The organism is Pseudoalteromonas sp. BSi20480, assembly GCF_000241365.1.
GTDB lineage: Bacteria > Pseudomonadota > Gammaproteobacteria > Enterobacterales > Alteromonadaceae > Pseudoalteromonas > Pseudoalteromonas marina.
Window position 1 is genome coordinate 1 of sequence record NZ_BADX01000036.1, and the last position, 54,660, is coordinate 54,660.

The 54,660-nt window shown below is 39.5% G+C and carries 44 protein-coding genes and 4 pseudogenes; 25 read left to right on the forward strand and 23 right to left on the reverse strand.

Annotated features, from left to right (window positions below; all coding sequences use genetic code 11):
• Window positions 1–335 precede the first annotated feature (335 nt).
• The 5 genes from P20480_RS14160 (at window position 336) to yegD (ending at window position 6,056) form a co-directional block, all read left to right on the forward strand.
• Window positions 336–2,618 carry a TonB-dependent receptor gene (locus tag P20480_RS14160; protein WP_008127530.1) on the forward strand — a complete coding sequence of 761 codons (2,283 nt, stop codon included), beginning with the start codon at window positions 336–338 and terminating at the stop codon, window positions 2,616–2,618.
• A 114-nt stretch (window positions 2,619–2,732) separates the two neighbouring features.
• On the forward strand, window positions 2,733–3,032 hold the full coding sequence (locus P20480_RS14155; RefSeq protein ID WP_006791428.1) for a hypothetical protein: 300 nt from the start codon (window positions 2,733–2,735) through the stop codon (window positions 3,030–3,032).
• 63 nt (window positions 3,033–3,095) lie between these two features.
• Window positions 3,096–3,752, forward strand: a complete 657-nt coding sequence (locus P20480_RS14150) for an HAD family hydrolase (protein ID WP_008127532.1) — start codon at window positions 3,096–3,098, stop codon at window positions 3,750–3,752.
• Between the two features lie 33 nt (window positions 3,753–3,785).
• Entirely contained in the window at window positions 3,786–4,628 is an 843-nt protein-coding gene (locus P20480_RS14145; protein ID WP_008127534.1) for a DNA ligase, read from the forward strand.
• 63 nt (window positions 4,629–4,691) lie between these two features.
• Window positions 4,692–6,056, forward strand: coding sequence for a molecular chaperone (gene yegD, locus P20480_RS14140; protein WP_008127536.1), 1,365 nt, complete (start codon window positions 4,692–4,694; stop codon window positions 6,054–6,056).
• A gap of 9 nt (window positions 6,057–6,065) precedes the next feature.
• Here the strand turns inward: yegD and P20480_RS14135 are convergent, their stop codons facing one another.
• The 3 genes and pseudogenes from P20480_RS14135 to P20480_RS17705 all read right to left on the reverse strand — a co-directional run bounded on the left by P20480_RS14135 (window position 6,066) and on the right by P20480_RS17705 (window position 8,628).
• Window positions 6,066–6,530: a methylglyoxal synthase gene (locus P20480_RS14135; RefSeq protein ID WP_006791424.1), complete on the reverse strand. Its 465-nt coding sequence runs from the start codon at window positions 6,528–6,530 to the stop codon at window positions 6,066–6,068.
• Between the two features lie 66 nt (window positions 6,531–6,596).
• Window positions 6,597–7,240, reverse strand: a pseudogene (locus P20480_RS17700) (LysE family translocator).
• Between the two features lie 211 nt (window positions 7,241–7,451).
• Window positions 7,452–8,628 (reverse strand): annotated as a pseudogene (locus tag P20480_RS17705) (multidrug effflux MFS transporter).
• Window positions 8,629–8,810: 182 nt separating this feature from the next.
• Here P20480_RS17705 and P20480_RS14130 point away from each other — a divergent pair.
• Window positions 8,811–9,284 (forward strand): hotdog fold domain-containing protein, encoded by a 474-nt coding sequence (locus P20480_RS14130; RefSeq protein WP_008127543.1) that lies wholly within the window; start codon window positions 8,811–8,813, stop codon window positions 9,282–9,284.
• A gap of 1 nt (window position 9,285) precedes the next feature.
• Here P20480_RS14130 and P20480_RS14125 read toward each other — a convergent pair whose 3' ends face one another.
• The 12 genes and pseudogenes from P20480_RS14125 to bcsR all read right to left on the reverse strand — a co-directional run bounded on the left by P20480_RS14125 (window position 9,286) and on the right by bcsR (window position 29,299).
• Window positions 9,286–9,762, reverse strand: a complete 477-nt coding sequence (locus P20480_RS14125; protein WP_008127546.1) for a bactofilin family protein — start codon at window positions 9,760–9,762, stop codon at window positions 9,286–9,288.
• Window positions 9,752–10,912, reverse strand: a complete 1,161-nt coding sequence (locus tag P20480_RS14120; RefSeq protein ID WP_008127549.1) for a M23 family metallopeptidase — start codon at window positions 10,910–10,912, stop codon at window positions 9,752–9,754. Before P20480_RS14120 ends, P20480_RS14125 begins: the two co-directional genes overlap by 11 nt.
• Before the next feature lie 142 nt (window positions 10,913–11,054).
• Window positions 11,055–12,368: a fumarylacetoacetase gene (fahA, locus tag P20480_RS14115; RefSeq protein ID WP_008127551.1), complete on the reverse strand. Its 1,314-nt coding sequence runs from the start codon at window positions 12,366–12,368 to the stop codon at window positions 11,055–11,057.
• Between the two features lie 122 nt (window positions 12,369–12,490).
• Complete coding sequence (gene hppD, locus P20480_RS14110) at window positions 12,491–13,549, reverse strand: 4-hydroxyphenylpyruvate dioxygenase (protein ID WP_008127553.1); 1,059 nt, start codon at window positions 13,547–13,549, stop codon at window positions 12,491–12,493.
• Window positions 13,550–13,853: 304 nt separating this feature from the next.
• Complete coding sequence (locus tag P20480_RS14105) at window positions 13,854–16,607, reverse strand: metallophosphoesterase (protein WP_008127555.1); 2,754 nt, start codon at window positions 16,605–16,607, stop codon at window positions 13,854–13,856.
• A gap of 178 nt (window positions 16,608–16,785) precedes the next feature.
• Window positions 16,786–18,270: a peptide MFS transporter gene (locus P20480_RS14100; protein WP_008127557.1), complete on the reverse strand. Its 1,485-nt coding sequence runs from the start codon at window positions 18,268–18,270 to the stop codon at window positions 16,786–16,788.
• 248 nt (window positions 18,271–18,518) lie between these two features.
• Window positions 18,519–22,337 (reverse strand): cellulose synthase subunit BcsC-related outer membrane protein, encoded by a 3,819-nt coding sequence (locus P20480_RS14095; RefSeq protein WP_008127558.1) that lies wholly within the window; start codon window positions 22,335–22,337, stop codon window positions 18,519–18,521.
• Window positions 22,328–23,458 (reverse strand): cellulose synthase complex periplasmic endoglucanase BcsZ, encoded by a 1,131-nt coding sequence (gene bcsZ, locus P20480_RS14090; protein WP_008127560.1) that lies wholly within the window; start codon window positions 23,456–23,458, stop codon window positions 22,328–22,330. Before bcsZ ends, P20480_RS14095 begins: the two co-directional genes overlap by 10 nt.
• Window positions 23,458–25,704 carry a cellulose biosynthesis cyclic di-GMP-binding regulatory protein BcsB gene (gene bcsB, locus P20480_RS14085; protein WP_008127562.1) on the reverse strand — a complete coding sequence of 749 codons (2,247 nt, stop codon included), beginning with the start codon at window positions 25,702–25,704 and terminating at the stop codon, window positions 23,458–23,460. Before bcsB ends, bcsZ begins: the two co-directional genes overlap by 1 nt.
• On the reverse strand, window positions 25,697–28,015 hold the full coding sequence (bcsA, locus tag P20480_RS14080) for a UDP-forming cellulose synthase catalytic subunit (RefSeq protein ID WP_238530282.1): 2,319 nt from the start codon (window positions 28,013–28,015) through the stop codon (window positions 25,697–25,699). The genes bcsB and bcsA overlap by 8 nt, the downstream gene beginning before the upstream one ends.
• A 359-nt stretch (window positions 28,016–28,374) precedes the next feature.
• Window positions 28,375–29,088, reverse strand: a complete 714-nt coding sequence (gene bcsQ / locus P20480_RS14075; protein ID WP_008127570.1) for a cellulose biosynthesis protein BcsQ — start codon at window positions 29,086–29,088, stop codon at window positions 28,375–28,377.
• A gap of 15 nt (window positions 29,089–29,103) precedes the next feature.
• A pseudogene (gene bcsR, locus P20480_RS17710) lies at window positions 29,104–29,299 on the reverse strand (BcsR/BcsP family cellulose biosynthesis protein).
• A 114-nt stretch (window positions 29,300–29,413) separates the two neighbouring features.
• On the opposite strand from bcsR, the gene bcsE reads away from it, so the two are divergent.
• The 3 genes from bcsE to tyrR all read left to right on the forward strand — a co-directional run bounded on the left by bcsE (window position 29,414) and on the right by tyrR (window position 34,514).
• Entirely contained in the window at window positions 29,414–31,030 is a 1,617-nt protein-coding gene (gene bcsE, locus P20480_RS14070; RefSeq protein ID WP_008127576.1) for a cellulose biosynthesis protein BcsE, read from the forward strand.
• Between the two features lie 175 nt (window positions 31,031–31,205).
• Window positions 31,206–32,786, forward strand: a complete 1,581-nt coding sequence (gene bcsG, locus P20480_RS14065) for a cellulose biosynthesis protein BcsG (RefSeq protein WP_008127578.1) — start codon at window positions 31,206–31,208, stop codon at window positions 32,784–32,786.
• Window positions 32,787–32,957: 171 nt separating this feature from the next.
• The gene (tyrR, locus tag P20480_RS14060; RefSeq protein ID WP_008127579.1) at window positions 32,958–34,514 is read left to right on the forward strand and encodes a transcriptional regulator TyrR; all 1,557 of its coding nucleotides are present in this window, start codon (window positions 32,958–32,960) and stop codon (window positions 34,512–34,514) included.
• 25 nt (window positions 34,515–34,539) lie between these two features.
• On the opposite strand, the gene P20480_RS14055 is transcribed toward tyrR, so the two are convergent.
• Window positions 34,540–35,034, reverse strand: coding sequence for a hypothetical protein (locus P20480_RS14055; protein WP_008127581.1), 495 nt, complete (start codon window positions 35,032–35,034; stop codon window positions 34,540–34,542).
• Between the two features lie 107 nt (window positions 35,035–35,141).
• Between P20480_RS14055 and P20480_RS14050 the strand changes: the two genes are divergently transcribed.
• Window positions 35,142–35,678, forward strand: a complete 537-nt coding sequence (locus P20480_RS14050) for a thioesterase family protein (RefSeq protein WP_006791400.1) — start codon at window positions 35,142–35,144, stop codon at window positions 35,676–35,678.
• A gap of 31 nt (window positions 35,679–35,709) precedes the next feature.
• On the opposite strand, the gene P20480_RS14045 is transcribed toward P20480_RS14050, so the two are convergent.
• The gene (locus tag P20480_RS14045; protein ID WP_008127583.1) at window positions 35,710–36,018 is read right to left on the reverse strand and encodes an EscU/YscU/HrcU family type III secretion system export apparatus switch protein; all 309 of its coding nucleotides are present in this window, start codon (window positions 36,016–36,018) and stop codon (window positions 35,710–35,712) included.
• Window positions 36,019–36,020: 2 nt separating this feature from the next.
• On the reverse strand, window positions 36,021–38,648 hold the full coding sequence (gene fliK / locus P20480_RS14040) for a flagellar hook-length control protein FliK (RefSeq protein WP_008127585.1): 2,628 nt from the start codon (window positions 38,646–38,648) through the stop codon (window positions 36,021–36,023).
• Between the two features lie 113 nt (window positions 38,649–38,761).
• Between fliK and ccmA the strand changes: the two genes are divergently transcribed.
• From ccmA to P20480_RS13990, 10 genes and pseudogenes are all read left to right on the forward strand, one after another.
• The gene (ccmA, locus tag P20480_RS14035; RefSeq protein WP_086007393.1) at window positions 38,762–39,382 is read left to right on the forward strand and encodes a cytochrome c biogenesis heme-transporting ATPase CcmA; all 621 of its coding nucleotides are present in this window, start codon (window positions 38,762–38,764) and stop codon (window positions 39,380–39,382) included.
• Window positions 39,382–40,067: pseudogene (gene ccmB / locus P20480_RS14030) on the forward strand (heme exporter protein CcmB). The gene ccmA and the pseudogene ccmB overlap by 1 nt, the downstream one beginning before the upstream one ends.
• A complete protein-coding gene (locus P20480_RS14025) occupies window positions 40,067–40,804 on the forward strand; it encodes a heme ABC transporter permease (protein WP_008127600.1) in 738 nt (245 codons plus the stop codon). The pseudogene ccmB and the gene P20480_RS14025 overlap by 1 nt, the downstream one beginning before the upstream one ends.
• Window positions 40,805–40,806: 2 nt before the next feature.
• A complete protein-coding gene (gene ccmD, locus P20480_RS14020) occupies window positions 40,807–41,010 on the forward strand; it encodes a heme exporter protein CcmD (RefSeq protein WP_008127602.1) in 204 nt (67 codons plus the stop codon).
• Window positions 41,007–41,486: a cytochrome c maturation protein CcmE gene (gene ccmE / locus P20480_RS14015; RefSeq protein ID WP_006791393.1), complete on the forward strand. Its 480-nt coding sequence runs from the start codon at window positions 41,007–41,009 to the stop codon at window positions 41,484–41,486. The genes ccmD and ccmE overlap by 4 nt, the downstream gene beginning before the upstream one ends.
• Window positions 41,487–41,488: 2 nt before the next feature.
• Complete coding sequence (locus P20480_RS14010) at window positions 41,489–43,459, forward strand: heme lyase CcmF/NrfE family subunit (RefSeq protein WP_008127604.1); 1,971 nt, start codon at window positions 41,489–41,491, stop codon at window positions 43,457–43,459.
• Window positions 43,456–44,025: a DsbE family thiol:disulfide interchange protein gene (locus tag P20480_RS14005; RefSeq protein WP_006791390.1), complete on the forward strand. Its 570-nt coding sequence runs from the start codon at window positions 43,456–43,458 to the stop codon at window positions 44,023–44,025. The genes P20480_RS14010 and P20480_RS14005 overlap by 4 nt, the downstream gene beginning before the upstream one ends.
• A complete protein-coding gene (locus P20480_RS14000; protein ID WP_008127607.1) occupies window positions 44,025–44,486 on the forward strand; it encodes a cytochrome c-type biogenesis protein in 462 nt (153 codons plus the stop codon). Before P20480_RS14005 ends, P20480_RS14000 begins: the two co-directional genes overlap by 1 nt.
• Window positions 44,487–45,737: a c-type cytochrome biogenesis protein CcmI gene (ccmI, locus tag P20480_RS13995; RefSeq protein WP_008127609.1), complete on the forward strand. Its 1,251-nt coding sequence runs from the start codon at window positions 44,487–44,489 to the stop codon at window positions 45,735–45,737.
• 9 nt (window positions 45,738–45,746) lie between these two features.
• Window positions 45,747–46,478, forward strand: coding sequence for an MlaA family lipoprotein (locus P20480_RS13990; RefSeq protein ID WP_008127611.1), 732 nt, complete (start codon window positions 45,747–45,749; stop codon window positions 46,476–46,478).
• Between the two features lie 64 nt (window positions 46,479–46,542).
• Here the strand turns inward: P20480_RS13990 and P20480_RS13985 are convergent, their stop codons facing one another.
• The gene (locus P20480_RS13985; protein WP_008127613.1) at window positions 46,543–47,766 is read right to left on the reverse strand and encodes an EAL and HDOD domain-containing protein; all 1,224 of its coding nucleotides are present in this window, start codon (window positions 47,764–47,766) and stop codon (window positions 46,543–46,545) included.
• A 332-nt stretch (window positions 47,767–48,098) separates the two neighbouring features.
• On the opposite strand from P20480_RS13985, the gene putP reads away from it, so the two are divergent.
• Entirely contained in the window at window positions 48,099–49,577 is a 1,479-nt protein-coding gene (putP, locus tag P20480_RS13980) for a sodium/proline symporter PutP (RefSeq protein WP_008127617.1), read from the forward strand.
• 71 nt (window positions 49,578–49,648) lie between these two features.
• Here putP and P20480_RS13975 read toward each other — a convergent pair whose 3' ends face one another.
• The gene (locus P20480_RS13975) at window positions 49,649–49,963 is read right to left on the reverse strand and encodes a YebG family protein (RefSeq protein ID WP_008127619.1); all 315 of its coding nucleotides are present in this window, start codon (window positions 49,961–49,963) and stop codon (window positions 49,649–49,651) included.
• A 317-nt stretch (window positions 49,964–50,280) separates the two neighbouring features.
• Between P20480_RS13975 and P20480_RS13970 the strand changes: the two genes are divergently transcribed.
• The gene (locus P20480_RS13970; protein WP_008127623.1) at window positions 50,281–50,577 is read left to right on the forward strand and encodes a ComEA family DNA-binding protein; all 297 of its coding nucleotides are present in this window, start codon (window positions 50,281–50,283) and stop codon (window positions 50,575–50,577) included.
• 10 nt (window positions 50,578–50,587) lie between these two features.
• Here the strand turns inward: P20480_RS13970 and P20480_RS17715 are convergent, their stop codons facing one another.
• The 3 genes from P20480_RS17715 to P20480_RS13960 all read right to left on the reverse strand — a co-directional run bounded on the left by P20480_RS17715 (window position 50,588) and on the right by P20480_RS13960 (window position 52,624).
• Window positions 50,588–50,890 carry a DUF6170 family protein gene (locus P20480_RS17715; protein ID WP_010557081.1) on the reverse strand — a complete coding sequence of 101 codons (303 nt, stop codon included), beginning with the start codon at window positions 50,888–50,890 and terminating at the stop codon, window positions 50,588–50,590.
• 5 nt (window positions 50,891–50,895) lie between these two features.
• Window positions 50,896–51,414 carry a disulfide bond formation protein DsbB gene (dsbB, locus tag P20480_RS13965; protein WP_008127627.1) on the reverse strand — a complete coding sequence of 173 codons (519 nt, stop codon included), beginning with the start codon at window positions 51,412–51,414 and terminating at the stop codon, window positions 50,896–50,898.
• 238 nt (window positions 51,415–51,652) lie between these two features.
• Window positions 51,653–52,624: an integron integrase gene (locus tag P20480_RS13960; protein ID WP_008127629.1), complete on the reverse strand. Its 972-nt coding sequence runs from the start codon at window positions 52,622–52,624 to the stop codon at window positions 51,653–51,655.
• A gap of 748 nt (window positions 52,625–53,372) precedes the next feature.
• On the opposite strand from P20480_RS13960, the gene P20480_RS19490 reads away from it, so the two are divergent.
• The 3 genes from P20480_RS19490 to P20480_RS13955 all read left to right on the forward strand — a co-directional run bounded on the left by P20480_RS19490 (window position 53,373) and on the right by P20480_RS13955 (window position 54,645).
• A complete protein-coding gene (locus P20480_RS19490) occupies window positions 53,373–53,549 on the forward strand; it encodes a hypothetical protein (RefSeq protein WP_158308103.1) in 177 nt (58 codons plus the stop codon).
• A gap of 137 nt (window positions 53,550–53,686) precedes the next feature.
• On the forward strand, window positions 53,687–54,040 hold the full coding sequence (locus P20480_RS17730) for a hypothetical protein (RefSeq protein WP_033025066.1): 354 nt from the start codon (window positions 53,687–53,689) through the stop codon (window positions 54,038–54,040).
• Between the two features lie 116 nt (window positions 54,041–54,156).
• Window positions 54,157–54,645, forward strand: coding sequence for a hypothetical protein (locus P20480_RS13955; protein WP_008127633.1), 489 nt, complete (start codon window positions 54,157–54,159; stop codon window positions 54,643–54,645).
• Window positions 54,646–54,660 lie beyond the last annotated feature (15 nt).

Below are 54,660 nucleotides of genomic sequence, written 5' to 3' on the forward strand. Positions count from 1 at the left end.
CGTTAAAACTGCTACTTTATTTGTAGTTTTATTGATAAGGACATATGTCCTTATATTTGGGTTTTACATACTAAAAGTAATAAAAAGTCGCTATCTTGTGGTTAAATGTTGACAAAAAAGTTTCAGAAATTGAAAAGTTTTATGCAGTAAATTTATTACACAGTGGTATAATCTCTTACGTTCGTTCAGCCTTATTATTTCGTTTTTGTACTCTCGATAATGAGGTCCGCGCGCATATAGCCAAGTCGCGAAAAATTGTACGAGCCCGCAATGAATACATTGCGCAACACAAAAAACCGTTGAACAAGAGTGCATACAAAAGGTTAAAACCCGACATGAAAGCAATTAAAAAATCTGCAATAGCGACAATCATTAATGCCGCACTATTATCTGCTGCTGGCACTTCTGTTTCTTCATTTGCTGCTGAAGAAGAAACGGCTAAAAAAAATAACCAATTAGAAGTTATTCAAGTTACTGCGCGTAAACGTGTAGAAAATGCTCAAGAGGTTCCTGTAGCTGTATCTGCACTGCAAGGTGATAACCTTGATGCATACAGCTCGGCAGGCATGGATATTCGTTTTATGAACGCAAAAATTCCAAGCTTGTCTATCGAATCTTCATTTGGCCGTTCTTTCCCACGTTTTTACGTACGTGGTTTAGGTAACACAGATTTCGATTTAAATGCGTCTCAACCTGTATCGTTAGTAGTTGATGAAGTTGTTCAAGAAAATGCGATTTTAAAAGGCTTTCCTGTATTTGATGTTGAACGCGTAGAAGTATTACGTGGTCCGCAAGGTACTTTATTTGGCCGTAATACGCCTGCAGGCCTTGTTAAGTTTGATTCAGTTAAACCTAGCCAAGAGTTTGACGGTTACGGTGCGGTTTCATACGGTAGCCGTGGCGCTGTAGATACTGAAGGTGCTGTAGGTGGTGCGCTAACAGATCGTTTATCTGCTCGCGTTTCATTATTATGGCAAGATAAAGATGATTACATTGATAACCAAGCACCTAATTTTGAAGCTAAAGATCAGCAGGGCGGTTATACTGAAAAAGCTGCACGTATTCAGTTTTTATATGAAGGCGATGATTTTTCTGCTTTATTAAACTATCACACACGTGATTTAGATGGTTCACCTATCGCGTTCCGTGCAAATGTTATTGAGTCTGGTTCTAACGAATTAGTCGATAACTATGAGCACGATGTTGTATACCAAGATGCCGGTGCTCGTTCTACTCAACAAGTAGAGTCTGAAGGTATGAGCCTAAGACTTGAATGGGATCTTGAAAACCACACTGTAACGTCTATCTCTGCATGGGAAAGCGCTGAAATATACTCTCGTGGTGATATTGACGGTGGTTACGGTGCTGTATTCCTTCCTGATTACATGGGGCCTGGTTTTATTCCTTTCCCTTCAGAAAGTGCTGATGGTATTCCTGAGCAAGATCAAATTACTCAAGAGCTTCGTTTATCAAGTAACTTTGATGGCGACTTAAACTATCAAGTAGGTGTTTTTTACTTTGACGAAGAGCTAACAATTGAAAACTTTAGCTATGACACGTTTTCATCACCGGCCGGCGCTTTAAATGGGTATGTTAAACAGCAACAAGATACAACTGCTTGGGCAGTATTTGGTTCTGTTGATTATGTTGTATCTGATGATTTAAAAATAACAGCGGGCCTTCGTTACTCTGATGATGAAAAAGACTTCTCTGCAGATCGTACACTAAGCCCTATTGGCGGTGGTGCTTTATTTATCGAGCAAGATGTTAGCGATAGCCACGTGAGCTGGGATTTATCTGCTAACTACAAAGTAAACGAAGACGTAAACTGGTACAGCCGTGTAGCTAACACATTCCGTGCACCAAGCTTGCAAGGTCGTATTTTGTTTGGTGATGAAGTAACAACCGCTGATTCTGAAACAGTGACTTCATTCGAAACAGGTATTAAATCAGACGTGCTAGACGGACAAGGTCGTGTAAATGCAACTGTGTTCTACTACACAATGAGCGATCAGCAATTGACCGCTGTAGGTGGTGGTGCAAACTTTAACCGCTTAATTAATGCAGACAAAACGACAGGCTACGGTTTTGAGTTAGACACTGAGTGGGTATTAAGCGACGAGCTTAATGCAACATTTAACTTAAGCTATAACAAAACTGAGCTTAAAGATAATGACTTAGCGGTAGCTGTGTGTGGCCAATGTACAGTGACAGATCCAACTTTCCAAGTTGCAGGTGCCTTTGGGCCTGAAGATCGTGCAATTTTAGACGGTAACAGCTTACCGCATGCACCAGAGTGGATCTCTAACTTTACGCTTCGTTACACTAAAGAGCTTGAAGATGGTGATTTCTTTGCAAACGGTGATATTTCTTACCGCAGCAAAATTAACATGTTCTTATATGAATCTGTAGAGTTTGAAGGCAAGCCTTTAACTGAAGTTGGTCTTCGTGCAGGTTACAGGTGGGCAGAAGGTGACTACGAATATGAAGTTGCTGGTTTTGTTCGTAACTTATTTGATGAGCAACAAGCAATAGGCGCTATCGACTTTAACAATAACACGGGTATTGTTAATGAAGAGCGTTATGTTGGTGCTGAATTTAAAGTTAAATTTTTCTAATTAATAGATTAGAAATTTACATTTAAAAGCCTGCCTTGTGCAGGCTTTTTATTTTGTGATCCCTTTTAGAGCTGTTAAAGTAGCGCATAATTGGTTTATTGATAGAGAAATATAATGGCTGGATTTTGGAATTACCGTGTGATTTTTTGTGAAGCAACAAAAGATGAAGCGGCGCAATATCAAATACACGAAGTAGAATATAACCTAAATGGTAAAGTAACTAACTGGTCAGAAACAGGCGCAGCACCGTTTGGTACAACGCTTGATGAATTAAAAGATGACTCGGAGCGCTTAAAAACTGCTTTTGAAAAACCTGTACTTAAGGTGGTTCGTAAAGCCCGTGGCTATGAGTTAGTTGATATTGAAACCGGTGAAGAAGCTTTTGGTGAGCCGCCGGCGGGTTTAACGCAGTAATAATGAAAAAACAAAAAAGGTGCTCTAGCACCTTTTTTTAGCACTTTAATTTAAGGAGAGATCATGAGCTTACAGGCCGTTTTATTTGATATGGATGGCACGCTAGTCGATTCAGAAGCGATGCATTTTGTATGTTGGAGCACATTGTTAGCGCCATTTGAGGTAAGTTATTTAGAAGATGAATTTTGTCAGCGGTTTTCAGGGCGTCCTACACTAGAAGCGGCAATTGAAATTAAAAGTGTGAATAATTTATCAGTCAGTGCTGAGTTTTTAGCTGCTGAAAAATATCGATTATTTGGTGAATACGTCAAAACGAACTTACCACCGCTTATGCCATATGTAGAACAAACTCTAAAAGCGGTTAAAAATAGTGGCTTAAAAATGGCGCTTGTCACCGGAAGTGCAACAAGCGAAGCTATGCCAATTCTAAAAGGGTTAGGGTTTTATGAGCTGTTTGATACTCTTGTTACTAAAGACGATGTAATTAACCCTAAGCCTGCAGGCGACCCGTATTTACTCGCTTTAAAGCAAATAAACGTAAAATCAGAAAATGCGATAGCCGTAGAAGATACATTTACAGGCGTAAGCGCCGCAAATAATGCAAATTTAAGGGTGGTTGCTATTGCTAACAGCCATACCAAAGATCATGACTTTAGCAAAGCGACCTATTGCATGGGTGACCTTGATGAGTTTTGGCAATGGGTGCAATCTCAACTATAGTGTAAGTCACTATTACCTAGCTTGGATGCGCTAATGATTGCTATAAAATGGATGTTATTAATTACGGTTATTTTGTTTAGCTGCTCGGCTTATACTTCTCAGCCTTCTGTATTATTAGCCAAAGTGTATGATGAAGAAAAGCACAATGATATTAGTGCCTATTTAGTCAGCGAAAAATTTGATGGTGTAAGAGCTATATGGACGGGCACACAGTTTGTTACTCGCAAAGGGAATATAATTAATGCACCACATTGGTTTACTGCATCCCTGCCCAATACGTGGTTAGACGGTGAGCTTTGGAGCAAACGAGAACACTTTGCTGCATTAAGCGGTATAGTAAGAACTAAAATCCCAAATAACAAAGACTGGCAAGCCGTCACTTACAAAATATTTGATATGCCAGATAAAGCCTTAGCTTTTAGCGAGCGTTATAAAAATTATTCCCAACTTGTTACACATATTAATCAGCCCCATATCCAAGCTGTTAAACAGCGTCGATTTAAAAATAACAAACAGCTTTCTGACTATTTTAATAACATAACTGCGCAGGGTGCAGAAGGCGTTATGTTGCACTTAGCTGATGCAAAACACAAAAGTGGACGAAGTGGTGCTTTGTTAAAGTTAAAGCCTTACCTTGATGCTGAGGCGGTTGTCATTGCTCATTTGCCGGGTAAAGGGAAATACACGGGGATGCTTGGTGCGCTGCGCGTTAAGTCAGCCTCTGGGCAGCTATTTTCAATTGGTACAGGATTTAGCGATGCACAACGTCAAAACCCACCGGCCATTGGTAGCACCGTTACCTATCGTTTTCATGGGTTGACTAAAAATGGCCTTCCTCGCTTTGCTAGCTTTTTAAGAGTGCGAGAAAGCATATAGCAATTTAAAAGTGATCTTAAATATGCTAAATTGCGCGGCCTTTTTGGTAATGTGTGGTGGTATATGTTTGTAGGTTTTGATTACGGTAGTTCAAATTGTGCTATGGGTGTAATGAACAATAATAATGTTCAGTTAGTGCCTTTAGAGCAAGGCAAGCATTACTTACCTTCTACACTTTATACGCATCACAGTGCTTTGGTGGTTGATTTTGTTGCTAAGCATTTAAAAGGGACCGCGCATGAACAAGATTTTAAATCTCAGCGCCAAGCCCTTTTAAACTCACTGCCTCGAATTAAATCAGACCTTGATTTACAACCTTCAGATGAGACCTTATTTATTGGTCGTGAAGCAATTAGTGAATACGTTCAATTTCCTGAAGAAGGATACTTTGTTAAGTCACCCAAATCGTTTTTTGGTGCAACCGGTTTAAAGCAAGGCCAAATTAACTTTTTTGAAGACATTGCAACGGCAATGATCTTAAAAATAAAACAACGCGCAGAGCAGTCTTTAGAAAAAGTACTTACTCAAACTGTTATTGGCCGCCCTGTAAACTTTCAGGCGGTAGGCGGTGAACAGTCGAACCAGCAAGCTGTGGGTATTTTAGAGCGAGCTGCAAAACGTGCTGGCTTTAAAGACGTTAATTTTTTATACGAACCGCTAGCAGCAGGTATCGATTACGAAAGTGATTTAACACACGATCAGAAAGTGTTGGTTATAGATATTGGTGGGGGGACCAGTGATTGTTCGTTTGTGCAAATGGGTCCAAGTTTTAGAGGAAATAGTCAGCGCGATAACGACTTTTTAGCTCACAGCGGTAAACGCGTTGGCGGAAACGATTTAGATATTGCATTGAGCTTTCATGGTTTAATGCCTTTATTGGGGCTTGGCAGTACATTTAAATCGGGATTACCTTTGCCAAATCAGCCGTTTTGGCAGGCATGTAAAATTAACGATGTTAATTTGCAAAGCCAATTTTACAGTGAAAGTCAGGCGCGTGAACTTAATGCACAGTTGCGAGATGTAAGTGCACCAGATCTTTATAAGCGCTTAATTCACTTACAACAAAATAAGCAAGGGCATCAACTTGTTCAACAAGGTGAAGCCGCAAAAATAGCCCTTTCCTCAACACCTGACTTTAACTGTGACTTGCGCTTTTTAGATACCGAACTTAGTAAAAACTTATCTGTTCATGATTTATCGTTAGCTGTAGAAAGTAGTATTAGCCAAATAGTCACTTTGGCAAAACAAGCAATAAACGATGCACAAACAACACCAGACGTTATTTATTTAACGGGCGGCAGTGCGCAGTCTCCACTAATTAAAGCAGCACTTAGCGAGCACTTAGGTAATATTAATATGGTTAATGGTGACCATTTTGGTAGTGTAACTGCTGGCCTGACGAAATGGGCCAGCATGCTTTATAAGTAGCTTAAAGGCTTAAAGACTTATTTGTCGGGTTGCGAGGTATTTTTCGTAATCTGGCAAGGTACGCTCAAGCTCGTTTTCCATTAAAGGAGAGCTTAACAGCATATCAGCACTTACCTCGTTACACGCTACAGGAATATTCCACACTGCCGCTAAGCGCAGTAATGCTTTTACATCAGGGTCATGAGGCTGAGAAGCTAAAGGGTCCCAAAAAAATATTAAAACATGAATTTCATGTTCTGCTATTTTTGCGCCCAATTGTTGGTCGCCACCCATTGGGCCACTTAAAAGCTGAACAACATCAAGCCCTGTACTTTTTTGAATTAAATGCCCCGTTGTACCTGTGCCGTATAAGGTGTGCTTGCTAAGTGTATTTTTATGTTTGTCGCACCACAGCTTTAGCGCGGCTTTTTTGCCATCGTGAGCAACAAGGGCAATATTTTTCTTTGCAGGGAGAGATTGCGTTTTTTGTTCCATATTAATTCTTTTTATTTGTGCCTAAATGCTCATAGTTACATCAACTGTTAGCAAAATTTAGGAAAGTTATAATAGTAGATTAATAGCGAGGGCAATAAATATCATTCCCGTTACTCTATCAATCCAAAGTTGACTGTTTGGATGCTGCCTAAAAAACTGTGCGATTTTGTCGCCAAAATAAATATACGTGCAGTCTATTGGAAAAGCAAAAATAGGGTATAGCAGGCCAAAAAATGCGAGCTGAAAAGTGGCTGATGATAAGCTCGGGTCTACAAACTGTGGAATAAAAGCAATAAAAATAAAGCGACCTTAGGGTTAAGTACCTCGGTCATCATGGCTTGAAACATCACATTAGATTTTTTAGCGGTGCTTACGTGTGGCTTATCTTCACTTTGAGTTTGAGTGGCAGTAGTCGTGTTTTTTAGCGTGCTCTTTATCATCATAAAGCCCAAATAACACAAATAAGCTGCACCTGTATATTGAACAGCACTATAGGCAGCGGCTGATGCTTTTAAAATAGCACTTAAGCCTATTACGGCAAAAAAGGTATGCACAACACCACCTAATGCAAAACCAAACGCACTTTGCATACCCGCAGTACGGCCATTTGCAAATGTTTGTGCCATTAAAAACGCATTCGATGGGCCTGGGGCAACCGCCATTAAAAAACTAGCAATTAAAAAAGAGAAGAGAAAATCAGGGTTGATCATCATATACATGAATTAATTAAAGATAGTTGATGATACCAATCGTAATGATAAATAAAAAGCAGTCTATGGCTTACTGTATCACCGATATAGAGCTTGATTGACCTCTCACTACACAAGTTTCACTTGCTGCTTTTTAAGCGTCGTTTTTAAAGGGAGCGTGGGGAAAATAAGCCGTATTTTCCCATTAATAGTTTGTGTTTAATAAGGTGAATTATGAAAACTGCGCTTTGCGAAACAATAAATAGCTAAATGGGACCAATAATAAAAAGTGGACGCCAATTAATATAGGGGTCTGCAACTGTAAAAATTGAGTAATAAATACCAGCAAACTTGCCCCACTCATTTGCATTGCACCAAGCAACGCTGAAGCTGTGCCCGCTTGTTTAGGAAACAAGCTTAATGCTCGACCTGCTGCAGAGCCAAGAGTGAGCGCAAAACCAAATGCAGCCACAAACATGGGGATCATTAACGCCAAAGCCGATTTATATTGGCTAAACAGGAGCATAAGTAATCCCGAGCCAACCAATAGCAGTAACCCTATTTTTAAAGCGCGTTTGGGGTGGCGTTTAATGTACAGTGGCATAATAAAACTGGCAATAATGCTTAAAACGGCATTTAGTGAAAACCAAAATGTAAAATTAGCTACGCTTCCGCCAAGCTCAGTAATTATCCAGCCAGGTGCTAGGGTGACAAACACTAAAATAACCGACATAGTAACCATGCAAAGCAAGCTATTAAATAAAAATAGTGGCGTTGAAATAATAGGTATAAAGCGTCTTAAATCGAGAATATGCCCCTGATAAACGCTATCGGCTGGTCGTGTTTCTCTAAAAAAAGAACAACGTAACAATAAAGCCTAACAATGCAAACCCAGTTAAAAATAAGAAGTTCATTTCCCAGCCAAACTTAACAGTTAACCAAGCACCTAAAATGGGCGCTAACGCAGGAATAAAGCACACAATGCCATTTAAGTAAGTAATAATTTGGCCGCTACGTTCGCTACCAAATTTGTCTCTTACAATAGCGAAAGCGACAACAAATGTGGCGCATGCACCTAACCCTTGTAATGCTCGAGCAGAAAGTAATACTTCAAACGAAGGGGCACAGTAAGCAAGTAATGCAGAGCCTGCATATAAGCTAATACCCACTAATGCGACAGGCTTTCGGCCAAATCTATCTGCTAATGGCCCTGCAATTAACTGACCTAGTCCAACGGTTAACATAAAAATGGCAACAGTTTGCTGCACTTGTTGCTCAGTCACTAAAAATTGCTCTGCTATGGTAGGAAAAGCGGGCAGATAAATATCAATAGCCATAGGGCAAAAAATAACGAGCAACGCTAAGATAAGTAATAAAGTTAGATTAGGTTTTGCGGGCTGTGTATGCATTGAGTCTCCTTTTTCGCGTATTTTAGGGGGGCACTCGTAAAAAAGAAAGGGCTTTTGGCCTATGCATACGTCGTCATTCGTATTTTTTGTTAAACACATAATAAAAGCAGTAATTAAAACGGCTTTTTTAAACTGGTCTGATGTGTTAGCGTTAATAAAGTAACTGTAACTGGATAATAAAAATGGCAAATCAATCACCACTAGTTAAAACGTGGCATAAATTTAAAAACTTACCCTTTGGCAATTGGCTTTTTACTAAAGCTGTTTGTTTTAAAGCACCTTACTTTGGCTCAATGAAGCCCTACGTATTAGACCTGCGAGAAGGGCACTGTAGTGCTATTGTTAAAAATCGTCGTAGTGTTCATAACCACATTGGAACCATTCATGCAATTGCGCAGTGTAATTTGGCTGAGTTATGTGCAGGGGTGATGGTTGACGCGACTGTACCGGTAAAAACCCATCGTTGGATACCAAAGGGAATGACCGTACAATATTTGGCAAAGGTTGATACAGACGTTACGGCTATTGCTGAAATTGATTTACCACGCCAGTGGATTGATAAAGAAGATTTAGTAGTACCAGTAAAGCTTTATAATACCCGCAACGAGCTCGTGTTCACTGCAGATATTACAATGTATATTACTGAGAAAAAATAGCCTACCGCTCGCTTTTATCCGTGGCTTGTTTATTTACAAACGACAAGCCGCTGTCATCTTCTTCAATCAGTGTTTTAACTTCTTTTTCAATTGGTTCAGCAGTTAACTCTACCGTCTCTTTTTCAGTGCGTTGCTTTAAGTTGCCTTCAATTATAGCGCCAGCATCTATACTCAATGAATCATGAAATACGTCGCCATGGACGTGAGCACCACTTTGTATTTTTACTTCACTTGCATTGATAGAACCAATAACAGTGCCTTTAACAACAATGCCTACTGCTTCAACAATTCCCTCAACTACACCGGAGGAGCCTATAACTAATTGCTCGGCTTTTATGTCGCCATCTATGCGACCATCAAGTTGAACCTCACCTTGGCTTATTAAAGTGCCAGTAAGGCGCACATCTTCAGAAATAATAGAAGGCGTATGATTAACCTTTCTTAGATTAGTACTTGTTGATTTTTTTCTACCGAACACGAGAAAGCGCCTTTGTTATTTTTAGAGGATTGACTTGTTCGCCATTAACCAATACTTCGTAGTGTAAATGAGTGCTAGTACTTCTACCAGTGCTCCCCATTAAACCAATTACATCGTGCTTGGCAATGTGCTGGCCTTTTTTTACTTTTATTTTATTTAAATGGCCAAAGCGAGTTACTAAGCCATTTTTGTGTTCAAGTTCAATAAAGTTACCATATCCGCCATTACGCCCTGCACGAAGAACCACAGCGTCGGCCGGAGCAAAAATTTCGGTTTTGTGCCAACCCGCTAAGTCTACGCCTTTGTGAAATGCTCGGCGATTATTCATTGGGTCTTTGCGTAAGCCAAAGCTACTTGAAATATAATATTTTGCAGCGGGTAAGGGCAGGGTGTTAGGTAATTCAGTTAATAAATTTTCTAGATTATTTAACGCGACTAACTTATCAACTATAGCCAAAAAATGACCGGGTATATTTGTTTCATCGAATACATCAAACGGGCCACCTTGAGCAATATGCAAAGAGTTAATTGCTAGGTGTTCTTCCAAAGCGGCATCAAGGCCTGCGCCTTTAAGCATGGCTAAAATAGCGTTATGTCGTTCGTTTATTTTTTTGTCTAGGTAATTAAAGCTTTGTTCGTATTGCTCATTTAAATGTGCCAAACGTGTTTCAAAACTAATAGGCTTACCTAAATCAACTTGCTTAGCATTTGGGTCTTCATCAACTAAGGGTTCATGAAATTCGCTTTTATTTTCGTTAATAGGTGACTCAAGCTCTTCACCTAACTGAATAACGTCTTGACTGATTGAAGCAGGTAAAGATTCGATCATGCTTTGAAGTAGCGCTTGTTTTTGTTCAAGAGTTACTAGCTGTTTGAGTTGTTGCTCGTGAAGACGTTGTTGCTCGCTAACTTTTTGTTCCCATAGTGCTTGTTTGTTAAGCTGATTTTTTTCTATGTCAGAGATATGGTTAGTTTGTGTGTATACACGAAAGCTAGAAATGCTCACCCAGACAAGTGTTGCTAAAATAAGCACTATTGCAAAAAGTTGTAACCAAGGCGCTAAAACAACATGCTTAACCTCGCCATTTTGACGAATAAGGAGTTGGCGAGCTGGAAAAAGTTTTTTGTAAGACTTTATAAATACTGACATGGCATATAAACACTGGCTACTAACCGGAATAATGTATCAATCTGAGCTTAAAAAGCCAGAAAAAAATTGTAACTGTTCAAAAATTAATAAAAAAGGGCTGCTTTTAAAAGCAGCCCTTTCATTTAAGTATGTTTGATTGAGATTATTTTGCGGCTAAAACCGTGCTTTCAACTGAACCAAAACCAATACGCGCAAAGCCTTCTTTTTCACACCAGCCGCGCATAATAACGTTATCGCCATCTTCTAAAAAGCTGCGTTGTTCGCCATTGCTTAGCGTTATTTTTTCTTTACCGCCACGAGAAAGTTCAAGTAAAGAACCCGCTTCTTCATGTGTTGGGCCAGATTGCGTACCCGAACCCAGCATATCACCCGGCATAAAGTTACACCCGTTAACTGTGTGGTGAGTGACCATTTGAGCTACAGTCCAGTAAGAGTGCTTAAAGCTAGAGGTAGATACGCGGGTAGGAGAGTGCCCTTCGCTACGCATTTTTTCGGTTTGAATTTTTACATCCATTTGAATATCAAATGCACCTTGCTCGCGATTAGCGGCAGACTCTAGATATTCCATAGGTTGTGGATCGTTTTCATCACGGGTCCAACTTGTTCTGTACGGTGCGAGTGCTTCTGTTGTAACAATCCAAGGAGACACTGTTGATGCAAAGTTTTTCGCTAAAAACGGACCTAATGGTTGGTATTCCCAAGCTTGTAAGTCGCGGGCAGACCAGTCGTTAAATACACAAAAACCAAATACATGGTTTTCTGCATTTTCAATTGCAATTGCATCGCCTAGCGCATTTCCTTTACCTAAGTAAATGCCAAGCTCTAGCTCGTAATCAAGGCGTTTACATGGACCAAACGAGGGAGCGTCTGCATCGGGTGCTTTAGTTTGTCCTTTAGGACGGTGAAATGTTTGCCCAGACACATCAATAGATGAAGAGCGGCCATGGTAACCAATTGGTACCCATTTATAGTTAGGTAATAGTGGGTTATCAGGGCGAAATAAACTACCTACTGCCGTAGCATGATAAATAGAGGTATAAAAGTCGGTATAGTCACCAATACGACATGGTAATGAAAATTCAATATCAGCTTGCGATATTAATACGCTCGCAATATCTTTTTGACATTCAGCGCCTTCGCGTAATGCTTTTGAAAGGGCTAAACGAAGTGCTGACCAATATTGCTGCCCTAAACCCATAAATGTATTTAGCGTTGACTCGCTCGCTGCATCGAGTGCTATTTTAGCGTCGCCTGTAAATATATTTAGCTCATTTAGTTTTGCAAGGTCGATAACCTGATCACCTATCGCAACACCACCACGAAATACTTCTTTAGTGCCTTTGCGACGAAACTCGGCAAATGGCAAGTTTTGAATAGGGAAGTCGCAATTGGCAACATTCGCTGACTCTACCCAGCTTGTTAAATTAATATCATGGGTTTCGTTAATTAGGCTCATTACATTTCCTTTGGTTTAACTGTATGGCAACAATGAAGTATTTATTTAAGCATACTTGCACTTTAAGCCATACATTTTAAATATTAAAACGACAAAAAGCAGCGAAGGTCGCTGCTTTTAATTTACTCAAAAAGATTATAAACGCCGCGGCGCTCTTGATCGCGTTCAATTGATTCAAATAACGCTTGGAAATTACCTTCACCAAAACCGCCATCATCAACGCGTTGAATCATCTCTATAAAAATTGGGCCAAATAAGTTTTTAGAGAAAATTTGTAGTAGGTAACAATTTTCGCTTTGGCTATCAACCAGTATTTGGTGTTCGCGAATTTTGTCTTTGTCTTCTTTTACCCACGGCACACGGTCGAAAATGGTGTCGTAGTATTCAGGAATAATATCAAGCGTTGCAATAGTTGATTTATCTAGTTTGTCTAGCGAGCTAACTAAATCGTCAGTTAAAAATGCTAAATGTTGAACGCCTGGGCCATTGTATTCACCTAAGTATTCGTCAATTTGGTTGTTGTCGTTGCCTTTACCTTCATTGATTGGAATTGAGAAGGTGCCACATGGAGATTTAAGCGCATATGAAATTAGCGCCGTTTTTTGACCTTTAATGTCAAAGTAACGTACTTCTGTAAAACCAAACACATCTTTATAAAAGTTTGCCCATGTTTCCATTGTGCCTTTATAAACATTATTAGTTAGGTGGTCGATGCGCTTAAAGCCTTTGTCTTCAACAACCGTTTGCGTTGCTAAATCTTCAAAGTCACTTTCATAAATGGTGCCTTTATCGCCAAATTGGTCAATAAAGTAAATTAGGCTGTCGCCAATACCGTAAATTGCAGGGTAAGGAAGGTTTTTGTGTGTAGAGTCTGTTGCTGGTTTTGCACCGCGCTCTACAGCTGTTTCAAATGCTTTTTGGGCGTCTTCTACACGCCAACCCATTGAACAAATTGCTGGACCATGGCTTTTAGCAAATTCAGCAGAAAAACCTTCGCGCTCGTTGTTCAGTAAAAAGTGAATGTCGTTTTGGTTGTAATAAACAATGTCTTTACCTTTAAACTTTTTAAGCTTTGAAAAGCCAAAATCAGTAAATACTTTATCCATGTAATCTGCATCAGGTGTGGCGTATTCAGTAAACTCAATACCGACTAAACCTAAATAGTTAGTTACTTCACTCATTTTAATTACTCCCACAATGTAAGCACTGTGATTATTTGTTGTTGTGTTAATGGCAAGATAATTAACCAGAATTAGATTTAGGGGAAGAGCAGTCAGGTATTTAGTAATTGAGTGGTGTGTAAATTTTATAGGACGCTTGTGGCCAAGTTGTTTTGAGTCAATACAGTAGAAAATTTTTACGCTGTAAAAGTAAGCAGTTTTAGTGGCTTTTTTTGGTTAAGTTTATGAATTGTAGTAATAAAAAAGAGAGTTTAAGTAGTTAAACTCTCTTTTTTGAAGTGGTATGAAATAGGGTTAAGTGTAATTAATTGTTTACACTTTTGGCATGTTCACCAAAAAACTTGCTACGCTGTTGTAACCACATGTTTGGTTTTATTTCAGGCGCAGCTTGGTAATGGCGTTCAATGGTTTGATTAAGTACGCGTGTTGCTTGCTCATAAGTGAGTTTTTGCTGCGCATTACCTAAGCTTTTTATTTCGTCGCGGCTCATTGCACGGCCGGCATAAAGCATGGCATTTAAGTAGCCTGGCTCGGTTTCAAAGTTGTCATCATTAAACAGCAGCACTGCGTCTTTGAGTGCCCAGCGGTTGTTTATTTCTCCATCTTCCTTTACACCCACTAGTTCGCCATCTATGTACACTTCAAATACGCCATTGGTAGGTGCAGTATAAAATACTAAAGCGACACGATGCCAAGAGTCTGGTTGTGTATTGCCAAAATAGCCGCTGTCGCTGGTTGATTTACCATAACCACCACTTGGGTCAATAAATATGTCGGCATCGTCGGTTAAGTAGTTAACGGTATCCGCTTGAACAACCGCACGGTAAATATCTTGGCCTTCTGCTGGCCAGTATAAATCCATTACAAGTGTGTAGTCTGAAACCATGCCATCAGCGGCATAATCGCCGTTAGCGGGTGTGTTTAAGTTAATATGTAGGCCTTCGGTTGGTGCATGCCTTGAAAATGCCATTACACCTGACGGCCCATCACTCAAATCACTAATGCCGAGTTCGGTAGTGGTTTTATATTGAGTTTCTTCTGGGCCCCAGTCTTTTTCTTCAGGATCGAAGTAACTGAGTACTGAAGGTCCAAAATCTGCTGTAAGTGGGCTTGCTGTATTATCAAAATTCCATACCGTTATGTTTTCTTCGTTTGTACATGAAAACAGTTGACTGTTGGTATCTAGGTATAAGCACTGGCTTGTTCTAAATCGGGCGTACTGATCTAGTAACCACCATGCTTCGGCAATGGGTTCTACGTTTGAAAATGTGACACCATTAAAAAATAATTCAGGGTTAAGCGCTGCGCCTTTAAATAAAGCGACATCATAATTGCTGGTTGCTTGAATGTTATCCGGTGTGAGTAAAAACCAGTCAGGTTGGCTTGCATACATAGACGTTAAGTCTGTACCTGTTACTGTCACTTTATATATTGCGTTAAAACCGGGTGTATTTGAAGGCTGTCTTTCTACGTAAAATGCTTCGTGAAAATCTTCTTGTGTGAGCGTGCCGGGTGTCCAACGCTTTTGAACCAGTTCGGGGTTTAAAAGTGCAGCTGTGATTGAACTTTCGTGTTGCGCGGCTAATGCTGTTATTTCAGCTAACTCAATTGCACTAGGGTAGTTTTCTGAAATAGCTATTTCGGTTTGTGCATCAGGCGCGTAACGGCCCATAATTTCATCAATGGCTTGCTTTGTTGGTTCATCACGTTCAGTGATGGTTTCAGTTGCAATCGTTTGATAGTTCACAACAGGTGATGTTTTATCAGCTAAATTAAACTCAAGTGTTAAGTCGGTTATCCCTTTTGCATAAAAGTCAGGTTGAATAACAATGGCGCCATTTTCTAGTGTATCAAAGCTTTCGCCGCCATGGGTATGGCCCCCTAATACTAAATCAATACCTGCAACCTCAGTTGCCATATCTGTATCTAGGCCTACTCCTAAATGGCTTAGCATTACCATGTAATCAACATCATCACGGTATTGGTCTACAATGCTTTGTGCAACTTGCTGCCATTCCCAGCTCATTTTAAATTGTTTTATAAAATCAGGAATTGGATCGTCTTGCTGTGGCTCATCTAGTTCATTCCATGGCACCGACGTCATGCCAAATACACCTAAGGTGACACAGCCCACTTGCACTTTTGCAAAGCTCACAGCGGCAAAATCTTGAAGTTGCTCCCCTTCATAGCGAGTGTTACTTGCAAGCACAATTGCTTTATCATCTTGCGAATAACTCAGTAGTTTTTCTGGTCCCCATGCATAGTCGTGGTTTCCCACAACACGAATGTCAAACTGCATCGCTTTAATGGCTTCTTCGGTTGCTGTACCTTGTGAAAGTTGCTCTGCTACCGTGCCTTTTTCATAATCGTCACCACCATTGGTAAATAGGGTATGTGGTGTTTGGTTGGCGACTTGATTGTAATAGGCTTTAATACGGCTAAAGTATTGTTCCTCATACCCAAAACGAGCATGTAAGTCTGCTACATGAACAAAGCGTACCGATTGTGTTGTTGCGCTCGCTTCACATGTTGGACCAATATCGGCGAATGTTTCTTTACGCTGCATTTGAATTGCATAAGTGCCTACTTGATTCACTTGTGCATTGACATAATCATCGCTTACGGTTGAGTTAGTAATCGTTTCCCAACTATTTAGACCTAACTGTCTGGCTATGAATAATTGCCCACCGAGTACATAGTCTTCAGGTATTTTTATTCTAATAGTAAAGGAGTCTGAAAATGAAATGTCAGGGTCGGGTATAAGGGTGTGTAAATCAGAGATAATGTTTAACTGTGCGTTGGCATCATCTAGCGTTGTTTTTTCGTAAGTGATTTCGCTATTTGATGAAGCTATATTTGCAGGGATAATTAATTCAAACCCCCCGTTATCTAACGTTGAGTTTAAGCCGTTAGCAGCAGTTAAAGAAAGTAGGGTGGGCTCGGGTTCAACAGGATCATTTGGATTAACCGTTACTGCATCACTCGCACCACCGCATGCACTTAACATAAAGAGCAAAAATGGTATTGCAGCTATTTTTAATAACTTGTCCAATAACATATACAGCAGTCCTCGGGTGTCTAATTTAACAATTTATTAATGCATAATATCAGTTAAAAGTATGGGAGCATAGCTGTAATAAAAATCGCCCCCATAACAATTATGGGGGCTATTTTTTATTTGTTACTACATTTGGAATATGCAGTAAATAATTATTAGTACAAAAGGATTAACCGAATTAGGTCTCTAATCCTTGTTTTTCCCATATTTTCGCTTTAAAACTCATAAGCACTAAAACAATACCTACACCAATGCTAAATAATGCAATTTGTAAGTATAGGGTAGGGATTTCTTGAACGTTATTAGGATCAAAGTTACCAGCAAGTATGCCCGAGATAACATTACCAATAGAGTAAGTTAAAACAAACACACCCATTAACTGGCCCGTATAGCGACGAGGCGATAACTTGCTTACTGCACTTAATGCAACAGGGCTTAAACAAAGCTCACCCACTGTGTGTAAAAAGTACGTAGTTACCAACCAGTAAGGCGCTACTTTTAAGCCTTCTGCTGCATAATGTGCTGCCATAAACATGACTAAAAAGCCTGAGGCCATAATAATTAAGCCAAATGCACATTTTACGCTGTAAGTAGGCGATATCATTTTTTTAGACAGGTTTATCCAAAGCGCAGCGAAAAAAGGTGATAAAACAATAATAAAAATTGAATTTAAAGATTGAAACCACGTAGTTGGAATTTCAAACTTACCAATTAGTCGGTCGGTGTAATCGCGGGCAAATAGGTTTAACGAAGAGCCGGCTTGCTCAAAACCAGACCAAAAACATGCAGAGGCAACACACACTAAAAATAACGCCCACATTCTTTGTTTTTCTTCGCCTGTTAATTTGCCTTTAAAATAAATAAGGCCAAAGTACACAAAGAATATAACAGTAAATATAACAGCTGTATAACCGGCTACAACTGAAGGGTTTATAATGATAGCACCAGTCATAGCGGCTATGGTAACACCCGCAACAACAGCCACAAACAACGCGATAGCGCCCCAAGTACGTGAAGTGCCTTTAGCGCTTAATGGATTAGCAGGTAAAGCGCTGTGCTCTGGTAAGTTATCAAGGGTAAGTTTGTATTGTACTAAACCAATGGCCATACCAACAGCTGCTGCACCAAATGCCCAGTGCCAACCTACGTTCTCCATAAAGTAACCACATACGTAGTAGCCTATTAAAGAACCCAAGTTAATACCCATGTAATAAATAGCGTAACCGCCATCACGACGCTCATCAGCATCGCTGTACAACTGGCCTACCATTGCACTGATATTTGGCTTGAGTAAGCCCGTACCTGTTGCAACAAAAATTAAACCAATAAAAAATGAATATTCATGTGGAACGGCCAAAATAATGTGGCCACACATAATGATAATACCACCGTACCAAACCGCTTTTTGGCCGCCAAATAATCTATCTGCTAACCAACCGCCAGGTAAGCCTAAAAAGTATACCGCACCTGTGTACAAACCATAAATTGCAGCCGCTGATGCAACCGTAAAGCCAAGGCCTTCTTGTTGTAAGCTTGCTGTCATGAATAATACGAGCATAGCTCGCATACCGTAATAACTCATTCGTTCCCACATTTCAGTGAAGAACAATGTCGAAAGTCCTTTAGGGTGGCCAAACCAGCCACTATCTGGAGCTGAACTCATATTTACTTCCTAACTTAAAGAATTGTTGTGATGGCCTTATAATTTTTTGCTTTAGCTCAGTTAGCCTGTTTATAAGGTTAAAGTGCTCGACCACCAGTATATTATTTGTATCTAAGATAATGATTTGCTGTATGGCTGTAACACCACAAGGTAAGAGACACACCCTTATCCTAGCTACAATTGCGCATAAGTATACATATACCTCAAGGCGAGGGGAAGTACTGAGCGGTGTATCACCTTATGCTAAGTTAGAACTCAGCATAAGGGATAATAGGTGTACCCGGAAACTCTAGGGTCCCGTAAACAGGATTGAAGTAGTAACGGATATACAGTTGGCCAAAATTAGGTTCGTAAAAGTCAGAACGATCAATAGCTAAATAACCACCAAAGAACCAATGTGGGGTTATTCTGTATTCAAAGCTGCCTTCTAAGTTGTACGATACGCCCGCACTGGTATCTGAATCAAAGGCAGGGTCTACACCGGTTTCAAGTTGGCGAACAAAGGCTTCAGCTTGAAGGTCAGGATCATTAGGAAAAAAATCGATGGCTTGCGTTTTAGTTTGCGAATACGACACGCCTGTTTTTACGCGGTATACAAAGTCATCACCCCATCGTGCATCGTAGGTCAAAGGAACCGATAACCCAATATAGTTCTGTGGGCTGTAGTAGCCGCCGTGGCCCCAGGTTTCTTCACTTAAATTAAATTTATACGCCCAATGCAATAAACTTGCACCCACTGTAAATTCGCGATCTTGATTACTTATTACACGATAATAGGTACCGCCCATCAAGCGGTAGCGCTGGTTATCTTTTACGTTTTGACCTTTATATAATGTAAAGTCAGCACTAGACCAAAACCCCCAATCGCCGCCTAAATCATGAGAAACATTAGCGGTTAAACCGGTTGAGCGAACCCCCCCCCAAATTTTACCGGTATTAACGTCTTCAAGACCAGCATAGGCCAGTACTGAGCTGGTTACTGGTCGTTTTTCTAATTCAAGGCTATAACCAAAGTCACCAAAGTCGTCCGAGTAATTAATACCCCATACAATGTCTTCGATTAAAAAGCCCAGTGGTGTTGTACCAATATCTACGCGCCAGTTTTCGTTTTGCCAACCAATGCCAATATCAACGCCATCTTGCTCAGGACTTACCTCGTCAATACCACAGGTAAATATACACAAAGCGCCTTGACCGTATCGACTGCCAGCAAATTGCTCGTCAAATCGTGTTGTTTGCGCGCTAATACTTGTAGGATCTATTTTTACAAAGCCTTGCCCCTGCCAAAGCGGAAAGTACGCTTCAATAGGGACTAAACCAGCGCCCAATGTAGCCTCACTTTCAGTACTTACTTGTCCGCTAAAATTTACACCAACAGCAATGTAGGCTTGGTTTTTGTTTTGTTGGCTGAGTAGTTCTCGTTTGGCACCGTTTATATACCACTCGTCGTTTTCATTAATGCGCGAAAGTGATGCGTAGAGTTCTTTTTCATTTAGTTGACGATTAGGTGAAAGCGTTTGTGCGTACCACGTTTGTGCTTGCTCTGTTTCATTAAAATTAGCAGCAACTTGCGCGCCTAAATAACGAAGCTCTAAATCATTAGGTGCTTTTTGAATAAGTTGCTCGGCTAAGTAAAGGGCATCACCTGCGTAATTAAAATCGTTTAACGATTCCATAATTTGACGCTGAAAATAACTTTCTTGCGTTGTACTTTGTTCAATGGCGAGCTGTGTGACCTCTTTTGCTTGGAAATCATCACCAAGTGCTCTATAGGCTTTGGATATTGCCATTAAAGCTTGGGGTTCAATTAACTGATTATTTTTTAGTTTTTGTTCGTATAAAATAATCGCTGATTGGTTTTGATCAAGTGCTAAGTTTGCATTTATTAGCGCAGTTGTTGTTGCTGCTGAACTTGGGTATTTTCGATCGAGCTGATTTAGCTTCGCAATAAGATCACTGCCACTAAAATACTCAGAATAATAGGCATTTTGTAATTGCACAAACTGATCTATTTCACTCTCAGAGGCATTTTCAGGAAGCCGATAACGATTAAACCAATCCGTAGTCTGAGCTTTATTACCCTGTGCTAAAAGCCATTCTCCATACAACATATGCCAATAGGCTGATAATGAGGGGTCTTCAGCTAATGCGTCACGCATGAGTTTTAAAGCGTGGTTTTGTTCTTCTATGCTAAACCAGCTTCGTGCTAGCTCAGCTTTCATTGGTGGCGTTAAATTTTGTGCTTCTAACGCACTTAAGTGATAAATAGCAGCCGCTTTATTTTGAGAATTAATAAAACGTTCGCTTTGAGCTAAAGACTCATTAAGTTGTAACTGTTGTTCAAGAGATACAATGTCAGCATCGCGAGATTTAAATGGAATATACTGAAGCGTAGCAAGCGCACCTTGGTAATCGTCTAAAGCACGCAAAAACAGTGCATGGCTATACCTAAGCTGTGAATTTAGCGGAAATTGCCACAATACATTATTAAACAATGAGCGGGCTTTGTCGGTGAGTCCTTTTTGTTGATATATAAACGCTAAGTCGTAATATAACCAAGGCTCTTCTGGTGTTGCTTGAATAGCCTCTTTTAATATTTTTTCAGCCTCTTCTAATTCACCAGCTTCAGTTAGCTTTGTTGCCTTAGCTCTATACACGCTACTTAATGAGCTTAAATATGACGCTCTTAATATTTCTTTTTGTGAAAATGAAAGTCGATTAAAAAAAGATGTGAGCGTTTTTTCACTTTGTTCAAGCTTTGCAATTTCAAGTAAGCCAAATAGGGCGCCTTCGTTTAAAGGCTCGCTTTTAAGCACCACTTGGTAGGTAAGCGCAGCTTGTGAATATAGCCCTTGGGTAAATTGTAAGGTGCCACGATTCGCCAATACGGTATTAGGTTCTTCTTCTAATGCGGCGGCTAAATCGAGTTTTAGCTTAGCAACTCTAAATTCACTGCTATCTATAGCGTCTCTTGCTTGGCGAATATACAGCCAAAACTTAGCTGTTTTAGCCATGCTTTTAAGGGTATTTCGCTCTGCAAAGTCGGCAGTGTATTTTTGTGCACGTGTAAAATAATTATAGGCTTTACCATTTTCACCTAGTTGTAGGTAAAGTATGCCTAAGCTGTTCATGATTTCGCCGTCAGTAGGGCGGCCTTTTAAGGCTTTTAACAGAAGAGGTTCTGCTGCTTTTAACTTTTCTTGTTCGAGTAGATTATTGCCTTTTAACCAGAGCTGATAAGCCGGGTCGGCTAATAATTTTTGGCGTGCTTTTAATTGCTTTTTAAAGTCTTGATACTGTAACTCTCCCTTATTACTAAACGGGTAAAGTATAAAGTATTGCTGAAATTGCTTGTCAGTATTACTGTTTATTGGCATATTTTTTAATGCAGAGAGCCAAATACTTTCAACTTCATCACTAAAACCCGATGTCGATCCATACTTACTTAAAATACGCATAGCTGCTTTATCGCGTGGGTTACGTCTTAGTAAATGTCTGGCATAAGCAACTTCTATAGTGCCTAGGTTGTCATAGCGTTTTAATAATTGTTTGTAACCATTTTTAACCCCTTGCCATTGAGCGCTGTCCTGGGCATACCAGCTTAAATGCTCAAGCTCAAAGTTTAAAGTAGGATAAACATCATTAAATATTTTATTGTAAATTTGACGTGCTTGTTCATACCTGCCGGCACGAGCAAGCAGCTTTGCTTCTTGAATTACTGCCTTGTCTTTACCTTGAATACGAGACATAACCTTGAGTTTTTTTACGCAAGGTGTTTGTTGTGTTAGTTGGTTATCAAGCTTACTTAATAACAAGTTTGCCTGGTCTGTATTGCCATTCGTAAAGTCGTAATGTGCAAGCGCACATTGCGTTTCTATTCGGGTAGGGGCAATTGCAACCAACTTCTGCAGGCTATCTTCAACAAGTCTTTTGTTTTGTTGTGCTTCACCAATACTAATTTGGTTTAATAACCAATCAACCGATTGTGTATCAATATCATTTATTGTTGCGGCATTTAAATTAGTGCTTAGTGCCAATGTACAAGCTAAGGCCAACCTTAACGACATTCAGTGCTCCAAGTAGGTTGTAGCGTTCCATCAGCCGTTATTTTAAAGCGCTTGTTTACAGCACTTTCACCAAATAAATGCAATACACTGTCGTAATAACGTGTTTGCGTAAAAGACTTATCAATCATTAGCTTTTGCTGAATGGCCATTACTAGCTCATCATTACCTTGCTCTGCTAACAAAGGCAACAGGGCAGCGTTAAAGCCCAAAGGCCCTCTTTTTTCAGATTTACCTGATTGAGCGTACGTATTTAAAGGAACATGGCCGCGCTCTTCAATAGTGTCCATAAACGGTGCAAACTGAGTAAGAAGCTCTTGTTTGTAGGGTGAATCTTTTGCCATCATACTTGCCCAAAGGTAAACACGAATTGCATTATAACTACCTAAATCTGTATTTTTTCTGTCGTAGTAAAAACCGCGGTTTGAATCAAACATAACCCAATCAGGGCTAACGCCTTGCTGTGCGGTATCTAAAATTAACTTAGCTGATCCTTCGTGCAGTTGATGCCACGGTGAATGTGGATAAAGCTTTTTAAATTGCTGGTAAATAAATAACGGCGAGTAGCTAGGATTTAGCTTATAGCGCTCATTGTCAAACTCAAAACCGGCAGGTGCGGGGAGTAAAGAAAGGCCAAGGCCCGTTATGTAGGCGGTTTCTTCTCTGATTATACGTTGAGCAAGCACTGCGGCTAAAATACTATAGCGGCGTTCATCCCATAAAATTGCCGCTTGCGATAAACTGTAGGCAATCCATAGGTCTGAATCTGACGCAGGGTTTGAATCTAAAATCCCCCCTACGCGGTTTTTATCTAGTCCCCATTTCCATGCTGGTAAACGCGTACTTAAATCGCCCTCTGATAAATGCTCTTGGGTCCAATTTAAAACAGAATCAAAAGCGGCTTTATCGTTGGCAATAAGCGCAAAAAATAGTGCATATGATTGGCCTTCAGAGGTTGTGATACTTTGATCACTGCCCAAGTCAATAACGCGGCCGTCTTGGCTTATAAAATGATTTTTAAACACTTGCCACGACTGCCAAGGTTCGCACTGTTCAACTTGTGCGTTGGCATTGAAAGCAAATAGTGCCATCACGGTAAAAAACATATTAACGAGTGATTTCATTATTCGTCTCCTTCAGCTAAACGCTTGTAAGTTAATGCTTGTAATAATCGCCATAAGATAAATGAGATCAGCAATAGCGTTAAAATAGACAGTAATGCCAAAATAAATGGATGATCAGATAAGTGAAACCACACTAATGTATGGACTGGGATATGGCCTACAAAGTATTGCTCATCTACTTGAATGGTTTTAATACCCTGTGAGTTGATAATGGCTGCACTACCTTTTACTTGAGCTAATTTTTCTGAGTTCATTAGAACATCGTCAAGTATAGTAAATGCATTTTGCGTCGTAGCACTCAACGAGACGATAGAGCGGTCTGAGTCAAACGGTGATTGAAACCCTGTTATAACAGCCATATCGCCACTACTTTTAATACTAACCTCTACTTTATCGGTCGTTTGTTCGTCGTATGCACCATTATAAATTGCTTGTTTAATTGCGCGCTGATTATTGTTAAGCAAAACATTTGTTTGTGCATCTTCATCTAAGTCATTAGCAATACTGTTAGGTTTAGCAATAACGAGTATGTCTTTATCATCTAAATCAGCGTCCTCATTTAAATGAGCAACACTCATTCTATGGGTTGGGTAACCGGTGATCGCGCCAAAGTGCCCCGTTAAGTTAAATAAAACGGTTAAAGCATTTGGTGTTGGGTTTTCATCAATAAGCACCAGTGTTTGTTGTAAATCAGCATATTTGGTAAAAGGAAAGCCACTATTAGCAAATACGTTCAGATCTGGTAATGCGATATAGTGATCAAATTCACTTACGTCAATGCTTGAATCGCCATCAATAACACCAAACTCACCGCCAGGAGGTGCAACAGCACATTCACCTTTTTTGAGTACACCAAACCTAAAGTCAAAGTTAAGCTCATTTCTGTTAGCTAAATTAATGCCATTTACAGAAAAGCCTTCTGTGCTTTGTGTGGTGTCAGTATTGGCAACTAGTGGCAACAACGCTTGTGTTGTTTGTAGTAAATCGTTGTTTTCATCTAGTAAAAAACCACTTATAAATTCTTGGTTTATTAGCATATTTAAACGAGAGTCGATGGCTTCTGATTCTGGCGTGCTACGGTACTGAAGAGTAATAGGTATTCCTCTTTCACGCCACGTGAATAGATCAGGTGCAAAGCGAATGTTTAGTTTTACTGGACCATTATTAAGACCTTGCGCCTGTAGTTGCGTAGGGTAGTCAATAAGCTCGTCAAAATGAACTGGACGATCGCTTCTAAGCCAGCGTGGTGCATCATACGCTTTTCGAAGTGGCAACTGATTTATGGCTTCAATACTTGCGCTTCTTCCTGTCATTACTTTGTGGCCAAATGCAAGGCCAGTCACCGCTGTTTTTAAATCAGCTTCATCACGGCCCAATATGAGTAACATTTTATAATAACGATTAAATGGGTTTGAAATGATTTCAATTGTTGGTTTTTCAACATCTGGGTAATCTTTCAAAAAATCAGGTTTTGAATCATTAGTAATAAAAACCACACTGTGTTGATCAGGCGATTTATTTAACGTTACGGGAAAATTAAATCCACGCCAATCAGCTTGGGCTCCAAACCAACTCGATAGCGTTGCTGCTGCCTCAATAGCTTGGGTATTGGGTGTTTTAGCAAATACAAATGGAAGGTTAAGCTTGTTGTAATCCTTTTCATCAAAAAACGGCTCTGGGAGGTATTCTAAACGGCTATCGATAGCGAGTTGCTTTTGATCGAGCGTTATGTTGCTTGATTTATTTATTTCTGTCCAAATAGTACGGCTGAAGTAGTCTTGACATCTAAGGTCGTAATAACCAACCAATTCAAAGCGAACTTGGTTGTAATCTTGAATGTATTTAGCGTTAAGATCGAGGCTGTGCTGCACTGTGTTCTTTACAATACTAAGTTGTTCGTTAATAGGTAAAACAGTGACTAAATTATCATTAAAGTATACTTTTAAGTGAGAAACATTCGCGATTAATGAAGGCGAGTTAGTATACGAAAAGTTAAGCTTTAAATTGGTGCTCAATTTATCTATTCGGTTTGTAAAGTCAACGCGGGAGTTATTATTTACCCCGTTGAGCCTAAAACCTGTAAAGCCTAACGCTTCAAACTCTAAGCGTAAACTCGACACCTGAGCGCTCTCAGGGTATCCATTAATGAACATTGATTTATTTTGTAATGGCTCAATTGCATGCGCAAAGTAAGCGCAACAAATAAGCGACAATGTTAGGGATATATTAAGCAACTTTTTAATCATAATTATTATGCACTATTGGTCTTTTTGGAGTAAATGAGTTTACGTATACAACTAAATTAGTCATAAACTGAATGATAGGTTGAAGCACTCTTGGTGCGTGGAAGAGCAAGTTACTAAACCCTCTGAGGCTTGTTTTTTGCACTTCTTTAAAACTGTAAGATGGGCGGTCATGTCTAAAGTTATTTTGCCAGTCAAGCCACGCATCAGCTCGTGAAAATGTACATTGTATAAACGCGCGCTGTTTTTCAAGAGATAAATCTTTAATGGTTAAGCCAATTTGGTTACCCCGAGTATTACAAACATGGGTAGTAAACGAAAATTGCTTATTACCGCGGCTCATTAATAATTCTATTTTATCGTTTACACGACAAGCATGTGCATGGTCGGTTTCTATTCCTACGCCGTTATCGGAGTAATCTGTAATTTTTACTTTTAATGTGTGGCCATTTGCTAAACGAACTCCCGCTGGGAAGTTTGCTTTAATGCGGTGTGAATGCCTCACTTGGCGTGCTTCTGCTGCCACGGCAACCGCAGCACCCAAAATGATAATATTATAAAGCGCCCACCCCATACTAATCAGCAGTACACCAACTTGCGTAGGGTCGCCAAAAAACAGGCGCAAAATACCAACTAACATACCGACTAAATTAATAGCGAGTAAAACCAAATATGGCTTAGAAATACCCCAGTCATAATGCTCTTTATCGTTTAATCCACCTTTTTCGGTAACGTTAAATTTACCTTTGTTTGGATTAAACAAAGCAACTGTTGTTGGCTTTAATATGTACCAAGCAAGCACAGATTCGTAAACTTCGCCCCAGAACGAATAGCGATACTTACCTTGTATTCGTGAGTTAGTTGCTTTTATTTGAATAAGTGTAGGTACAACGTAGATAAAAATAGCTAAAAATGGCGCGTAAATAATGTATGCATTAAAGTATATAAGTGCCAGGGGCGCGGTTAAAAATACAATGCGCGGAATACCTGATAGAAAATGCAGCATAGCATTTAAGTAACAAAGTCGCTGAGGGATGTTCAAGCCTTTGCCTAACAGCGGGTTATCGAGCCTAAATATTTGCGCCATGCCCCGTGCCCAACGAATTCGCTGGCCAATATGAGCCGATAAACTGTCAGTGGCAAGGCCAGCAGCTTGAGGAATATTTATATAGGCAGTTTTATAACCTGCGCGTTGCATTCGCAGTGCAGTATGAGCATCCTCGGTGACGGTTTCAAAAGCAAAGCCACCTATTTCATCAAGCGCTTCTCTTTTGAGTACCGCACACGAACCACAAAAGAACGTAGCATCCCACATATCGTTTCCGTCTTGAATAAGCCCGTAAAACAACATGTTTTCGTTTGGAATTTGACTGTGGTTATTTAAGTTTCTCTCAAATGGATCTGCGGAGAAAAAATGATGTGGTGTTTGTACTAAACACACTTTACTGTCTTTTAAAAACTGTCCCATGGTCATTTGCAAAAATGAACGAGCAGGTACGTGGTCGCAATCAAAAATGGCAATATAGTCACCATCTGTGTAGCGCATAGCACTATTCATATTTCCGGCTTTTGCATGGTTATTATCTGGTCTTGTTAAATAACCCGCACCCACTTGTTTAGCAAATTCACCAAACTCAGGACGTTTACCATCATCTAAAATATATACTTTCAGCTTATCTGCTGGCCAATCTATGCTTAATGCGGCAAGGGTAGTCGGCCTTACAACACTTAAAGGTTCATTGTAAGTAGGAATGTAAATATCTACCGTTGGCCATAAGTCAGTATTTTTTGGCAACATGACAGGTTTTCTTTCAAGTGGGTTAATAGTTTGAAAAAAACCTAAAATAAGTACCATCCATGCGTATGTTTCTGCTAGTAACAAGCCTGCACCTAATGTAAGTGCTAAAGGGTCATCCCAATTAAGTGTTTCAGTGTATCGCCACCACAAGTACCGCGAAGATGTAGTGACAGATAAGGTAATCATTACAATCGTGGCCATATGGCCTTTTACGCGTTTGAGCGCGTAAGCAACCAGTAAAATAAAGCTAATAAACACTGCTTGCGCTTCAAGGCTAAAGGGAATGGTAACAAATATGGCAAGCAAGAATAATATCAGTGCAACAACGATGTATTTAATAAGTTTGTTCTGCCAAATACGAGCGTCTGCCATTGTTTTAAAAGCACTTTTTTTAGGCTTGTTGTTTTTGGAAAAAAGGCGCCTTATTAATCGGCCTAATTTAAGGTCGTACCAACGAAGTTGCCTTAGGCTGTAACTGACCCCGTCATAAAAATAATTTACAGCATGCTTTTTTATTGGACACTGATTTTTTTTTGGGTTTTATGAACAGCAAAAAGCAAAAATATGCTCTGAATAACAAAGCGTATAATATTGGAATAGATATAAGTTCTGTATGGTAACCTTAAGTGTGGATAATAGTTATATAACGCTAACTCAAAGTTTTCTTTGTTCTTTTTTATATTTACAAATAATGAACCGAACAAAGTTATAAAGGGCATTAAAAATGCTTCAATTACATTAACCTTGTGCTGGTTAAAGTAACTATGAAATTTAAATAAAATGTAACGCACAAGCTTATCAGTGAATAATATACTCAATAGAATATACAATGTGCTGTGTATGGGCCTTTTGTAAAAAAGTAGTAAAGCTCATCGTCAGTTAGCCGCCTTACTTACAAGCCAACCAGCCAGTGTTTCAAAGTCATCGTTCGCTACACTGTATGGAGCGCAATTAAGGGCTACATTACGATTAGCTGTGGCCTCTTTAATAACTTCATCGCTGTTAATAAAAAACGGCGCCATAAATGGCAATGTAGATTGCCAAAGAGAAAATAGATCAAATTCTAACACTGAGGCTGCGTTGTAACGATTAACGACAAAAAAGTGTTTCCAAGTTGACTCTACTGACTTAAGAGTTTGAAGGCGCTTGTATATGAGGCTATGACAAATTGCATCGCAAGTGACTAGCTCAATAACAATATCGTTTTCTTCTAACGGGTAGTGAGAAATATTAATATGTGAAGGGCAATCGAATATTATCCAAGCAGATTCTTTATAATCCAGATTTTTGCAATTGTTAATTGTGGTTATAATTTCATCTAAAGTTGATTCATTATCGCCATGGGGTAAAAAAAGAACGCCATCGCTATCTTTACGAAAATGTAATAATGCATCGTCAAAAGTACTCTCGTTGCTCCAACCTTTTGTGGCTGTCCATTTAAGTCCAAAGTGCAAACCAAGGTCACTTTTAACATCTAGGTCTATGGCAACCACATCAACATCAGATTTTTTCAAAACGCACGCTAAGTTTGCAACAACTGATGTGCTACCTATGCCGCCTTTGATACCTTTAATAAAAATCCTTTGCAATGGAGTTTACCTTTTTTATTTTTTTTCTTTAGAAGTTTTTAATGCGTCATCAATTTCTTTCAATAGCGCATACTTGTTAATTGTTTTTTGTATTTTTTTGTGTATTCATAATTTCTATATAGTCGTCACTTTTCCCACCAAAACGGCGAGCTAGGTTTTCTATGTCACTTGATGTGAGTATTTGTGAGCTTTTTGTAGCTAAATTATTCATTACAACCTTTGTAAGCGTAATATTTATTTTTATTAAAAGTGGACAATATTTGGCTATTATATATAGAATAGCAGGCAAAACTAGTAAAAAAGTATTTTTTTGAGGGCTTTTTAAGTGCATAACTTTAACATAACGGGTTTAGAGCCGGCTGCAAAAGAGTTAAAATCGGCTTCAAGTTATGCTGTTTTAGCCCCTTTAGATAATTTTGTAATTGAATTTGCTTTACATGCAATTAACCAAAATTTCGCAAACGATATTTACATTGTTTCTCAAGACGTTGAATCTTTCTTTGAGTCGTCATTTTCTGCAGCAATTAATACTGCGTACAAACGTAGTAAAGTTCATCCATTTTCTCTCTCATCTGAGACACAGCATTACTCAATAGAGCGAATAAACAAAGGTATAATTAAAGAGATAGGCGCGTATAAAAAATTAAAAAATGCGCTAGTGTTTATCCACTTCAACACAGAGCTACTTAGTGCAGCAACCGAAGCTAGCACAAAAACAATAATGAACGATTACAGTGAGTTTGCAAAAAAAACAGGGGTTACCTTATTATTTTTGCTATCTGGTCCAGAAGTAACACACTATCGATTTTTAATAAGGCAGCTTAATAAATCTTTTGATGGATTAATTTTTGTAGATAATGATTCCGCTACCCGCGTTTTAGAGTACGATTATTGGCACCACACTACGGGTGTATTTGCTGATATGCAGTTTCAACTGTCGCTTGAAGATAATCAGTTTTTGGTACAAGAGGGAACTGTAAACGATCTAAAAGTATTCAATGGCTCGCATTTTCCAGATGAGGACGATGTTTGGTTAGTGCAAAGCGCTGTGCCAATCGGTACAAAATTGCCTACGCATTATTATACCGCAAAAGACAATAATGAGCTGTTTGACAAAGGCCCCAAATTAAAAGCGGCGACATTGGTGTTTGCTGTTACGCGTTACACAGATTTAGCACTGCTTGGTAAACAGTGCTTTGAACTTAGAAAAAGCTGCGGTCGTTGGTTGAAATTGGTAGTACAAAATGTTGATGGCGTTATTCGCCATCAAGATGAATGTTTATTTTTAACTTTAGGCGTTAACCTTATTTTGTATAGCTTTTCTGAACCTTCGCGATTATTATCTCAAATTCAGTCTATTCAAGGGTTTCAATTTTCTAGACCGTTACCGCCATCTGTCGAGCACGTTCTTAAATATACAGAAAATACGTTTTCTAAAGGCTATTTACCTTTTGATGAATTTACGCGCCAAGTAGAGGTTCATAGTGACTCTGCTGTTAATCTGGGTGTTAGCGGCGTATTGGTTAAGCTTGAGTTATTACCCCGCATAGAGCCCATTCACCCTTTACACTTGTTTCATATTAAGCGTGAAGGGGATGTATTTAGCCTTGCAGATAACACCGTGTATTTGTACTTGCATGCGTGTAGAGAGAACGACGTAAATAATGCAATTAAGCATTTATTCAAGCTACAAACGAGTGACTTTTTTGTGCAGCAAAATGTTATTTCAGATCATTTTCATATACAGCAAGAATGTAAGCAATTAAGGCGGCTTTATAGCGGTAAACAGGTTACTGATTATTCTAAACAGTTAACAGAGAATGATAGCTATAAGTTTGAACCCGGAGTGTCAAAAGGGATTACTGAGTCGTTAGACACACCTGAGTTTACAAATGATGCGCGCCCCGATGCTGTGTCATTTGTAATGAGATTAAAGGCTTAACCAATGAGTATTAATCAGCTTTTTATTACCGTTATTTTGGCAATTATAGTCGGTATTGTACTTTGTATGTCGGCAACTCAAATATTGGTCAGAGTAAAAACATATTATTACAAGCTTACTTTTAAACACGAAGTACTTGAACCTTATACACCGAATAAAAAAAGAAGGATGAGCAGTGAAATTATCAGGTTTAGGAGCGTGGAATCTTTATTTCTTAGCTAAATTTGCCTTGTTTTATTACGGCGCAATTGATTTTAATGTATTAACCAATGCAGCCCTTGCAGCACTTTTAGCAATCAAATTTAAAAAAGCGATTATTGAAAAGTTAAAACATGTACTTGGTGGTATTTTTGCGATTGTCATACTTTACCAAGACTCTTGGTTGCCCCCAATAAATAGGCTGACAAAGCAAGCTGGTAATGTTCAAGATTTCAGTTTTGGCTATTTTTTTGAACTTTTAGCACGTGTCATCAGTGTAGATATGCTATTGGCATTATTCGTTATTACCGTGTGTTTTTGGTATACATCTCAGTGGTTACGTTTTACAACAATAACAATTGTTGGGCTGCTTTTGATAGGATGGCAAGGAGAGGGTGAACAATCAGGCACAGTAGTAAATGCCAACTCTACAAATACAACAATTAGAAATGAGCGTACTAATCAAGCACAAGTCATTACGCGCGAAAGCCAAACACCTGATCAAAAATTGTCAGACTTTTATCAACAACAAAGCCATTTAATTAGCCATTTTCCTTCGCAAGTTAATGGCGAACTGTTCGATGTCATCGTTTTAAATATTTGTTCAATGGCTATTGATGACTTGAACGCTATTGGCGTTAGTGTTGAAGACATGTTTAATGATTTTGATGTGGTGTTTTCAGATTTTAACTCAGCAACATCTTACAGTGGGCCTGCAGCTATCAGGCTTTTACGCGCAAGTTGTGGGCAAACAAGCCAAACGGCTTTATTCAGTGATGCACCAGAGCAATGTTATTTATTTAAAAACTTAGAAAAATTAGGGTATCAAAGTAGCGTTGTGATGAACCACGATGGCCACTTTGATGACTTTAAAGGCTTGGTTAATCGCTTTGGTGGCCTAAACGATAAACCACTTAATATTGATTCGCTTCCAGTAGCGCAATACGGCTTTGATGACAGTCCTATTTATTCTGACGGTGCGGTGCTAGATAGTTGGCTTAAAAATGAAGCGCAAGATTGTGAGCCGTGTGCAATGTATTACAACACAACAAGCCTTCACGATGGTAACCAGCTGGCTAATAAAAAACGCATGAATAGCCTTGAAAGTTACCCAATCAGGCACGCTAATTTATTATCTGATATTAATCGTTTTATTCAAAACCTTGAAAAGCGCGGCCGTAATGTCATGTTAATGGTAGTACCCGAACATGGTGCAGCATTAAAAGGTGACAAGGTACAGTTTGCTGGCCTTCGTGAAATACCAAGTCCTACTATTGTATCTGTACCAGCTGCTATTAAATTTATTGGCCCAGACGTTAAAAGCTATTCGCAGATTATGATTAACGAATCGACTAGTTACTTTGCCTTATCTGAAATTGTTGCAAAAACACTTGAGACGAATGTTTTTGGGGGTAATAACAGCATTGCCAATTTAGTTGAAAACTTGCCAAAAGCCCCAAAAGTTGCTGAAAATGCCGGCACAATCATGATGTATGTTAATAAACGACCTTACATACAACTTGATGGCGAAGAATGGTCTGCTTACCCTCAAGGTTAAAAGTAATTTAGCTACGCAGCAGGCTAGCTCTGCTGTGTAGCGTGTTTATGTTGTTATTCTTATGTGTTAATTAAAACGCAGACTTGTCCAAAAATGTTTACAATAAGCTACCTTATCAAAGCGACTTAGCGTATTATTCGGCTAATTTAGTTTTTCCTGCTTTGAGGATGTATGCGTCTAGATATTCACTGTGCTGATAGGATCGGTATAGCCCAAGAAATCCTTAATATTTTAGTTAACTACAGTGTTGATTTAAAAGGTATTGAGGTCGATTCTGTCAATTGCCGTATGTATGTGAGCTTTCCAGAAATAGAGTTTGAGCAGTTTCAAAAAATCATGCCTTCTATCCGTCTGATTGATGGTGTGCATGATGTACGCACTACCGCATTTCTCCCTTCTGAGCGAGAGCATAACGAATTAAATACCTTGTTACGTGCATTACCTGATGGTGTTATTTCTATTGATGCTAAGGGCTGGGTACGTTTATGCAACGATGCTGCCTGTAAAGACCTGCAGTTAAGTGAAAAAGAAGTTATTGGCGCTAACATAAATAACCTACTAAAGGGCTTTAACTTTACGCGTTGGTTAGAAGGTAAGGAAGTGTTAGGCCAAACGACTCGGGTTGAAGTAGCTGGCGAAGACTTTATTGCAGATATTTTACCAATTGCCGTGCCACAAGGCAGTGAAGGCGATGTTTTCGCTGGTGCGGTTATTAACATTAAGTCGCAAAGCCGTTTAGGTCAGCAAGTTAGTGCATTTAGACGCTACGGACAAGAAAGCTTTGCCACCATTCATAACTTTAGTACTGCTATGCGCCGTGTTGTGCGTGAAGCACGAAAAATGGCACAGTTAGAAGCACCCATACTCATTACGGGTGAAACAGGCACAGGTAAAGAGCTACTTGCGCGAGCGTGTCATTATGCGTCAAACCGTTCTGTGAAGCCATTTATTGCGCTTTCGTGCGCGTCGTTACCTGATGATGTAGCGGAGTCTGAGCTTTTTGGTTATGCAGGCTACGAAGAAAATGCAGCGCCTAAACGCGGTGTACTCGAGCAAGCTGATGGCGGTACTGTATTTTTAGATGAAGTGGGTGAAATGTCGACCCAGCTACAAACTAAACTTTTGCGCTTTTTACAAGACGGAACGTTTAGAAAAGTAGGCGATGAGAACGAAGTAAAGGTTAATGTTCGTATTGTAGCCGCTACTCAAAAAGACTTACCCGCAATGGTACAAGAAGGTGTGTTTAGAGAAGACTTGTACTATCGAATTAATGTATTAACTCTCGAAATTGCTCCGTTACGAGACCGCAAAGCCGATGTGGGTCCTCTAGCAGAGCATTTTATCCAAAAATATGCCCAGCAAAATGGCCATGCTATTCCGTTATTATCACAAGAGTGTTTGAGTTTTTTACAAGAATATCCGTGGCCAGGTAATGTTCGCCAACTTGAAAATGCTATTTACCGCGCAGTCTCATTGTTAGATGATAGCGAGTTACGTTTAGAGCATTTACAACTACCTACGTTTACACATGAGTTAGGGTATTTGGAGTCAGACTTCGAAGGCTCGCTTGATCAAGCTGTGAAGCGTTTTGAGGCAACGTTGCTGCGTAAACTTTACCCTGCTTACCCAAGCTCAAGGCAACTTGCTAAACGCTTAGGGCTTAGTCATACCGCAGTGGCAAATAAGTTGCGTGACTACGGTATAAACAGAAAAACCGTTAAGGTTTAGATGACTCTAAAATTAAAACAGGGGACTAGCTTTTAGTCCCCATGTTTTTTGTAACACCATCAATAGCAATCGTTTCTATACCGTCTTCATTAAAATTAATAACAATACTGGCATTGTTACGGGTAAAAAAGTAACTACGGTTGTTAAGCTCGATTACATAATCGCCTTTTACTCGGTCGCTAAACTTTTGTTTTTTTAGTGACACAGTATGCTCACCAATTTGCCAATTAAACCCTTCAATAAAACCATTGTTAAACTCTTGAACCCATACCTGGCTTTCATCTTTTGATAGTGTAATTGCAACTGAGTATGAACTTGGAATACTTTGCATATTGTAGCTTTTAGCGCCAATTTTAAATTGTTCAGCTTTTTGTTGCCAAGCAAAACCAAAGTCAAATTCTTTTTGTATACCCGTTGAGTAGGTAATAGTGCCTTTGCCGGGTAATGAAAAATCAGCTAGCGCTGAATAGCTTGGTACGAGTAATCCAATAAACGTAATTATATGTAGTAGAGGTTTCATAAGCATTTTATTTTTATATATATGAGTAATAAAGAGTAAGGGAGAACATACGTCTTAGCAAGTGCTTGTGATACACTCAGTAAAATTTTGCTGGTAAGACCTTTGTTGTGAACTTATATATTCGACTCCTATTATTATTTTTTAAAATTAAGCGTAATAAACACTATCAAGATTTACTCGATACGGTAGATATTGATTACAAAGCACTTCCTACAGATTGTGATATTAATTTACATTTAACTAATTCGCGCTATTTGGCCATGATGGACTTGTCGCGTACGTGGATGACTGAGCGAGTAGGTTTGCTAAAACAAATAATGAAACGACGTTGGTTTCCTATTGTTAATGCAACAGCTATTACTTACATTCGTGATATTAAACCCATGCAAAAATACACTATTAGCACTAAGTTAGTGGGCTGGGATCATAAGTATTTTTACATTGAGCAGAAATTTCATTCTGATCGTGGTTTGCATGCGATTGCGTACGTACGTGGCGTATTTAAAAGCAAAAAAGGTGTTATAAGTATTGAAGAGATGCTTGAAGTGGCTGGCTTTGAAGGTAAAACTCCTATTTTACCCAGCGAAGTAATGCATTGGAAAGAAATGCTTGAACAGAAAAAAATGACTAATTTACCAAAGTAAATGAAAAAGGCGCTTTGCGCCTTTTTCAATTTTAAGCTTTTATATTTAGCTTACCTTGAAAGTCCTGCCACCCTGGTGGGAACTGCCCACGTAATACATACGAAAACGCAATCAGTTCTGCAATCACAAAATAAAGCTCTTTTGGAATCTCTTCACCTAATTCGAGGTGCGATAAGGTTTTAGCTAAATCGGGATCTTCGTGGATCATGATCCCTTTTTGTTTTGCTGCAGCGATTATTTCTTCCGCCAACTCCCCAAACCCCTTAACACTCACTGAAGGCGTGCTTCCTGCTTCGTATAAAAGGCCAATTGCCGACTTGCTCTTAGGGGAATCACTCATAGCTACACCTTAATATTAATAATTGCATGGGATTTATAAAAAGCAGCATGGGTTGCCTCCCCTCGTTTTAGGTTTAGTTCAGCAACTTGTAAGCCGTGTTTAGCCAGTTTTGAGCGCAGGTTATCAAGGTGAGGGTGGGCAATGGCACTCACTTCTTGGCTTGATGCTAATAATTGGCAATCGAGCGATTTGTCCATTAGCTCGGCGGTAATTTGTAGTTGACCGAGATCTGCATAATCAAAATTTAATCTAACAAACCAGACATTTTTAGGCTCTAGCTTATCGGCCGATGGTTTTTTATATTGCCCTAGTGTTATTTCTGTTTGGGCTGCTTCTGGCGGTAATTTCATCGGAAGTAAAAACTGTGCCAGCGGGTTACTTTCGGGTTGCTGATTTGGTGTTGAAACACTTACCTGTGTGAGCGTGTTTTTAACCTGAGTAAGCTCTCCAGCAAGCGCTTGCACTTGTGATTGCTGAAGTTGCTCTAGTATTTTTGAACTCGCTTTACCAGCTTTAAACGTAGGCATAAGCACCTGTAGTAATGCATCTATGCCTGTTTTTGAGTCAAAGGTAATTGGGGCTACAGATTGGTTAATAATAGGCGCCGCCAAAATACTAACCGCTAGCTGCTCAAGCCCTTTGGTAAAGCTACTTTGCAGGGTGTCATTCGTGAGGCTGTGAGGCTGCAGCGTCGCTAATATCTCTCTTTGCACGGCAGTCGGGCTAACGTTGCTGCTTGATACCATACGATTAAAAGCTTGATTAACCAGCGCATTGAGGTCAGGTGTTTGCTTAGTCGCTTTAACTTGAATATCGGCTATTTGACTGCTCAATGAAATTTTTTCTTCAGTGAGTGTGTGAGTTGAATCATGCGATGGTGGCAGCTTTAAAAGCGGCGTTAATATTTTAGCTTCAATAGGTTGCAGCATTTGGCTTGGTGAGGCAATAGTCGTTGTGTTACTAAATACTGCATTAAATAAGGTGTTACTTGCTGGTATAGAGGCTACAGCATGTGTTTGTTGGATTGCTGGGCTAGTGGCTTTAAGGGTAGGGAATGTTGTGGCCAGTTTATTATCTGCATTGGCTTGTTGAGTATGGCTAAGCCCCGCTTTTGTAACAGGAAGAGAATTTAACTCTTTAATTGTAGTTTGTTTTTGTAGGTCGTTACTCAAGGTGGATTGAACTTGCACTGTTTGGGTTTTTAATACTTGCTCTGTATTTTTGGTTGCGGGTTCTGCTTTTATTTGAGCACTTAACAGTGCGCCTGATTGTGCACCTACCTCTGCTTTACTTTGGGCTGAGGCTTTTTCGATTGATTGGGGGTTATGTTCTGGTGTATTTGCCGTAATAGCATTGGGTATAGGCAAATGACTACTGCTAACTTTGCCACCAGGAGGCTGCCAAACAGCAACATTTGCTTTTATTAGCTGTGTTAACTGCACAATAGGGGGCAATTGAGAGAAATGCTTAGGTAAAATATTAACAAGTTCAGTACTTGGCTTTTGCGCGCTATTAGCAACTTGTATACCTGCATTTTCAATTAAATTAATTCTACTCGTTTGTGGAGACGGGGCGATAAACTGTTTTTGTAAAGTGAGTGATTGTGCGATTTGAGATTTGTTTTCGTTTGCAAACGATTTGTTTTCAAAATAATTTACTGCATCATTGATTCGTGTTTTTAAATCACTAAAACTAGTTTGCAGCCAAGACTTTATAGGGCTATGAGTACTCACCAGCGGACTTACTTTAGCGGTGTTATTGAACCGCGCTGGCGCGGTTTGTAAATTAGCGTGTTGCGCAGTAAGTAATTCATTAAAAGGTTTAGTAAAAGAGTTACTCAGCATCACTTTTACGCTTTGAGCTTGTGTTGTTATTACAAGCTTATCGGCTTGATTTGTAACAGTCACTTTCACGGGAGAGTTAGGCAGTTCAGCAAGCTGCGTGTTTGATACTTGCGTGGTGAAAGAGCCTGATTTTTGCGGATGCGTTAAAATGGCTAATTTAGGCGTTGCCTGTAGTTGTGCATTGGGTAACAAGCTTGCTAGCATTTTAACCAGCTTTGTTTGGCTTAACGGCTGGGTATGAACGGTATCAGCAAAGCGGTTAATAACATCAATTTGTGCGCCTTTAGTGTTGGTACTTATGACTAGTTTTAAAGGTTGCTCTGTGCTGAGAAGCTGAGCAACATCTTTATTAATGGCAATATTAGCATTGAGCTTATCAATAATTAGCTTTGGTGCAGGTGCTAAAGCAAGCTGAACTGAAAGTGGCTTGCTTTCAACCTCTGCGCCGGTACTAATAAAATTTAATAAGCGTTGTAATTGGGCAGGCTGGTTAAGTTTAATTGTTGCTGCATTTGGCAAAATAGATAGCTGCTTTCCGTCTGCGCTTAGTTGAATGCGCGCGCTAGCAATTTTATCTAAAGATTGAGGGGCATTGCTTGTGCCTAGTCTGAGCGTTTGCCACTGCTTATTAACCAGCACTTCTAGCGTGATAGAGTCTTTTGAAAATTGAATGTTTTTAGCCGCAAGTACTTCACTTGGTAATTGTGGTAACTCATTGGTTTGGTTATTAGTTGATGAATTGATAACCAATGAATTGGATAATGTTATTTGCGTTGGCGTATTCATTATTTTAAATCAAGTTTTCTCTATTTTAAGTGAATCGATTTTAAAGCAATATTCGTATTACCCTATCATTATGGTAGACTAACGCCTAATTTTTGGCAGAGAGAATCGTCATCTTGTTACACATTAAGTCCGTCTCCTGCATCAAGCAAGAACGTTGTTTGTTTGCGGACCTTAATTTTAGCCTTAAAAGCGGTCAAATCATGCAATTAGCGGGTCCAAATGGGGCTGGTAAAACATCGTTATTGCGTATCATCGCTGGCTTTTCTGCGCCTGATGAAGGCGAGGTTTTGTATCAAGAACGCTCAATAAATAAATACTATGAAGAGTTCGCCCACGACTTACTTTTTATAGGCCATAAAACGGGTGTTAACATTCAGTTGAGCGCTGTTGAAAATGTACGCTTTTGGTTACGGATCAACGGTTATTCAAATGAGCCCGACCTATACCCAATCTTAGCAAAACTAGGCTTGGTTGGTCTTGAAGATGTGCCTGTTAGAATGCTGTCGGCAGGCCAGCAACGACGAGTTGCATTAGTTAGACTTTGGCTAAGCGACGCAAATTTATGGGTATTAGACGAGCCATTTACTGCGCTCGATAAAAGCGGTGTTGCGTTTTTGCAACAGCGATTTACTCAACATTTAAATAATAATGGCGCCATATTATTAACTACCCACCAAGACCTAACTACTCACTTTAGTGATTTACAAACAATCACATTGGAGTACCGCCACTGATGACTCGTCAACACTCTTATTGGTTACTATTCAGTGCGGTTTTTACTAAAGATATAAAGCTTGCCTTTCGCCAGCGAGCTGAAATTGTAAACCCAATATTGTTTTTTTAATTGTTATTTCTTTGTTTCCGTTAGCAATAGGTCCTGAGCCCGGTCTGCTTGCTAGAATGGCGCCCGGTATCATTTGGGTTGCAGCTTTACTCTCTACTATGTTGGGCTTAGATAAATTGTTTAGAGATGACTTTAATGATGGTTCTCTTGAGCAGTTAATTGCCTCATCGTACCCATTGTCACTTACAGTGCTTGCAAAAGTGGCTGCACATTGGGTTGTGACGGGGTTGCCCCTTGTATTAATGACCCCGTTATTCGCGTTATTACTTAATTTAGATAGTAATGCGCTGGTGGCCACTGTTTTAACGTTATTATTGGGTACACCGTTATTAAGTTTTATTGGTGCAATAGGTGCTGGGCTTACTGTTGGGCTACAAAAAGGGGGTATTTTGATGAGTTTACTCGTACTGCCTTTGTATATTCCTGTTCTAATTTTTGCAACGTCGGCTATCGATACCAGTGTTATGTCGCTGGATTATAGCGGGCAACTTGCCATCCTTGGTGCTATGTTAGTCATCGCTATTATTAGCGCACCAATCGCCATATCGTCAGCTTTAAAAGTGAGTATAAGTTAATGTGGAAGTGGTTACATCCCTATGCTAAAGCAGAGCGTGCATACCAGTTATGCAATACGTTACTGCCTTATTTTGCCGTAGTTACGGTTGTTAGTATGCTCGTTGGTTGGGTGTGGGGGCTTGGTTTTGCACCTGCCGATTACCAACAAAAAGACAGCTACCGTATCATTTTTATTCACGTTCCTTCTGCCATTTTATCAATGGGGGCATATTCCTCTATGGCCATTGCCGCCATTGTTGCGCTTGTATGGCAACTCAGAAACGCAGAACTTGCCGTTATAGCAATTGCACCAGTTGGCGCATGTATGACTGCAATAGCACTTATAACCGGGGCTGCATGGGGTAAACCTATGTGGGGCGCTTGGTGGGTGTGGGATGCACGACTCACATCGGAGCTTATTTTATTATTTTTATATTTGGGCGTAATTTCGTTATACCACGCTTTTGAAGATAAAAAATCAGCGGGCCGTGCTGCATCTATCTTAGCGATTGTAGGGGTGATCAATTTACCAATCATTCACTTTTCGGTTGAGTGGTGGAACACCCTCCATCAGGGAGCAAGCATCACTAAATTTAATACTAATGCGGTCGACCCAAGCATGTTTTGGCCATTAATGGTAAATATTTTAGCCTTTGCAGCGTTTGTTGGCACAGTCACTTTAATTCGTCTTAAAAATGAAATTTTGCAACGTGAAAAGCATCGCCCATGGGTGCGCCAGTTGCTTAATAGGGGGTAATTATGCATTTTGACTCTTTTTCTGATTTTATTGCAATGGGAGGCTATGGGTTTTATGTATGGCTTTCATTTGGCACATGCGCACTTATTTTACTGGGTATCTTAGTGAGTTCTTTAAGAGATACTAAGCATATTATGGCTTCAGTAAAGCAACAAATTGTGCGTGAAGAGCGTATAAAACAAGCCAAGCAGGAGCAAGCATCATGAACCCTAGACGTAAAAAACGCTTATTAGTGATTGTTGCTATTTTATTTGGTTTGGGTTCTGCCATAGGTTTAGTGCTTTATGCTTTACAAGAAAACATAAACTTATTTTATACCCCAAGCGAATTGATTGATGGCAAAGGCCCAAACAAAGAAAAACCTTTTATTGGTCAAAAGCTTCGTATTGGCGGCATGGTAGTCCCAGGATCTGTTGAAAGAAACGAGCAAAGCTTAGAAGTGAGTTTTAAATTAATTGATACAGGTCCATTAGTGACTGTGAAATATCAGGGGATATTGCCTGATCTGTTTCGTGAGGGGCAGGGTATTGTTGCGCAAGGTGTTTTAATTGAGCCTAATGTCATTGAAGCGTTTGAAGTACTGGCCAAGCATGATGAAGAATACATGCCTGCAGAAGTTGCTGAAGCGGTTAAAGGTATTAAGCATGAAAAACCAAAATACAACTTAGATAGTGGTAATTAGCTATGATCCCAGAAATTGGTTATTTTTCTTTAACGCTCGCCATGGTGCTGAGCGTTTTATTATGTATTTTTCCACTTTGGGGCGCGCATACAGGTAATCTTCGCTTAATGCGTGCTGCCCCCTCTTTAGCTATTGGTCAGTTTGCGTTTGTATTAATTTCGTTTGCTGCGCTTATTTACGCAAGTTTAACTGACGACTTTACCGTATCTTATGTGGCTTATCATTCGAGTAGCACACTGCCATGGTATTACAAAATAACATCGACCTGGGGCGGCCATGAAGGAGCAATATTGCTTTGGTTAGTGATGCAAGCAGGATGGACTGCCGTCGTTGCTGCTCGCTCAAAGTCATTACCTTGGGTTCTACGTGCCCGTGTTTTAGGCGTGCTTGGTTTTTTAGGTGTTGGTTTCATGATGTATACCTTACTATTATCAAGCCCATTTGAACGTTTACTTCCTTATTTTCCGGTAGAAGGGCGAGATTTGAATCCGCTTTTACAAGACCCCGGAATGATCATTCACCCGCCATTACTTTACATGGGTTATGTTGGGCTATCGGTTGCTTTTTCGTTTGCTATTGCAGCACTGTTAACAGGTAAGCTTGATAACACGTGGGCCAAATGGTCACGTCCATGGACAATGACCGCGTGGGGCTTTTTAAGCTTAGGTATTACTATTGGCAGTTGGTGGGCTTATGCAGAGCTTGGCTGGGGTGGCTGGTGGTTTTGGGATCCAGTAGAAAACGCGTCCCTTATGCCTTGGCTTGTTGCAACCGCTTTACTTCATTCGCTAAGCGTGACAGAAAAGCGCGGCATTTTTAAATCGTGGACCGTATTACTGGCAATTGCAGCATTTTCGTTAAGCTTGCTGGGAACGTTTATTGTGCGTTCAGGTATTATTGTATCAGTTCATGCGTTTGCAACTGATCCCGACAGAGGCCTGTTTATACTCGCCTTTTTAGGAATAGTTGTTGGCGGTGGTTTGGCGCTTTACGCATTACGCGTATCGCAAGTTCATAGCGAAGGACGCTACAAGTTTGTATCGCGCGAAGTGGCATTGTGGCTAAACAATATCTTTTTAGTTGTGGCGACCTTAATTGTATTATTGGGTACTTTATTGCCTATGGTGCACAAAGAAATGGGCTTGGGCAGTATTTCTATAGGTGAACCGTTCTTTAATAAAATGTTTGCAATACTACTTGTGCCATTTGCTATTTTAATGGGCATTGGTCCTTTTTTACGCTGGAAGCAAAACAAATGGGCGTTTTTGCAAAATAAAATTGTTGTAGGTATTTTGGCCAGTGTGGCGATCACTTGCGTATGGTTGTTCTCAGCTTACGACGAAGTGACACCACTTACGCTATTAGCAACAACGCTGGGTGTGTGGGTTGCTGTTTCAACCTTGATTGACATTTACACTAAAGCCGCAGTGCATGGCACATTAAAAGAAGGGTTAAAACGCTTAGGTGTTAGTTATTGGGCAATGGTGCTAGGCCACATTGGTATGGCATTTGTTATTGCGGGCGTTGCGTTAACCTCTGCGTACTCTGTTGAGCGTGATGTATCGATGAAACAGGGCGATATAGTGCAGCTTAATCAATACAACTACCGCTTTGAAGGCGTTAAAACAATTCGTGGACCTAATTACAGTGGCCATGCTGGTGTTGTTACGGTGCTAAAAAACGATGATGTAGTCACTCGTTTATACGCCGAAAAACGTAAATACGATATTGGCATGCAATTTATGACAGAAGCTGCTATTGATGCTGGCTTCACACGTGATTTATACCTTGCTCTAGGCGAGCAATTAAGCCAAGGGGCTTGGTCTCTGCGCATATACCACAAGCCGTTTGTGCGTTGGTTATGGATCGGTGGTGTATTAATTTCACTTGCAGGGTTTATGATTTTGTTTGATAAACGTTACCGTACATCTGCAAAAACAGCTCGAAAAGCAGCAGCGGAGAGTGTGTTATGAACCGTAAATTGTTAGCCATAGCGCCCCTTTTAGTATTTGCTTTTGTGTGTGTGTTTTTATACCAAGGTTTATTTGCAAACCCACGCGAAATACAAACAGGGCGAATTGGGCATGAAATGCCGGCTTTTACCCTTCCTGATTTAATGCAAGACAACAAACAATGGACCAACGAAGCGTTAAAAGGCGAGGTTTATTTATTGAATGTGTGGGGCACGTGGTGCCCAACCTGTTTAGCAGAGCTGGGTTATTTAACAAAGCTGCGAGAGCAAGGCGTTAAAATTATTGGCTTGTATTATGTGCAAGGTTACGACGCCGACTTTGATGGCCCGTTTGACATGCAAGCACTACGTACTGAAGTACAAGATATGCTTGAGCGTGCGGGTAACCCTTATCAGTTTAATATTTTGGATTTACACCGCACGCTGTCGTTAGATTTGGGCGTATCGGGTGCGCCAGAAACATTTTTAATCGATAAAAACGGCACTATTTTGCTACACCATACCGGTGATATAAATCCACGAGTATGGCGTTCTAAATTTGCACCTATGATGCAGGAGCTAAAATAATGAAGTGGCTATTGTTTTCACTCAGCCTTTTACTAACTACGAGTGCATTAGCGCAAACTGATCGCTACGTATTTGATACCGACGAGCAAGCGGTTCGTTTTGAAGAGCTTACAAAAGAACTTCGTTGCCCTAAATGTCAAAATCAAAACATTGCTGATTCTGATGCTATCGTTGCCAAAGACCTTCGAGAGAGAGTGGTAGAGCTAGTTAAAGAAGGCAACACCAAAGATGAAGTAATTGACTACATGATTGACCGCTATGGTTACTTTGTTCATTACGACCCACCTGTTACACCTGCAACACTAGTACTTTGGGTATTGCCGGTATTAATTGTTATTGTTGGGTTTGGTTTTATTGTAATTCGTCAGCGTAAAGCGTCTGTAAAGCAGACTTGGAGCAACCAAGATGAAGTACTTTTAAATAAGCTAATTGAACAAAATAAACGTCAGGAGCAAAGTTAAATGATTTTAATGTGGGCGTGTTTTGCTTTACTCACACTGATTGCACTGGCGTTTGTTATGCTGCCTTTTTTACAAAAAGAGCGTGTTAAAACAATTACTCACAACGCAAATGCCGAGCTTATAAGTATTTACGAACAACGTTTGGTTGATTTAAAAACCGATTTAGATAATCAACGTATAGATGATGCTAACTATTCTGAATCGATAGTTGAACTAAAACGCCGTTTGCTTAATGAGCTTTCTCCAGAAAAGTCATTAATTAGCAAAGGTAACAACCGTATTTTTGCCCTGACAGGGGGCGCATTTGTTATTGCACTAAGCGGTATTTTTTATAGTTTAACGGGTAGTCAACAGCAAATTTCAGCATGGCACGATGCCATGGATAACCTGACAGAATACGGCGAGCGCGCTGTGATGCAAAAAGGCGAGCAGCTTACTCAAAACGAGCTACAAGCATTTGCACTGGCGTTACGCACCAAGTTAAGCCGTTCAGGCGATGATGAAATGGCATGGATGTTACTTGGTCGTGTTGCCATGTCACTGAATGAATTTGATATGGCTCAGCAATCATTTGATAAAGCACTGCGCATGAACCCTGATAATAAACAGGTGTTAATAAGTTACAGCCAAATTTTGCTACTTGAAGGCAGCGAAGCGAATATGACGCGTGCAGCGGGTATGTTGTCTAAAGTATTAAACGCAGAACCGACTAACTTAGATGCTATTTCGTTATTAGCGCTCATTGCTTACGAGCGAAAAGACTGGCCTCAAGCTAAAGCCGCCTTTGAAGTATTGCTAGCCAGCATGGAAAAAAATGATTCTCGCTATGGTTTAATATCTCAGCGTATTGCAGATATTGAACTGCAAATGCAAAGCGAAGGCTCGGTAATGCCAGTAACTAAAGCCAACAGCATTGCTGTTACCGTTAATGTTGCCAGTGAGCTTTTAAATAAACTGCCTGAAAAGGGGACTTTATTTGTATTTGCAAAAGCGGCAAATGGTTCGCCAATGCCGATTGCTGCTGTAAAACTCACTTCATATTCATTCCCTGTTACAGTTGAGTTAAACGACAGCACTGCAATGGTTGAAGGTATGAACTTATCTAGCGCAGAAGATATTATTATATCGGCGCGTATTTCGCTTGATGACTCTGTTATGCCAAGTTCAGGTGAATTAGAAGGGCATTCTGGCTCATTAAAGCGTGAAAGTGTAAGTGAATACCAACTTAAAATAGATACATTAATACCTTAAGGACGAAAAATGTTAAGACAAAGTTTAGCTTTTTTAAGCTTTTTGATACTGGCCGGTTGCGCGCAAGTACCAGAAAGCAAAGTTGATGAAAGAGATCCACTGCAAAGTATTAACCGTCCGTTGTATGACTTTAATATGGATGTTTTAGACGCTTACATACTTCGCCCAGCAGCGGTTGGTTATGTTGCTGTGACTCCTGTGCCTGTGCGTCAAAGCATTGTTCACTTTACTGATAACCTAACGGCACCGGTTGATATGGTAAATGCGGGGCTACAGGGTAAACCGGGAAATGCAAGTGTTAGCCTTGCGCGCTTTTTAGTGAATTCTACCGTGGGCATTTTTGGTATTTTTGATGTAGCTAGCTCGCTTGGTTTAAATCGAGTTGATGAAGATTTTGGCCAAACAATGGGTGTATGGGGCATTGGTGATGGTGCATACTTAATGCTACCTGCAATGGGGCCTACTACAGCAAGAAACTTAACCGGTGACGTAGTAGACAACTTTGTTCTGCCCGAAATTGCCTTAACTACGCCACAAACAGTGCTAGTATTTGCGTTAAAAGCGGTAGAAGCGCGTGCTTCATTAATGGCGCAAGAAGGGCTTTTAAATGACTCACTTGACCCGTATTTATTTGTAAAAGATATTTATTTTCAGCGTCAGTTATTCGAACTTTACGATGGCAACCCGCCAATTAAAGAAGAGCCTGCCGACTTTGATGAAGACTTTTTAGAAAGTTTATAAGCCAAATCAAAATAAAAACGCCAGCTTAATGCTGGCGTTTATATAGAATAATGCTTGGCAAGTATTAGGTATTAACCATCAAACTCATTTGCTCGTTCACCCAACTAAGTGCCTCGTGATACGCATCAGGTACTTTATCGGCAATATTAAGTGCTGTTGAAATGTCGTTTGCTTGTGACCAATCAGCCTTTTCGTAATGTTTAACAAGGTTTAAGTATTGCGCTAATAACCCCTCGTTATCTAACAAAGCTGCCTTAATATCGTTAGACAAAGGAAGCTTTTGCATCACACTTTGCATACTTTCATCTAAAATAGCGTCCATTAACGACATCATACCGGTTAAAAATGCCATGCCGGTGTCTTTCATTTGGCCATGTGAAATAGCTAACAGCTCACAAAAGCGAGCGCGTGTAAGTGATAGCCTAATTAACTCTACCGGTTTATCAGCCGATACTTGTGCAGCAAATAACAAAGAGAGAAGTTTTTTGATCTCTTGGGTACCTAAAACAATAAGTGCTTGTTTTATAGTGCTTATTTCAGCTCGTCGTGCAAAGGCTGCTGAGTTTGAGTATCGGAGCAGTTTGTAAGATAGGTTTACGTCGCGCTCAAATACATCGGTGATTTTTTTTAGGTCCATCTCTACGCTTGACGTTTGGTAAAGTAATTCTGCAAGTGCCATTTCTGATGGTGGTAACGCTTTACTTTGCACCATTTCTGGTTTTGAAAAGAAAAACCCTTGAAAATAATCAAAGCCAAGCTCTAACGCTAAGCTATATGCTTCGTAGGTTTCTACTTTTTCAGCTAAAAGCTTTATATGAGGGTGCGCCTTTAGCTCTTTTATAATGGTTTTTATTGTTGCTAAATCACACGTTAAAAAGTCGATTTTAATAATATCGATAAACGGATAAAAGTGGCGCCACACCGGCTGGTGAATGTAATCATCGAGCGCGATGGTGTAGCCTTTGTCTTTGAGGTTTTTAACAATCGCAAGTAAACGTTTACCCGGTTGAATTGTTTCAAGTATTTCTACAACAATGGTGTCTTTACCTAACAGGGTAGGGTAACCCTTAAGTAAGGTTTCTAGTGTAAAGTTAATATAAGCGGGTTTGTTATCGGTTAAGTCTTCTAAACCAAAGTTAAACTGACTGCCTTCAATTAAGCGTGTAGTTGCTTCGTCACCATCTATATTGGGAAATACATTATCTACGCCATCACGAAATAAAAGCTCATAACCAATAAGCTCTTTATCACGATTTAAAATAGGTTGGCGCGCAGCATAAAAATACATAAAAAAATCCGTGTCAGTCGAGTCAGTCGCTATTGTAATAATATATTAGAAAACATACAAAATAGCATGCTGTATATTTTACTAAATAATAAAATATCATTATTAAATAAAAGCGTTTGGCTATTTTTTTGCGTGTAAAAAAGTTTTTTTAGCAATTGTTTTCAACATGATTATTTTTAAACTAAGAAAATACAACAAATAGAGATTTTTGTTACAAGCATGATATAGTCCGAAGGAATGCTTTTATCCTAATAGTGACTTTATTATAAAATTTTAAGAGTCAATATTCGGATCAAAAGCCTGCTACTTTTAATTGTTTTATGGAGGCGAATTTGGAAACAGGAATGATCATTTCATTGTCACTATACTTTGTTGTTATGTTAGGTATTGGTTTATATGCCTATAAGCAGTCAACAAGTGATGTTTCTGGTTATATGCTGGGTGGTAGAAACTTGTCGCCAAGTGTTGCAGCACTCTCAGCGGGTGCTTCAGATATGAGTGGCTGGATTTTAATGGGGTTACCTGGCGCCATGTTTGTTACTGGCTTAAGTAGCACATGGATTGCATTTGGTTTAATTGCCGGTGCATGGTTAAACTACTTTTTAGTCGCGCCGCGTTTAAGGGTTTACACTGAAAAAGCGAATGACTCTATTACCATCCCTGATTACTTTTCTAACCGATTTAACGATGAATCAAATTTACTCCGTGTTGTGTCGGCTGTTGTAATTATTGTGTTCTTCACACTGTATACCTCTTCAGGTGTTGTTGCCGGTGGTAAACTATTTGAAAGCTCATTTGGCTTAAGCTACGAAATGGGGCTATACATCACAACGGGTGTTGTTGTTTTGTATACACTCTTTGGCGGCTTTTTAGCGGTTAGCTTAACTGACTTCGTGCAAGGCTGTATTATGTTTATTGCACTTATTTTAGTACCCGCTGTAGCTTACTCTTTATTAGAGCAACCACTGCAGTCAACCCTAAACAGTGTTAATCCAGACATGCTAAGTTGGATAGGCGCAGGGTCTGCGCTAGGTATTATTTCAGCAATGGCGTGGGGCTTGGGTTACTTTGGTCAACCACATATTATTGTTCGCTTTATGTCGGTGCGCAGTGTTAAAGATATGCCAACAGCACGTCGTATTGGTATGTCTTGGATGATTGTCGCTGCAATTGGTGCGGTAGGTACGGGTATTTTTGGTGCAGCATACACTTATGAAAACAATATAGTTGTGGATGATCCTGAAACTATATTCTTGATCCTGTCAGAGCTGTTGTTTCATCCACTTATTGCTGGCTTTTTACTTGCAGCAATATTAGCTGCAATAATGAGTACAATTTCATCTCAGCTATTAGTAAGCTCAAGTTCACTAACTGAAGATTTTTACAAAACATTTTTACGTAAAGAAGCCAGTGACGCAGAGCTTGTACTAGTAGGGCGCATTAGTGTGTCTATTGTTGCAATACTTGCTATTTACCTCGCATACGATAGAGACAGCTCTATTTTAGACTTAGTGAGTAATGCATGGGCTGGCTTTGGTGCTGCATTTGGCCCGCTTGTATTGTTTAGCCTTTACTGGAAACGTATGAACTTTGCGGGTGCGCTTTCAGGTATGGTTGTGGGTGCAGTTACTGTTTTACTATGGATTTACGGCCCATTCACAATCAACGGTGAAAGTTTAAGTAGCGTAATGTACGAAATTGTCCCAGGCTTTATACTTGCAAGTATTGCTATTGTAGTTGTAAGTTTAGCAACCAATGAGCCTAACTCAGATATAACAACGTTATTTGATGAAGTTGAAAAAGAGCTTTAATTAATATTCGTTTTTATAAAAGCTATAAAAAAGGGAGCAACTAAGTTGCTCCCTTTTTATTTGCAAAATGTTTAGCTTGCTTGTTTAGCGTTGTTATCGTCAATAGATGCAACGTTATCTGATTTTTTATTTTTACTTGCCGCTTTAGTAGTAGGCTCTTTGGCACCTTTAAGTACCGACATAAAGTCGTCTTTACTTTTTGCTATTTCTAACGCAAGCGATTCTATTTGTTGCTCACTCAATGGCACGTCTACTTTTTCTAGCATCAGCTCAAGTGATTCTGCTATGTCTAGCATTTTGTCATAGGCATCAGCTTCTTTCTTAGTAGTAAACGTCATACGCTCGACTCCGTTTCGTTCTACAACATATTTAACAACAACAGCCATGATTTCTCCTGCAAACTTGCTTGGCACTGTGGTTTATAAAAAACCATAAGATTACTGTTTTTATATACAGTAAAGGTTTGCAAGTAAATATGCAAGCGCAGAGTTGTAATTTTTAAGTGTCTTAAATTTGACAAAAAACGGTAACTTAACTTTATTTAATATATCACTTGGTTGTACCAGCTGCATTTTAAGGATTTCGGATAAAAGTGATAATGCATTTAGGTACTTCCAAAGTGGCTAGCCTCGCGTTTGTCATTTATGGTCTTCCCTAATAATTAAAGTAAAGATGTTCTAAAATGGACAATAAGGACGAATAAATGAAAATATTTAAACTTTTACTTATAGCAAGTTTGCTAAGTATCCTACCCATTACTACCTCTTACGCGCAATTACCTGAAGTGAGCAAATCTATGGCTCCCATCGAAGCGGTAAGTATTAATGATGCAGATGCAAAAATGTTGGCTAAACTTCCTGGAATTGGTAAAAAGAAAGCACAAGCAATAGTAAATTACCGAGATGAAAATGGTTCATTTACAAGCCTTGAGGACTTGGCCAAAGTGAAGGGGATTGGCAAGAAAGTAATGGGTAAGTTAGAAGGAAAAGTTAAACTTTAACAAAAGGGCGCTAAGCGCCCTTTTCATGTTGTTGTAGTGCTTCGTCTAAGTTTTTTCTGGCAAAATTTATATCGACAGGAGCGGTTAATAACGGATAAAAAAGCCCACCGAGTATTAAAAAGGGAATGATTATCCAACCTTCAAAAAGTGTAAATATTAAAAACAACGGGCTTAATAGCAATATTTTGATAATACGCAGTAATACACGGTCGGTAGGTGACAGCATTGATAAAGACCGTGCTATAACAAGCTGCCTCTCGCGTATTTTTAAATGTTGCAACTGTTTAAGTTGACTAGAAAAAAAGGTAAACATAATTATTAAACCGTTCTTTTTAGTATTAAGCGACTACCTAATACAATAAAAAATGTTAGAGCAAATAGCCCAAAAATAATTTCCATCCAAGCTGGCATACTGAGCGATAAAAACTCCCAATCTATGTTACCGCAATCGCCAGTGGCTTCAAAAAAGCTCGGTATCCATTCATGCAGCGGCATAAACGATGGAAAGTTAGGCTCAAACTCGCAGCTAAACGCAAACGGATCTGTTGTTGTTTGCATATCTATGTGCTCACGGGCAATTAAATACCCCCAAATGCTCGATACACCCCAAGTAATGTAAGCAATTATACGCATTATTTTACTTTGCGGATTAATTGCCCCAACAATACCTGCGCCAAGTAATCCTAATACCGCGGTACGTTGATAAATACACATAATGCAGGGCGCTAACCCCATTTTATATTGAAAAAACAATGCGGTTACTTCTAGCATAAAAACAATCGCAGTGAATAAAAGCCAAGGTGTTCGTTGAGTCGGTAATTGCGCAAGCCAGTTCATAAAAAGTCCGCTAATAAATAAGGCGTTAGATTATGACGCACGAAAAAGTACGCGGCAACAAAAAGAGGTATATAAAAAGTTTTATTGTTACCCTGCAAAAAATGTCCCTGCACTCTAAAAGGCTATATTGAAATACTCGGTGATATGTTTTTATGCATATTGTGGTTTTGATGGATTTATATTTTAACTACTAAAAAACAGGCGCTTTGCCTATTTTTGCCTCACGGTGGGTTTTACGCTAGAAAATTTTGCTTAATGGGCTAACAACACCGTTTGCCCCTTGCTGTAAAACATGAGTGTAAATCTGCGTGGTTTTAACATCTGTATGACCTAACTGAGCTTGCACCGTTCTTATATCTGCTCCACTTTGCAACAAGTGTGTTGCAAAAGAATGACGAAAGGTATGAGGCGTCACAATCTTTGTAATATTGGTTTGCTTTAATGCCTTTTTAACCGCTTTTCTAACACATGTAGGATGGAAGTGATGACGCCGTATCTCGCCAGTTTCTGGATCACTTCTTAATTTATAAGAAGGAAATAAGTATTGCCACGCGAGTGATTTGTTAGCTGGCGAATATTTACGAGCTAAAGCGTTTGGCATCCATACGCCTGTGTATTGTTCGTTTTGTAAATCTAATTGCAAATATTCTTCAACTTGCATTATTTGATTTCTAAGTAACGGGAGTAACTCAGTTGCAAGTGTAACAATACGATGCTTATTGCCTTTCCCGTTCCAAATTTGAATACATTTATAATCAAAATCAATGTCTTTTACTCGCAGTTGCACAGCTTCCATCACTCGCAGGCCGCTACCATACATCAACCCCACGATTAAGTAATATCGCTTAGATAGATGAATCATCAATTGTTTGACCTCATCGGGTGTCATTACAACAGGTAATTTGGGTTGTCGTTTACTTCGAGCAAAGTTCAAGTTTAACGAAAGTTCATTTTTGACAATATGTTTATATAAAAAAGCTAGCGCATTTAAAGCTGCACTTTGTGTTTTAGCTGACATGTTACGTTTTAATACAATATGGTCCAAAAACGCTTCGACTTCTGAATTTCCCATTGAGCTTGGGTGGCGTTTGTTGTGAAAGTGAATAAAGTTTGTGATCCAACTCAAATAAGCATTAATAGTTCTTAATGAATACTGTCGAGTGAGCATATAGTCGGCAATGTAATTTAAATACGCAGAGCGAGTTTTCATTTTCAATTCGTCAAATTAGCGCTGTATATATGCACAGCCATGGCTTCGTCGCTCGCATAGTCAAGAAAACGACCCAGTCGCTCGTTTTATACTGAGAAGAAAACGCGCATGTTTGAATTTTAATAACACTGGCAATTAGTTGGCAAGTTTGTTAAAAATAAACCAATAAGAAAACGAGCTACGCTATGGTAGAAATACGCGCGATTAGCTCGCTATAAACATGTTATATTTCTCTATGCATTTGAGTAAATCGGACAAACTATTCGCAGAATTAATAATTTGGCCTTACGTTGGTATGTTGGTAGGCATTGCTTCAATTATGTTTGCTGGTATGCACGGATTGGAACTTTACCTTACTTATACTCTCGGCTTGGGAGCATTGGTTGGTTGTACTAGAGCAATCGGGATTGGTTTTGGTCTCGTAAAATTCGAGTCTAAAGAAGTTAGTGATATTAGAGGTTATTCTTACAGAGCTGCTTTGTTTTTTATGTACGGTTTAGCTATTTATAGTGTTGTTTGGCCAAGGTATATTTATTAGAAATATAACAAGCCAATTATGGCAAGGACGCAAAACGCATGGCTTGCGCTCCTTCGTCGCTAAGTATAGCCATGCATTTGTGCGCCCCATATTGGAGCGTTATGTAGCTAAGGAAAGTTTGCAGTAATCATCATGAGTAATCCTAAAATATGCGTACACTGCAATAAGCCAGTAGAAAAGTTCTCAGACGATTATGAAGTCTTTGAGCAAATGCATTGGCTTTGTTTTCACCTAGTGCATGAGCATGAAGGTGACCCCGATGTACCATGTGATGATCCATCTTGTCCCTGGTTTCATATAGAGGTCTTGCGCAGTAAACTAGAACAATTAGGCATTGATCCTCAGGAAGTTATCACCGAGGCAATCAATAAAAAATGGAAGTTGTGAAATCGCAACATAACAAAAAGCTGCAAGCGACACATTTTATTACGCCGTTTTTGTGCATGTGTCGCAAGCTCCAATTATTGCACAAAAACGCTACATAAAATGAGCGCCTGAGCTTGGCGTTATATGCAAAGGGACTTATGCACCGTAATTTAATCAAATCTCTAGTTATTGGCTCTATTCTAGGAGTTTTAATTGGAGTTTCTGAAATAAATTCATCTAACATGGGACTTATTATTTCCTTATTCTCATGTGTCGTTTTAGGTCTAGTGACTGTAATCGCTATCAATGACAAACCTCATTTATATGCTTTTCCCGCTATTTTTGCTTCAAGTCTATTTTTATGTGCTTTTTATGGCTTTAAGTATGGGGCTATTTACACTGCTGGGGTAGCTGGGATTTACGGTGTTTTGTCTGTGCAATTATTTCAGGCTATTTTTATTGCATCTGATAATGTAAGGTATTTAGTCGAAGAATTCTTTAATAATAAGTAGTTTGCATATAACAAGAACATTAAACGGAAAATTTACAGTTGGCTTTTTTCGTTCCTCAAAATTTTAGCCAACTATAATTTTCCGCTTATGTAAGCGTTATGTTCCAAGGAGGAAGTTTGCGAGTCATCTACATCGCGATATTTATTATTAGCTGCTTTGTTGAAGCGCAAGAATCAACTCCATTAACTTCATGCCTGTCCTATGAGGTGAGTCGTATCGACAAAGATACGGGTGAGTTTGTATTAGAGAACGTGTTTGCCCCCTCTCTATTTGAAAACTTGAATAAAAGCTTTCCAGATAAAGACATTGAATGGTCAGCTTGGACAACCAGCGTTGACGAATATAGAGGAACTGATGGCAAAGATAAAACAAGGCTCAAAGGCTGCTTCGACGTTGGCAAAATACACGATGACGTTGAATTAATCTCTTCGATTATGAAAATATCAATGACGAGATTTCAAGCCGCGATGAAGTTTTATTCAAAGCCTGACTCCGAACATGTACCGATTACCAAAATTGACTCAATGCTAGAAGGTTACAAGAAAATACTTAAGAACCCCAAAGTTAAACAAGAAATTAGAGACAAACTGGAACATAACAAGTGATTGAAAAGGATAAAT

Excerpts from the sequence above, each read along its gene's own strand:
- P20480_RS14160 (WP_008127530.1), top strand. The coding sequence starts at position 336 with ATGAAAGCAATTAAAAAATCTGCAATAGCGACAATCATTAATGCCGCA.
- P20480_RS14155 (WP_006791428.1), top strand. The coding sequence starts at position 2,733 with ATGGCTGGATTTTGGAATTACCGTGTGATTTTTTGTGAAGCAACAAAA.
- P20480_RS14150 (WP_008127532.1), top strand. The coding sequence starts at position 3,096 with ATGAGCTTACAGGCCGTTTTATTTGATATGGATGGCACGCTAGTCGAT.
- P20480_RS14145 (WP_008127534.1), top strand. The coding sequence starts at position 3,786 with ATGATTGCTATAAAATGGATGTTATTAATTACGGTTATTTTGTTTAGC.
- yegD (WP_008127536.1), top strand. The coding sequence starts at position 4,692 with ATGTTTGTAGGTTTTGATTACGGTAGTTCAAATTGTGCTATGGGTGTA.
- P20480_RS14135 (WP_006791424.1), bottom strand. The coding sequence starts at position 6,530 with ATGGAACAAAAAACGCAATCTCTCCCTGCAAAGAAAAATATTGCCCTT.
- P20480_RS14130 (WP_008127543.1), top strand. The coding sequence starts at position 8,811 with ATGGCAAATCAATCACCACTAGTTAAAACGTGGCATAAATTTAAAAAC.
- P20480_RS14120 (WP_008127549.1), bottom strand. The coding sequence starts at position 10,912 with ATGTCAGTATTTATAAAGTCTTACAAAAAACTTTTTCCAGCTCGCCAA.
- fahA (WP_008127551.1), bottom strand. The coding sequence starts at position 12,368 with ATGAGCCTAATTAACGAAACCCATGATATTAATTTAACAAGCTGGGTA.
- hppD (WP_008127553.1), bottom strand. The coding sequence starts at position 13,549 with ATGAGTGAAGTAACTAACTATTTAGGTTTAGTCGGTATTGAGTTTACT.
- P20480_RS14105 (WP_008127555.1), bottom strand. The coding sequence starts at position 16,607 with ATGTTATTGGACAAGTTATTAAAAATAGCTGCAATACCATTTTTGCTC.
- P20480_RS14100 (WP_008127557.1), bottom strand. The coding sequence starts at position 18,270 with ATGAGTTCAGCTCCAGATAGTGGCTGGTTTGGCCACCCTAAAGGACTT.
- P20480_RS14095 (WP_008127558.1), bottom strand. The coding sequence starts at position 22,337 with ATGTCGTTAAGGTTGGCCTTAGCTTGTACATTGGCACTAAGCACTAAT.
- bcsZ (WP_008127560.1), bottom strand. The coding sequence starts at position 23,458 with ATGAAATCACTCGTTAATATGTTTTTTACCGTGATGGCACTATTTGCT.
- bcsB (WP_008127562.1), bottom strand. The coding sequence starts at position 25,704 with ATGATTAAAAAGTTGCTTAATATATCCCTAACATTGTCGCTTATTTGT.
- tyrR (WP_008127579.1), top strand. The coding sequence starts at position 32,958 with ATGCGTCTAGATATTCACTGTGCTGATAGGATCGGTATAGCCCAAGAA.
- P20480_RS14055 (WP_008127581.1), bottom strand. The coding sequence starts at position 35,034 with ATGAAACCTCTACTACATATAATTACGTTTATTGGATTACTCGTACCA.
- P20480_RS14045 (WP_008127583.1), bottom strand. The coding sequence starts at position 36,018 with ATGAGTGATTCCCCTAAGAGCAAGTCGGCAATTGGCCTTTTATACGAA.
- fliK (WP_008127585.1), bottom strand. The coding sequence starts at position 38,648 with ATGAATACGCCAACGCAAATAACATTATCCAATTCATTGGTTATCAAT.
- P20480_RS14025 (WP_008127600.1), top strand. The coding sequence starts at position 40,067 with ATGTGGAAGTGGTTACATCCCTATGCTAAAGCAGAGCGTGCATACCAG.
- ccmD (WP_008127602.1), top strand. The coding sequence starts at position 40,807 with ATGCATTTTGACTCTTTTTCTGATTTTATTGCAATGGGAGGCTATGGG.
- ccmE (WP_006791393.1), top strand. The coding sequence starts at position 41,007 with ATGAACCCTAGACGTAAAAAACGCTTATTAGTGATTGTTGCTATTTTA.
- P20480_RS14010 (WP_008127604.1), top strand. The coding sequence starts at position 41,489 with ATGATCCCAGAAATTGGTTATTTTTCTTTAACGCTCGCCATGGTGCTG.
- P20480_RS14005 (WP_006791390.1), top strand. The coding sequence starts at position 43,456 with ATGAACCGTAAATTGTTAGCCATAGCGCCCCTTTTAGTATTTGCTTTT.
- P20480_RS14000 (WP_008127607.1), top strand. The coding sequence starts at position 44,025 with ATGAAGTGGCTATTGTTTTCACTCAGCCTTTTACTAACTACGAGTGCA.
- ccmI (WP_008127609.1), top strand. The coding sequence starts at position 44,487 with ATGATTTTAATGTGGGCGTGTTTTGCTTTACTCACACTGATTGCACTG.
- P20480_RS13990 (WP_008127611.1), top strand. The coding sequence starts at position 45,747 with ATGTTAAGACAAAGTTTAGCTTTTTTAAGCTTTTTGATACTGGCCGGT.
- P20480_RS13985 (WP_008127613.1), bottom strand. The coding sequence starts at position 47,766 with ATGTATTTTTATGCTGCGCGCCAACCTATTTTAAATCGTGATAAAGAG.
- P20480_RS13975 (WP_008127619.1), bottom strand. The coding sequence starts at position 49,963 with ATGGCTGTTGTTGTTAAATATGTTGTAGAACGAAACGGAGTCGAGCGT.
- P20480_RS13970 (WP_008127623.1), top strand. The coding sequence starts at position 50,281 with ATGAAAATATTTAAACTTTTACTTATAGCAAGTTTGCTAAGTATCCTA.
- P20480_RS17715 (WP_010557081.1), bottom strand. The coding sequence starts at position 50,890 with ATGTTTACCTTTTTTTCTAGTCAACTTAAACAGTTGCAACATTTAAAA.
- dsbB (WP_008127627.1), bottom strand. The coding sequence starts at position 51,414 with ATGAACTGGCTTGCGCAATTACCGACTCAACGAACACCTTGGCTTTTA.
- P20480_RS13960 (WP_008127629.1), bottom strand. The coding sequence starts at position 52,624 with ATGAAAACTCGCTCTGCGTATTTAAATTACATTGCCGACTATATGCTC.
- P20480_RS19490 (WP_158308103.1), top strand. The coding sequence starts at position 53,373 with ATGCATTGGCTTTGTTTTCACCTAGTGCATGAGCATGAAGGTGACCCC.
- P20480_RS17730 (WP_033025066.1), top strand. The coding sequence starts at position 53,687 with ATGCACCGTAATTTAATCAAATCTCTAGTTATTGGCTCTATTCTAGGA.